Consider the following 57,671-nt stretch of genomic DNA (forward strand, 5'->3'; position numbering starts at 1 on the left):
CTTGAGCTACGACGTCGTCATCCTCGGCCTCGGGTATGTCGGGCTGCCACTGGCACAGCAGGCGATCCGGGCCGGCATGTCGGTCCTCGGCTTCGACATCGACGAGACGGTGGTCCGCTCGCTCGGCGACGGCCGCTCCCACGTGGACGACCTGAGCGACACCGACGTGGAGAAGATGCTGGCCGGCGGCTTCCTGCCGACCTCCGACGAGGCCCTGATCAGGCAGGCACGGACCGCGGTCATCTGCGTGCCGACACCGCTCGCCGAGGGTGACGGGCCGGACCTGCGGGCCGTCCTCGGCGCCACCTCCGCGATCGGCCGCAACCTGCGGCCCGGCATGCTCGTCGTGCTGGAGTCCACCACCTACCCGGGCACCACCGACGAGGAGGTCCGGCCGCGGCTGGAGCAGCTCTCCGGGCTGACCGCCGGCATCGACTTCCACCTGGCGTTCTCGCCGGAACGGATCGACCCCGGCAACGAGGTGTACGGCGCCCACAACACCCCGAAGGTGGTCGGCGGCTACACCCCGGCGTGCACCGACCGGGCCGAGGCGTTCTACGGCCGCTTCGTCGAGACGGTGGTGCGGACCCGCTCGACCCGGGAGGCGGAGACCGCGAAGCTGCTCGAGAACACGTACCGCCACGTCAACATCGCCCTGGTCAACGAGATGGCCCGGTTCTGCCACGAACTCGACATCGACCTCTGGGACGTGATCCACGCGGCGTCCACCAAGCCGTTCGGTTTCCAGGCGTTCTATCCCGGGCCGGGGGTCGGCGGCCACTGCATCCCGATCGACCCGAACTACCTCTCCCACAACGTCCGCAGCAAGCTCGGCTACCCGTTCCGGTTCGTCGAGCTGGCCCAGGAGATCAACACCACGATGCCGGCGTACGTCGCCCGCCGCGCCCAGAACCTGCTCAACGCCGACGGTCACGCGGTGCGCGGTGCCACCGTCCTGCTGCTCGGCATCACCTACAAGGCCAACATCGCCGACCAGCGCGAATCCCCCGCCGCGCCACTCGCCCGCCACCTGGCCGCCCTCGGCGCGACCGTCGCCTACCACGACCCGCACGTCACCACGTGGGAACTCGACGGTGTGCCCGTCTCCCGTACCGACGACCTGCACGGCGCGGCCGCCGCCGCCGACCTGGTCATCCTGGTCCAGAACCACCGTGAATACGACCCGGACCAGCTGGCCCGCATCGCCAAGCGCTTCTTCGACACCCGCGGCGTCACCACCGTTCGGGAGGCGCATCGCCTCTGACCCGTGCACCACCCCCGCGGCCGGGGCGTCCCTCACCGCCCGGTCGCGCCCTCGGCTCTTCTCGCTTTCTCTTGTACGAACCAGCCCAGGCACCGAGCCTGTCACCGCAAGCCCCGCCCGGCTCCCGGCCGAAACGCGACCGCCGGGCCGGATGCGGTGGTCACCATCGGGACCCGCCCCCGAAAGCAGCGATCAGCGCACACATTCACCGATCGTGTGCGCCGGCCCGCGCCAGGACGTCAACGAAAGCGCACGATCCACCGACCGTGCGCGTCCACCCTCCCCAGGGCGACGACACCCGCACACAAACGCGCTATGTGTGCGCCCGTCGTCCCCCGAGCCGATCGGTCCCGACCGTCGCGAGTCGTCGAGCACGGGCCGGGACGGGCGACGCGGGACAGGCGACGCGGGACGGGCGACGCGGAGGTGAGGGCTGCCCCGCGGGTCCGCCGCATCAGCCCGGCGGGCGCGCTGGAGGCCGGGAGCGGGCAGTCACCTCGCGGGGACAGCCACGGTCACTCGGCGTAGACCGTACAAAATGGGGTTTCAGGTGAACGTCCATCGGGAGTTGAGCAGATAGTTCAGCCCCGGGATCAGCAGGATCGCGACAACCTGGACCACCGCATAGGGGCCACCGAGCAGATCGGCCCCGACCCACAGGATCGTGGTGTTGAGGCCGAGGGCCGCAGCCGTGACGGTGAGGAACCGCGGCCCGGTAACCGCATGTGCCGCATCGGACCGGAAGACCCACGCGCGCTGGAGCAGGTAGGAGACGGCGACGCTGGCGGCGAAGCCGGCGGTGGAGGCCGGCACCGGCGGCAGCCCGAGGAGCACGGCGGCGGCCAGGCCGACGGTGAGATGGGTGAGCGCGCTGAGTACGCCGCTCACGCCGTAGCGCGCGATCCGGGTGACGGTGTCAGCGTTCGGCACGCTGTTCAACCACCCAGCGTTCCGGGACGGTGGATTCGGCGCGCTCCTGGATCAGGTACCGGGGGCGGCCGCGGACCTCCTCGTGGATCCGGGCCAGGTATTCGCCGATGACACCGAGGCCGATGAGGACGAACGTGCCGGTCACCAGCAGCAGCAGGATGACCGTGGTGAAGCCCGCCACCGAGCCGCCGCTCATCCAGCGGACCAGGGTCTGGATGCCGAGGATGACGGCGAACACGGCGAAGCCGAAACCGGCGAGGGTCACCATGTGCAACGGCGCCGAGGTGAAGGACGTCAGGCCGTTGATGGCGAGCCGGCACAGGCCGCGCACGGTCCAGCGCGACGTGCCGCCCTCGCGGTGGTCGATGTCGATCTCGACGGTGGCCCGGGTGAAGCCGATCCAGCTGCTGGTGCCGCGGAAGAACGACGAGTGTTCGGGCATCCGGCGCAGCGCGTCGACGGCGGGGCGGCCGAGGAGCCGGAAGTCGGTGGCGTCGACCAGGTCGACGCCGGTGAAGCGGGTGAACGTGCGGTTGAACAGTTTGGAGCTGAGCCGGCTGCCGAGTGACTGGCCGGTCCGGTTGCGTTTGACGGCCTCGACCACCTGGGCGCCCTCCTGCCAGCGCCGGACCATCGCCGGGATCGCGGACGGCGGGTGTTGCAGGTCCGAGTCGATGATCACGACGGCGTCGCCGGTGGCGTTCTCCAGGCCGGCGAGCAGGGCGGCTTCCTTGCCGAAGTTGCGGGACAGCCGCAGGCCGCGCACCCGGGCGTCGACGAGCGCCTGCCCGGTGATCCGGGACCACGAGTCGTCGGCGGAGCCGTCGTCGACCAGGATCAGCTCGAAATCGAGGGAGGCGGCTTCGAGGACCTCGGCGAGCCGGGCCACGAACCGGTCGACACCCGGCCCCTCGTTGTAGATCGGGGCGATCACCGAGATCACCGGCGCACCGCCCGGTCGCAGAACGGGACGCCGGCCATGGTGCGGGCGGCGACATCCAGCGATTCGGTGTAGCGGCGCTGGAGGAACGGCTTGTGCCCGTTGGTCTGGAGGGCCTCGTCGAGCAGCGCGCACCGCCGGGTGTTGCCGGCCTTGGACCGTTCGAAGCCGCCCATCGCCGCGGCGATCCGGTTGTCCAGCTGGGCGGTCTTCAGGGTGGCGGTGGCGTCGGCGTAGGCGCGGTTGGCGGTGGCCGAGACGGCACCGCACAGCACCAGCGCGGCCAGGACGCCGACGGCGGCCCGGCGGCCGGCGAGGAGCAGCAGCGAGACGGCGAGCAGCATGCCGCCGGGAACGGTCAGCGCCGAGTCGCGCCAGCCCTGCTCCCACAGTTGCGCGCCGCTCATCGCGGCGCGGACGGCCACGCTGAGCGTGGCGAGCAGGGCGCCGCACGCGATCACCACGACGGCGAGGGCGGCGATTCCGGTCAGCGCCCGGTTCGCCGGGCGTGCGGCCCCCCCCAGGACTTTGCGGGTACGCAGGGCGAGCGCCGCCAGCAGCAGGAACGCCACGACCGGAACCACACCGCGCAGCCAGTCCCCGGTGCCGGCGTCGGTGGCGGCCCGCCATTGCAGCGGCGGCAGCCAGGCGGTCATCCGGACCGGCAGCAGCAGGATCGAGCGGCCGTCGAGGACCAGGTCGGATCCCTGGTAGCAGCCGCCGTCGGCGCAGAACCCGCGGATGATCCACCGGACCGCGGCGAAGACCGGCAGGAAGCCGACCCAGAGCAGTCCGGCGAACCGCACCCCGGGTGAGACGAGCAGCTGCCGCTGGCCGGCCCCGAGCACGAACCGGCCACGGATCAGGACCGCGGCTCCGGCGAGGGGGACGGCGAAGTAGGCGGGCTCGTTGAAGATCGCGAGGGCGGCGCCGGCGGTGACCGCGAGCACCCCGTTCCACCAGCGGAGCCGGTCGAGCCGGCAGGCCGCGGCGGCGACCAGCAGGACGACGGCTGCGGTGCTGAAGTAGAGGCCGCCGAAGAGGATGGTCGTACTGTCCTGGCCGGCGGCGACGAGACCGGCGCCGACCGCGTACGGCAGGAGCAGCGCCACCGCCGACGGTGTGCCGCCGATCAGCCGGCCACGGTTGAGGACGCTCTCGGCGAAGACGACGACGGCCAGGGTGAGCGCGATCGCCGCGAGGATCGAGACGGCCCGCAGCATCACCGTGGCGGGCAGGCCGAGCTGCTGCATGCCGGTGAAGGCGACCAGGTCGAGGCTCTTCTCCAGCATCCGCCCGAGCGGCCGGAAGTTGCCGAGCCGCAGGTAGGCGTCGCCGCTGGCGATGGTGTGCGAGACGATCGCGGCCGGGTCGTCGCGGAACATGCCGCCGTGCCAGTAGACGTTGAACCGGTGGTCGCGGGACGGCGCGACGGCCAGCAGCGGGGTCAGGACGATCGCCGGGACGAGCACGCAGCGGCGGGCGATGTGGCCCCACAGCCGCGGGTTCGCCGGCGGCTCCGGGGACTCGGGTGCACGAGCCGCCGGGATCGTCACGGTTTGAGCCGTCATGACTGCTGCAACGACGTGCGGCCCGGCGGAGTTGTGTCCAGCATCTCCGGCAATGTCGGCGGCCGCTCCGGGTCGACGAACACCACGTCGGTCGCGTCGTGCTCGGCGAACAGCCGGGACAGCCGCTCGGAGAGCACCACGTCCCACGGGTGGTCCGGGCGGTGCCGCTCCCACGTGGACCGGTCCGGCAGATACTCCAGGATCAGCCCGGACCGGCGCAGCAGCGAGAACTCCGGATTGTCGGTGAGGATCACCGCGCGGTGGTCCGGATCGACGAGCACCCGCCGGCGGACCGTCTGCGCGAACTCGCGGAGCCGGTCCAGGTCGAGGCCGATCGCCACGTACAGGCGGGCCTGGAGCGGGCGCTTGACCGTCTTACGGCGCGGCCCCGGCGGGACGCGGCGGATCCGGCCCACCAGCCGCAGCGGATCGCGGGCCAGCGTCACCAGGCCACGGCCGAGCCGGTACGACCCACTGCCGCGCAGCCGCCGGGCCGCCTCCCGTTCCTCGTCACGTTCCCCGGCCAGGCCGGCGCAGCGGGACCGCCACGCGTCCCGCTCCTGCTCGATCGTGCGCAGCCGCACGACCAGGGCCTGCATGTCGCCTTCGTCGGGCATCACGTCCTCCTCACGTGAGAGCGGTCAGCCAGTCCGCGGCGTCGGCGGCCCCGTTGCCGGGAGCCACCTCCGCACAGCGGCGGCGCAGCGCGTCGCGGACGTCGGCCCGCACCGCGTGTGCCAGAACCCGGTCCAGGTCGTCGCCGTCCGGATCCTCGACGATCAGCGCGGCACCGGCGGCCGCGGCGAATCGGGCCCTGCTGACCTGGTCGTCCAGGGCGGTCTCCCGGTTCGGCACGAACACCGACGGGATCTGAAAGGCGATCAGCTCATGGAACGAGTTGTAACCCGACGCGCTCACCACCAGGTCGAATCCGCGCAGGTGTCGACTGATCGGGTAGACCCGGACCACGTGCGCGCCGGCCGGAGCGGGCATCGGCTCGGTGGCGATCGCCGATTCGGCCAGCACCACCTGGAAACCGGCGCCGCGCAACTGCCGGGCGATCCGGGCGGCCGGCGACGAGATGTCGTTGATGTTGCCGGCGCCGAGCTGCAACAGGGCGGCCGGGCGGCCGGGCACGAGGTCCAGGGCGGCGCGCGCCTCCTCCGCCGTCACCAGCTCGGCGGCGTCCAGGTAGGTGATCGGGCGGACCGGGAACACGCCGTCCCGGTCGTCGACGGTCGGGCCCTCGTCAGCGGCCGCGGCGAACTCCCCCGGCTCCAGGACGTGCTGGAACGCCGACCGCCGCTCGATCCACTCGGTACCGGTGGCACGCCGCCACATCGGCCGGCGCACCCACACCCAGGTGACCTCCGGCCGGGACCGGGCGGCGGCGACGATGCCGTCGTGCGGGACGCTGTCCACCGCGACGACCGCCGGGCGGTGCAGATCGATCAGGTGCTCCAGGCGGCTGCGCAGCAGCTCGGTCCAGGACTGGCGGGGCAGGCCGAGCACACTGCGCGACGGGATGTACTCGGTGAGGAAACCCTCCCGGTGGGCGACCATCGCGCCGTGCGACTGGGTGGCGATCACCGTGGGGGTGCCCGCGGGCAGCCGGCGGCCGATCGCCATCAGCCGGGACAGGTGCCCGAGGCCGACGCCGTTGTCGCTGACCAGCAGCACCCCCTTCGGCGGGGCCGGCCGGGGCGCGGGGAGGGCCGGGGGCGGCGGCGCGTCCGGGCGGATCCCGCGCGCGGCCAGCCGGGACAGGTGGGAGGCGTAGCCGTACCGGGACTCGATGAACTCCCGCCCGTGCAGCGACACCGCCCGGTAGCGCTCGCGGTCCGCGTGCAGTTCCCGGACCAGCGGCAGCACACCGGCCGGGGTGGTGTAGAGCGCCGCGTCGCCGAAGATCGGCCGGAAGTGCTCCCCGACGATGACCGGGACACCGGCCGCCATCGCCTCCATGATCGTCCGGCCGAACGCCTCGATCAGGTCCGGGTCGTGGAAGTAGACGAAGAAGTCCAGTGTGTGCAGGAAGTCGACCGGCTCCATCGTCCCGAACTCGATGACCTCCCAGTTCGCCGGCTTCCGGCCGAGCCGCTCGACGGCCAGCTCGCCGCCGCCGAGCACCCGCACCTTCACGTCCGGGACATCCGGGTACGCCTGGAGCAGTTCCTCCCGGGTCCGCGGCCACTTCACCGGGTCGGGCCGGCCGTGCCGCCCGATCACCGGCGCCCCCGCCCGGGCCGGGCGCTCCCGCCACCACTCGGCCCCGTCGATGATCTCGTGCCAGTCGACGCCGGCCAGGGTCGCCTCCGGTTCGGCGCGGAGCACCTCGGCGCGGACCTGCGGGCTGATCGGCGCCCACTCGATCCCGGCGCCGAACAGGCCCTCCACCCGCTGCCGGACCGCTGCGAAGTCGTAGTACCGGGCCGGGTCCCCGGCGTCACCGGGCGCCTGGTTCAGGACCATCACCGCCCGCCCGGCCCGCACCGGCGGCCGCACCGCGAGGTCCTCGGTGAAGATCCGGGGCTGCCGGACGACCAGCAGCTTCGCCGTGACCTCCTCGCCGTCGGCGGCCAGGTACGCCGCCCCGTCCCGGATCAGGGCGGTGATCAGCGGATGGAACGGGCGGTCCCGCTTCAGATGCGGTGACCGCACGTGCACGAGCACCGTGGTCAGGCCGGCCCGGGCCTGGGCGCGGACCTCCGCGGCGATGCTGGCCGACGTGCCGCCCGGATACCGGAAGTCCGAGAGGATCGCCACGTCGTGAACGGTCGCCGTCATGGTCGGCTCAACGAAGCGTGCACACCCGGCGTCACGCACCCCCGCCCCGGTGCGTTGATCCTCCCGACAGTCGAGGGGGGCCATGCGCAGGCAGCACACCACACCGGACGCGTACGGGACGGACCTGCTGGAACGCTACTGGCGGAACCTGAGCGCGATCGCGCCGACCGGTCCCGCCGCGGCCGCCCTGCACACCCGGTCGGCGGGGGCCCGTACCCTGCTGGCCTGGGCCGCGGCCCGCCGCCCGGCCGAGGAACTGATCGCCGCCGCCCGGGAGGGCCGACTGTTCCAGGACGCCGACCCGTGGGCGCTGGGGGAACTCGCCCGTGTCGTCACCCTCCAGAACCTCCACCCCGGCGACCGGGGTGACGGGCTGGCCCTGTTCGACTCGCTGCTGCGCACCTTCGGTCCGGCCGGCGTCGCCCCCGTCCACCAGGGACTGCACGCGCAGCTCGCGTTCGCGGCCGGTGATCCGGTCCGGGTCGCGAAACTGCTCGCCGACTACCCGTCGGTGCCGGACACCATCCGGGAGGCGCTGGGCGTCGACATGGCCACCAAGGACGAGTGGCCGGGCCGCTTCGCCGGCCTGTTCCCGGCACCCGGCCTGACACTGGTGCCCACCGACGTGACCGGATTCGACCGGATCCGGTCCGCCCCCGCACCCCGGCACGGATCGCCGCACCGGATCACCACGATCGTCACGACGTACCGGCCCGGCCCGGAACTCGTCACCGCGGTCCGGTCGCTCGTGGCGCAGAGCTGGACCAACCACGAGATCCTCGTCGTCGACGACGGATCCGGCCCCGGCCACGAATCCGTCCTGGACCGGGCGGCCTCGCTCGACCCGCGGGTCCGCGTCATCCGGATCCCCGGCAACGGCGGCACCTACCGGGCCCGCAACGCCGGGCTCGACGTCGCCACCGGCGAATTCGTCACCTTCCAGGACTCCGACGACTGGTCGCACCCGCTGCGCCTGGAACGGCAGGCCGCCCCGCTGATCGCCGACCCCTCGATCGTCGCCACCACGTCGGCGGCCATCCGCGTCACCGAGGACCTGGTGGTCACCCGGCCCGGGTTCGCCGAGTTCCGGTCGTACAACCTGTCGTCACTGATGATCCGCCGGGAGACCGTCCTCGACCGGCTCGGCTACCTCGACCCGGTCCGCAAGGGCGCCGACGCCGAGTACGTGGAACGGGCCCGTGCGGTCTTCGGCCGGGCCGCCGTACGGCACCTCGGGGGCGAGCCGCTCGCCCTGATCCGGCTCACCGCGGGGTCGCTGTCCGGCACCGACATCGGGCCCGGCTGGATGCATCCGGCGCGGCACGCGTACCTCTCCGCCTTCCAGGCCTGGCACACCCGGGTCGCCGCCGGCGCGGAGACCGCGGTACGCCCCCGAACCCCGCGGGACCGGCCGTTCGCCGCGCCCCGCGGCCTGGCCGGTGACGCCGGCCTGCGCCGGGCCAGCTACGACGTGATCCTGGCCGGCGACTGGAACGCCCACGGCGACACCGCCTGGCCGGTCGCCGAGCGCCTCCGCGCCCTCACCGGACCCGGCCGGGCCGTCGCCGTCCTGCACCTCGACACGTTCGGCAGCGTCGCCGGCAAGCCCGCGCGGCTGGATCCCACCCTCCAGCAGATGATCAACGCTCAGGTGATCGACCAGGTGATCCTCACCGACGACGTGCACGCCCGGCTGGTCCTCGTGCACGACCCGGAACTGCTCGGATTCGCGCCCGATGTCCCGTCCGGCATCCGCGCCGCCCGGGTCGTCATCGCCGCCGACCCGGCGTGGACACCGGCGTCCGCGCACTGTGCCGCCGAGTCGCGCCGCCTCTTCGGCATCGAACCGCACTGGGCCCCCGCCGACGCCGCCGCCCGCGCCGATCTCGCCGCCGGACCGTTCGGCACCCGGCTGACCACCGCCGACCTGCCCGGCACCGTCAACCTGCGGCGCTGGCGGCTGCACCGCTCCGGGCCGCGCGCCGACCGCCCGGTGATCGGCCGGATCTGCGCCGGCGGCCCGGCCGAATGGCAGCGGCTGCGCGCCGGCACGTCACCGGCCCTGGACGTCCGCGTCCTCGACCGCAACGACCCGGCGCCGGCGGTCCCCCAGGGCTGGCTCGTCTTCCGCCCGTCCGACCTGGACACCCGCGGTTTCCTGCATCAGCTCGACTTCTACCTGCACCTGCCGGCCGACGACCGCCTCCCGGCGACCTGCCCGGAGGTCCTGATCGCAATGGCGGCCGGCTGCATCCCGGTCCTGCCGCACCGCCATGCCGCGGTCTTCGGCGAGGCGGCCGTCTACGCCGAACCGGACGAGGTCCCGGCCGTCGTCACCGGCCTGCACCGGGACCCGGCGGCACTGCTGGCGCAGAGCGAACGCGGCCTGGCCTTCGTCCGGGAGAACCACCCGCACAGCCGCTACGCCGACGCCGTGGACGACTTCCTCACGCCCCCGGCCCCGACCGGCGAGGCCATCACCGGCGAGATCATCGCCGCCTCCGGCCAGGTGCTGCCCCCACTGCCCGCCGGCGAATACTGACCGGCGGCGTGGGGGGGAGGCGCCCGGCCACCCGGAGCGTGGTCCGGCAACCCGACGGCGACGAGGAGGCACCCGTTTCGCATTCGAGGCCGATGAGCGCGGGCCGAAGAGAACGGTGAGCCCGGCGGTGCAGCCGGGCGCCGTACTCCGGAAGGGTCCCTCTTGCGCTCGATGTTCCGCCGCCTCGCCCTGGCCGCCCTCGCCCCCGCCGCCGCCGTGATGTTCTTCGCGGCGCCTGCCGAGGCAGCCACGCCGGTGACGACGTTGCAGGCCGGCATCGCCGAGCTGACGAACGCGCAGCGCAAGTCGCACGGCTGCGGCGCCGTCACGGTCAACGCGAACATCACCAGGGCGGCCCGCGCCCACAGCGTGTGGATGGCGAAGACCGGCACGTTCAGCCACGCCGGATCGGGTGGTTCGACGTTCTCGGCCCGGGTCAAGGCGGCCGGATACCAGCGGCCCGGTGGCGAGAACATCGCCTGGGGCTACCGGTCGGCCGACGCGGTGGTGCAGGCCTGGATGAAGAGCCCGGGGCACCGCGCGAACATCCTGAACTGCAAGTTCAAGACGGTCGGGGTGGGCGCCGCGTACGCCGCGAACGGCGCCGCCTACTTCACGCAGGACTTCGGCTTTTAAGACCGCGGTCTCCAAGAGACCCGAAAGCACGGGCCGGAACCCCCTCCCGGCCCGCGCGGTGCCCCCGCACCGCGCACTGCGCGCCCCCGCCGTCCCCCGACGGCGGGGGCGCGCTCGTTTCCGTTCCACGCCCGACGGCGGTGATCTTCAGGCAGCCGGTCGTGCCCGGCTGGTTCCCACCGCTGTCTCACGGCTCTTGAGACAGCGGTGGGAACCAGCCGAAAAGACCCGGCTGGCCGTCACCGCTGTCTCACAGCCCTCGAAACAGCGGTGGGAACCAGCCGAAAAGACCGCGAGGTGGGGCGGTCACGCGAGGCGGAGCTTCAGGAGGGGGGCGACCAGGCGGGCGTACGCCTCCGTCAGATGGTTGCTGTCCCGGTAGACGAGCGTGTCGCCGACGACGAGCGGGCACCGGGTGGTGCACAGCCAGGGCACCGGGTCGATGACGGGTACGCCGGACGCCACCGAGATGGCCCGCTGCTGTTCACGCCAGCGGGGTTCGGGCAGCACGTCGGCGCGGGGCGCGGCGCAGCGGGAGATGGCTGTCGCATGGGTGCTGAGACAGTCGGCCGGTGCCACGGTGAGGAACGGCGTGTCGGCGATCATCGTGACCCGCCCGGCGAGGCGTTTCAGGGTGGTGAGCATGCGTACCCAGCCGGTCTGCCAGACGGCGTCGGGGTCGGCGGGCCGCCCGGTGAGCACCTGCCGGTAGTTGACGCTGGACGAGACGACCAGCAGGTCCGGCCGCAGCCGGCCGATCCGGGTGACGACCTGGGACCGCCACGCGTCGCATTCGAGGTACCGGGCGCGGGCGCGGCGCTCGTCGAGGGCGATCTGGGCGGGGCTGCACGAGCTGCGGGTGAAACTGTAGAGCCGCCACCCGTGCTGGCGGGCCAGCGTCTCCATGGCGGGGAACCACTGGAGCGCGTGCGAGTCACCGAAGAGGACGACGACCCGGCTCCCGGTGGTGTACGAGCAGTCGCTCTTCGGCCGGAACGGCCCGGTCAGCCCCACGTGGCAGCCGTCGAGCTGGGGTGCGAGCCGCTGGGTGGCCGCACCGTCGAAGTCGGGTCGCAGGTTGCCGGGAAGGTCGGTGGCGGTGACACCGGCGGCGAGCATCCGCTGGAGGGCGGCGGCCGGGTTCCGGGCGGCGGCGAGGGTCCGCCCCGCGTCGGGCGCGACGCCACGGGCGGGGATCTCCGGCGGGTGGAACATGCCGAAACCGGCCAGCGCGGCCGCCGAGGCGGAGAGGCCGAGACCGAGGAGGAGCCCCCGGCGGGATCGTACGGTCCACACGCGATGATGCCGCACCGGATTCTCCAGCAGGTGATGGCTGACGACGGCGAACCCCAGCGCGGCGACGGCGACCGCGATCCGGGGTGCCGGGCCGGCCGGGGCGAGGAGCAGGAGCGGCCAGTGCCACAGGTACCAGCCGTAGGACATCCGGCCCAGCCAGCGCAGCGGGGCGGTGGACAGCAGCCGGTTGCCGCCGGCCGCGATGACCGCGACGGTACCGAGGACGGGCAGCAGCGCCGCCGTTCCGGGGAACCGGGTCGTCTCGTCGAAGAGCACCGCCGCCGTGCCGACGGCGGCGAGCCCGGCCCAGGCGAGCCACGGCCGGTGACCGGTCGTGACGAGGGCGAGCAGTGCTCCGGCGCCCAGTTCCCAGGCCCGGCCGGCGGTGCCGAAATACGACGTGGCGTGCAGGCTCCAGGCGAACGACCCGACCGTGACCGCCGCCATCAGCACCGGCCCGATCCGGCCGCGGGCCACCAGCAGCGGCCACAGCAGATAGAACTGCTCCTCCACGGCGAGCGACCAGAAGTGCTGGAACGGTGACGGCGCCGGGTCGCCGAAGTAGTCGGTCCCGCCGGTGTCGAGGCGCACGTTCATCGTGTAGGTGGCGGCGGCCACGGCGTCGCCGGCCCAGGTGGTGAACCGGACCGGCGGCGCCAGATACCAGGCCCCGGCCAGGGTCACCACGATCACCAGGGTGGCGAGCGGCAGCAGGCGGACCGCCCGGCGCGCGTAGAACCGGGCCAACCGGATCCGGCCGGTCGCGGCGTATTCGCGGCGCAGCAGCCCGGTGATCAGAAAACCGGAGATGACGAAGAAGACGTCGACCCCGACGAACCCGCCGGACAGCCCCGGCACACCGGCGTGGGCCAGGACGACCAGCAGCACCGCGACGGCCCGCAGCCCTTCGATGTCCGCCCGGTGGGCGGGTGGTGCCGTCCCCGGGACCGGCCGGCTGCGGCGCCGGGGCAGCGTGACCGTCATCAGACGCGGGCGGCAGCCATCGCCGGCGGCCGGGTGAACGCCAGCACCGCGTGCCGGCCGAGGAGCTCGCCCTCACGGGTCAGGCCGGTGAACCGCTCGGTCCAGGCGGCCAGGGCGGCCTGCTCGTCGGCCCGCCCGGCGTCGTCGAACACGATGGTCGCCCGGTCCGCGAGCCGCTTCTCGATCATGTGCATGGCCGGGTAGCGGGCGTCCGCCCCGGTCGCCGCGGGCGGGCCGTCGATCAGGACGAAGTCGATGTCGTGCAGGTCGGCCAGCGCTTCCGGGTCGTACCACGGGTAGTCGCGCCCGTCGATGCCGGCCGGGGTGAGCGGCGCGTCGCGTACCTCCGCGATGCCGGAGAGGCCGTGGGCCGCGAGCGCGGCGCGGGTCCGCGCCGCGTAACCACCGTCATGGTCCAGGGAGACCAGCCGGCCGCCGGACTTCTCCAGGGCGTAGGCGATCCACACCGACGAGGTGCCGCTGCCCAGTTCCAGGACGAGACGGGGCTGGCGGGTACGGATCAGGTGCAGCAGTTCCAGCAGGTCGGTCGGGTTGAGCGCGAAGTCGCCGGACGACGGCATCGGGGCCCTCGGTGTGAAGCCCTGGAAGAGCTGGACGGTGGCCTCGAACTCGCGGGGCAGGCCGAGCACCTGGGCGGAGCCGGCCTTGCGGTCGGTGACCTGCTTGACCCGGGCGATGGCCTCGGCCAGTTCCAGGTGCCGGTCGCCGGCGGTGAGGCGTTCCCGTTCGACGGCGGCGACCAGGCGGCGCTGCATCTCCTCGACGGTGGTCCGCAGGTCACGCTGGGCGGCCAGGCCGGCCTTCTGCACCCGGGCGAGCCGCCGGAACAGCAGCATCAGCGCGGCCAGGATGATGCCGCCGAGCAGGGCCAGCAGGGCGGTGGCGATCCCGGCCCGGCCGGTGAGCGCGGTGGCCGCGGCGCCGGCGCAGAGGACGCCGGCGGCCGACATCACCACGGCCTGCGGGCCGGTGAAACGCGGCAGCCGGCGGCGGATTCGGCTCAGTTTGCTCATGCGGGACTCCTCGTAGTGCAGTTCCGACGGGTCAACGGGGCCGGGACCGGCCTCGTTACGGCACGCGCTGTACGGGCGCCGGCGCGCCCACGGAACCCGGCGCACCGACCGCGGCCGGTGAGCCCGTGGGGAGGAGGGCGGCGATCCGGTCGGCGAACGCCGACGGGCGGTGGTCGCGGGCGACGGCGGCTCGGGCCAGCACGCTCTGCGCCGCGTACCGGCGGGGGTCGTCACGGAACCGGCGGACCAGGGCCGGCGCCTCCTCCGGGGTACACGGCACGGCGGCCTCACCGAACGCGCCGGCGAGACGCTCCGGAACGAACACGACACAGCCGGTGGCGGCCGCCTCCAGGGCCGGCCGGGAGATCAGCTCGGCGCAGTGTTCCGGCGGGAAGTGCAGGTAGAAGTCGAGCTGGGCGATGAAGGTCCGCGGGTCCAGGTCGGACGGCTCGTAGACGAGCCAGTGCGCGGGCAGGCCGGCCGGGCGCCGGGGCGTCTCGGGCAGGCGCAGGCGCACGTCGGCGTCGGTGCAGCGGCGGGGTACGTCGAGAGCGGCGGCCAGGTCACCGGGCCATTCCCCGGCATCGCACAGGTCGACGCCGACGACCGCCTGGCCGCGGGGGCCGGGCAGGGGCCGGGCGACGTCCAGTGGCTCGGCGACCATCGGCAGGTCGAAGTCGGTCGGCTCGGCGTCGGTCAGGGATTCCCGGACGGCGGCATCCTGCGGGCACCACAGCGGTACGCGCCCGAAGAGCCGCTCGGCCGCGGAGCCGGCCGCGACCACGGTGTAACGCCGGTCGCTGCCGTCCCGGCGGGCCGGGGCCCGGTCCGCGACGATCAGCACCCGTCCCGCCCGTAGTGCACACCCGTCCTCAGGAGCGAACTGAAGCACCTCGGGCTGGCGCACCAGCACCACGCCCGCGGTGACGTCGTCGGTCTCGAGCACCTGCTCCAGCCGTCCGGAATTGATCAGCCGCTGGACACCGTCGCTGAGCGACCGCCGCTGCCGGTGGACCGAGCGCAGCGATTCCAGGTGCAGGATCGCCACCGAGCGGCCGGCTTCCCGCAGAGCCCGGATCTCGGCCAGTGCCGACCGCTGCACACCGGTGAGGAACCGCCAGTCGGCGGCGACCACCACGTCGTAGTGCCGGGAGGAGGAGAGGCCGCTCAGGTGGGCGGGCACCACGAACGGGCGCTCCGCCCGGTCCCGGTGCAGCGGCCGGGTGGTGGTGTGCCAGCACCGGTACGCCGACATGTACGCGGTCCGCGCCGGATGCATCCAGTAGGCACGGATCTCCGACCGCGACAGTGACCCCTCGGAGAGCCTGATCAGGGCCAGTGGTTTCGCGACCCGGCGTACCGCATCGTTGCCGAAGGCGGTCTGGATCCGCTCCAGGAACTCGGAGTCGGCCGCCTTGCGCACCGGGTCGAACCAGCCGATCCGCCGGATCACCGCCTCCCGCCGGAACAGCAGCGACGACACGTTGACCCGGCCGCGCCGGATGCCCGGGCGGGTCATCACCAGCTGGTCGGTGACGCTGATGCCCTCGGAGGTGGTAGCGACCACGGCCGGGTCGGTGAGCATCGGCCGGACCTGGAACTCGACGCGGCGCGGGTGGGACCAGTCGTCGGAGTCCTGGAAGGTGACGAAGTCGCCGCGGGCGGCCTCCAGCCCGGCGTTGCGGGCGGCGTAGGTGCCGCCGTTGGCGGGCAGGCGGATCAGCCGGACCCGCGGGTCGAGGTCTTCGGCGGCGGCCAGGATCGCGTCGTGCTCGGGCGGCGACGCGTCGTCCACCACGATGATCTCCAGGTCCGGCCAGGACTGGGCGGCGATCGACCGGACCGCGGTGAGCAGCCCCTCCCCCGGGCGGTACGCGGTGACGACCACCGTGACCCGCTCGCCGGCCGTCTCGGCGGGGTGCCCGGCCGAACCGGCGAGCCGGTCGAACGGGACCTTCTCCGGGGCGGCCGCCAGGATCGGCCCCGGCGCGGGGAACAGCGCCCCGAACCGGGCCAGCCAGGTCTCCTCCTCGACGAACCCGCCGGCGTGCGGATTGGCCAGGTCGATCTCCAGCGACTCGCGGGCCGCCGCCGGGATCCGCCGGTACGCGCCGAGCAGCTGCCGCGCGTTCGCCGGTCCCTGCCAGGCGTAGACCAGCTGGACGTGCAGGGCCTGGTGGGCCGGCGGCAGGGCGCGGGCGCCGCGGGCGGTACGGATCAGCGCGTACAGGGCGAGGGCGTCGTCCCGGTCACCGGGCAACTCGTCCTGGAGGGCGATGGTCTGCGCCAGCCCGGCCAGCAGCACCGGGTCGACCGGGCGGCGGATCCGGCGGGTGTCGCCCCGGCGGGCCGCCTCCAGCACCTCGTCCAGACCGATCCCGGCGGCCCGGGCCAGCACCCTGCGGGCGGCCACCGAGCGGTTGCGCATCGCCGTGTTCGGCAGCGACACCTCCGCCCCGGCACCGGCGAGGGCGACGTGATCGTCCAGCAACGCGGCCGGCTGCGCCTCAGCCATCGACTCTCCGTCCGTACCCGGTCATGTCCTTTCGGATCAACGCGGGTGGGACGGTGGAGTGACGCTAGACGGCGGCCAGGACGGCGGCCTCGACCCGCTTCCGTTCCTCCGCCGACGCCCAGGTTCCCACCAGGTAAAACGCGTCTACCACGTCGCTGCCGAGAGTGGAGATGCGGGCCGCGCGGATCTCCGCGCCGGCTTCGTCGAGGGCGTGCGTCACGCGGTAGAGCAGGCCGGCCGAGTCGGCGGCGCGCAGCTCCAGCACCACCGCGTCGGTGGCCACGTCACGCTGCCACACCACCCGGGGTGAGGCGGTCCCGCCGCGCCCGCTCATCGCGCGGGCCCGGACCCGCTGGGTCACCGAGACGTCGCCGGCACCGACGCGGCGCAGATCGGCGGCGAGAGCGACCGGATCGTACGGCGACCCGTACCGCGGCGAGGTGGAGAACTCGACGATGGCCCGCCCGTCCACGGTGATCGTGTCGGCGGCGACCACGTCGAGCCGGTGCATGGCCAGGCAGGCGGCCACCCCGGCGAGCAGGCCGCGGCGGTCGGCGGCGGCCACCGCCACCCGGTCGCCGTCCAGGTGCACCACCGGCAGCGTGCCGTCGAGGAGTTCCGGGTCGGGTTCGGGCGGTTCCGGCAGGGCGCCGGTGTCGAGCGCGGTGTCCACCTTGTCGACCAGCTCGTTCATCAGCCGCCCCTTCCAGTCCGACCAGGCGGCCGGGCCGGTGGCCAGCGAGTCGGCGCGGGCCAGCGCGTGCAGCAGGTGCAGCGTCTGGGTGTCGCCGACCTTCTCGGCCACGGTGGAGATGGTCTTCGGGTCGCTCAGGTCACGGCGGGTCGCCACGTCCGGCAGCAGCAGGTGCAGCAGGACCATCTTCTCGACGGTGGCGACGTCGGCGGGGCCCAGGCCGATCCGGGTGGCGATGTCGGCGGCGATCGGGGCGCCGGCGATGCTGTGGTCGCCGGGCAGGCCCTTGCCGACGTCGTGCAGGAAGGCGCCGATCAGCAGCAGGTCGGGGCGGTCCACCTCGCGGGCGAAGGCGGTGGCCTCGTAGGCGGCCTGCACCAGGTGCCGGTCGAGGGTGTACCGGTGGATCGGGTGGTGCTGCGGGAGGCTGCGCATCCGGGCCCACTCGGGCAGCCACGCGTCGATCAGGCCGTACCGGTCGCAGGTCTCCCAGGTGGGCAGCAGACCGGGACCGGAACCGAGGAGCGAGACCAGCGCGGCGCGGGCCGCCGGGGACCAGGGGGCCGGCAGCGGCGGGCAGAACGCGGCGAGCCACTCGCAGGTGGCACGGGCGATCGGCAGCTGGGTGATGGCGGCGGCGGCGGCCACCCGCAACGAGAGACTGGGGTCCGGCACCGGGCCGATCGCGGTGCGGGCCAGCACCAGTTCGCCGTCCTGTTCGACGACGTCGCGGGCGACCGGGCGGCGGCTCGGCGGGGCGGACGGGCCACCGCGACGCCGTCCGCTGCGGAGGCGGTCGATGGCACGCCAGGCGTCGTCGACGGCATGGGCGACGGTACGGGCGTCGCCCGCCACCCGGCGCAACAGGTTGTCCGGCTCGTCGATGTCGAGCAGATCGGCGACCGCCTTGCGCTCCTGTGCGACGAGCCGGTCCACGCGGCGGCCGACGGCCAGGTGCAGCGCGTCACGGGTGTCGAGCAGGCGCAGGGTGGCGGCGCGGACCGCGGGTCGCAGGGTGTCGGCGATCCCGGCGCGGCCGATGCCGCGCAGCAGGGTCACGTCACGGAGCCCGCCGGACGCCTCCTTGAGGTCGCCCTCCAGCAGGAAGGCGAGTTCCCCGTGCTGGGTCCACCGGCTGGTGGTGAGTTCCCGTAGCTGGGGCATCATCCGGACCGCGGTGCGGCGCCACTGGTCGGAGACGGCCGCGATCAGCTCCGCGGAGAGCCCGGCGTCGCCGGCCAGGTGCCGGGCGTCGAGGAGACCGAGGGCGACCTTCACGTCGTCGTGGGCGACGGACAGAGCTTCCGGGAGGGTACGCACGGAGTGGTCCAGCCCGAGGCGGGCGTCCCAGATCGGATACCAGAGAGCGGAGGCGATCCGGTCGATCCCGGCGGTGCCGTTGTGCACCAGCACCAGGTCGAGGTCGCTGAAGGGGGCGCAGTCGCGCCGGCCGAGCCCACCGACCGCGATCAGGCTGACGCCGGGCAGGTGGGACGGGAAGAGCTGCTTGAGCCAGAGCTCCAGCGCCGCCGCCCGCTCGTCACGGGCGGCAACGCCGATGTGGTGCTTGAGTTCGTCGAGCGAGCCACCGGCGGCCGGACGTGCCGGAGGTGCCGGCGGCTCGCTCAACGGATTCGTCATGGGATCAGAGGGCGTCGAGGCCGCGCTCGCCGGTACGGACCCGGACGACCTCGTCGATCGAGGTCACCCAGACCTTCCCGTCACCGATCTTGCCGGTCCGCGAGGCGCCGACGATGGCGTCGACGATCTTCTCGACGTCGATCTCGTCGGTCAGCACCTCGACCTTGATCTTCGGCAGGAACTCGACCGTGTACTCGGCACCCCGGTACACCTCGGTGTGGCCCTTCTGCCGGCCGTAGCCCTGTACCTCGCTCACGGTGAGCCCGGCGACGCCCAGGGCGTGCAGAGCCTCCTTCACCGCGTCGAGCTGGTACGGCTTGATGACCGCGGTCACCAGCTTCATGCTCAGTCCTTCCATTGCAGCCATCGGGGGAATCTAGCTGGGAACCTTCTGGCTGACGGAAGCCTTGCCGTCAGCGTCCACGGTTTCCTTGGTGCCGATACCGGCCAGGGCGAACGCGCCGCCCCCGCCGGCCCCGGAGGCCGGGGTGAAGTCGTAGCCGGTCTCGCCGTGCGCCGAGATGTCGATGCCACCGACCTCGGCCTCGTCGCTGACCCGGCCGAGCTTGATCAGCTTGAGAATGTAGGCCAGGGCCGCCGCGACGATGAAGGAGTAGACCGTGACGAGGGCGCTTCCCTCGAACTGGCGCAGGAGCTGGGTGGCCCCGCCGCCGTAGAAGAGACCGTTGCTGGCGTTGAGGATCTTCTCGTCGGTGATGCCGGCGTTGACCGAGTCGGTGGCGAAGAAGCCGATCGCCAGGGAGCCGATCCAGCCGCCGACGAAGTGGACGCCGACCACGTCGAGCGAGTCGTCGTAGCCCAGCTTGTACTTCAGGCCGACGGCCAGGGCGCAGAGCACACCGGCGACGAGGCCGATGATGATCGCTGGGACCGGCTCGACGAAACCACAGGCCGGGGTGATGGCGACCAGGCCGGCGACCGCGCCGGAGGACGCGCCGACCAGGGTCGGCTTGCGGTCCCGGATCCACTCGACGGCGACCCAGCCGACGAGCGCGGCGCCGGTGGCGACCTGGGTGTTGATGAAGGCGATGACGGTGGTGCCGTCGACGGTCAGCTCGGAGCCGGCGTTGAAGCCGAACCAGCCGAACCACAGCAGGCCGGCGCCGAGGGCGACGAACGGCACGTTGTGCGGCCGCATGTTGTCCTTCGGCCAGCCGATCCGCTTACCGAGGACCAGCACCAGCGCCAGGGCCGCGGCACCGGCGTTGATGTGGACCGCGGTACCACCGGCGAAGTCGAGCGCCCGGATCGTGGTGCCGATGAAGCCGCCACCCCAGACCATGTGCGCGACCGGGATGTAGACGATGGTGAACCAGCCCACGGCGAAGAGGACCCAGCCGCCGAACTTGAGGCGGTCCGAGACCGCGCCGCTGATCAGGGCGACGGTGATGATCGCGAACATCATCTGGAAGACGAGGAAGGCGTACGTCGGGATGCCGGTGTTGGCACCGAAGAACAGCCACTCCTCGGTGATCTTGGCCGCGTCGGCGCCCAGGTAGTCGAAGTTGCCGATGATGTTCTGCAGGCCGGTGCTCTCGTTGACCCCGAAGGCGAGACTGAAGCCGTACAGAATCCACAGAACGCTGATGAGCCCCAGACACGAGAAGCTCATCATCATCATGTTCAGAACGCCCTTGGACCGGTTGAGGCCACCGTAGAACAGCGCCAGACCCGGGGTCATGAGCAAAACGAGCGCAGACGACAGGAGCAACCAAGCGGTATTGCCGGTGTTGATCTCCACGCTGCCTCCTCTCGGAATAAGGTGTCCTCGCACACCGGACCTGGGGCAACGCCGCCTGTCGGCCGGTTCGGCGCGAAGCTTTCCGGCCTGCTGTTTCGAGCACGGTCTTCGCGCGATTTCCGAGACGTCACGCGTTGTTTCCGACGTGTGAAGAAAACCTCACAGTCCGCAAGGAGACCGGCTCTGAGCTGCCACGATATAGCCGGTTTCGCCCCGATCGCAGCGCTTTACCGCTAGGTCAGCGCAGTGCGTACTCGAGGGTGTGGCGCTCGTAGTCGAGCAGCCGCAGATCGCGCATCGGACGGCGCAGATGGCCCTTGTGCACGATCCGGACGAACGCCGGGTCGCCGGCCGCCGCCATCCGCCGGATGCCCTCGACGTGGTCGACGATCCGCTTACGGATGGTCCGCACCAGCCGGTGCCGGTCCCGCGGGATCAGACCGTACGCGTCGGCGAACAGCCGGAGGCGACGAGGCCGGTTCGGCCGCTTCCAGCCGAGGGTGTAGGAGTCCCGGTCGCTGAACAAAGGCACCCAGGTCCAGGCCGCATAAGCCACGTCGTAGAGCCGTGAGCCGGGCGACGCCAGATCGAAATCAATCAGTGCGAGGGTGCCGTCCGGACGCCAGACCACGTTGTGCGGGGCGGCGTCGTGGTGGCAGATCACCTCGGTGTCCGGCGGGGGCGGCCCGAAGGAGCGCCAGACCGCGCCGGGCGGGGGGACGAAACCGTACTGCGCGTCGTGGAACATCCGCAGCATGGTGCCGACGGTGACCAGCGCCTCCTCGGTCACCCAGTGCGGGGCCAGCGGATACTCCCCGCACTCGCCATCCAGATAGGAGAGGACCTCCCGGCCCTTCTCGTCCATGCCGAGAGCGTGCGGCGAGCCGGTGAAGCCGACCCGCTCCAGGTGCAGCAGAAGAGCGTGCACGGACGGTGTCCACGGCCCCGCGTTGCGCCGGACCGTGTCGCCGATCCGGGAGACCGTGGAGACGTTGCCACCGTGCAGCGGAATCTCGCGCAGCGGCTCCTGCGTCACTCACGGCCTCCCAGGCAAAGACGACACCCATCCAACCGCCCCACCCACGCCCGTAAGACAGTAAGGAAAGGGCCTGCTCCTGCCGGAAGCCTACGCGTCCGAGCCAACGAGGGCCTCGACGAAGGCGGCCGGCTCGAACGGGGCCAGATCGTCCGGGCCCTCGCCGAGACCGACGAGTTTGACCGGGATCCCCAGTTTGCGCTGCACGGCGATGACGATGCCGCCCTTGGCCGTGCCGTCCAGCTTGGTCAACACCACACCCGTGACATCCACCACCTCGGTGAACACCCGGGCCTGTTCCAGACCGTTCTGCCCGGTCGTCGCGTCGAGCACGAGCAGGGTCTCGTCGACCGGGCCGTGCTTCTCCACCACCCGCTTGACCTTGCCCAGCTCGTCCATCAGGCCGACCTTGTTCTGGAGGCGGCCGGCAGTGTCGATGAGCACCGTGTCCACGCCCGTGTCGATACCCCGTTTCACCGCGTCGAAGGCCACGCTGGCCGGGTCGCCGCCCTCCGGGCCGCGGACGGTCTCGGCGCCGACCCGCTCACCCCAGGTCTGGATCTGGTCGGCCGCGGCGGCCCGGAACGTGTCGGCGGCGCCGAAGAGCACGCTGCCGCCGTCACCGATCAGCACCCGGCCGATCTTGCCGCAGGTGGTGGTCTTGCCGGCCCCGTTGACGCCGACGACCAGGACCACGGCCGGCCGGCCGTCGTGCGGTGCGGTCCGCAGGCTGCGGTCCATGCCCGGCTCCAGGGCCGAGACCAGCTCCTCGATCAGCTGCTCGCGGACCCCCGCCACCGTCCGGGTGCCGAGGATCCGGACCCGCTCGCGCAGCCGCTCGACGATCACCTGGGTCGCCTCGATCCCGACGTCCGCGGTGATCAGGCTCTCCTCGATCTCCTCCCAGTCCTCCTCCTCCAGGTGGTCCCGGGAGAGGACGGTGAGCAGGCCACGGCCGAGCGCGCTCTGGGAACGGGCCAGGCGGGCCCGCAGCCGGACCAGACGGCCGGCGGACGGCTCCGGCTTCTCGAGAGCGGGCGGCTCCTCGACGACGGGAGCGGGCGGCTCCTCGACGACGACCTCCGCGGGCCGCTCGATCAGGGGAGGGAGCTCCTCCTCGACCGGGACCGTCGGCGGGCGCTCCAGGGTGGTGGTCGAGCCCTTGGCGGGCGGCGGCGGAAGATCGCGACGGCGCATCTTCGGCACCACCAGTCCGACCGCGCCCACGACCAGGACGACGAGCAGAATCACTGCGGCGACCACGTATTCCATGCCCGAATCCTGACAGATGACCCGTGCGGCCGTGGCGGAGGCCGTGCACTGGCGATTCCGGCCCGGATTGACGGAGGATGGGACGCTCTTTGTAACGGCGTGGAGGGATCCCCAATGCGGCACTACCCCGGCGCCATCCGGTGACCGCTCAACTACTCATCGGACCGGTGCTGCGCAGGGTCGACGGCGACCGCGCGACCCTGTGGCTGGAGACCAGCGAGCCGGCGCAGGCTCGGGTCGAGGTGGACGGCGCGGGCGCCGGATCCGCACCGACTTTCTCGGCGTACGGCCACCACTACGCGATGGTCACGGTCGACGGCCTCGCACCCGACTCGGCGAACCCGTACCGGTTGTTTCTCGACGACCGGCAGGTCTGGCCCGAGGAGGACTCCGAGTATCCGGCCCCGGTGATCCGCACCCGGGCCGCCGACGACGCCGGCCAGCCGGTCAGCCTCATCTTCGGCTCCTGCCGGAAGGGCACCCCGCAGGTGAGCGGGCGCTGGCTGCCGCCGGACGCGCTGGACGCGTTCTCCCGGCGGCTGATGACCGATCCGGAGACCCGGCCCGACCTGCTGGTGCTGCTGGGCGACCAGGTGTATGCCGACGAGACCTCCCCCAAGGTGCGCCGGTTCCTGCGCAGTCGCCGGCGCAACGGTCACCAGGGCCCGACCGACCAGGTCGTCGCCTTCGAGGAGTACACGAAGCTCTACCTGGAGTCGTGGCGGGACCCGGAGGTGCGCTGGCTCTTCTCCACCGTGCCGAGCGTGATGATCTTCGACGATCACGAGCTGATCGACGACTGGAACACGTCCGCCTCCTGGCGCACCGACATGGCCGCCCAGTCGTGGTGGCGGGAGCGGATCTCCGGCGGCCTGGCCTCTTACTGGATCTACCAGCATCTGGGCAACCTGAGCCCGGACGAGCTGGCCGCCGACCCGCTATTCCGGAAGGTGGCGGAGGCCGAGGACGCCACCGACCTGCTGCGCGAGTTCGGGCTGCGGGTGGACGAGCCGGAGTCCGCGGAGAACACCGATGTGCCGTACCAGTGGAGTTTCGCCCTCGACGTGGGCCGGACCCGGCTGGTCGTGCTGGACAACCGCTGCAACCGGGTGCTGACCCCGGGCGCGCGGGCGATGCTGCCGGCCGCCGAGTGGAACTGGTTCGTCGACCGGGCCCACGGCGACTACGACCACCTGGTGGTCGGTTCGTCGCTGCCGTGGCTGATGCCGCCCGCCATCCACTACCTGGAGGCGTGGAACGAGCGGATCGCCGAGTCGTCGCATCCCCGGGCGGCGGCCTTCGGCGAGAAGGTGCGACGGACCTTCGACCTGGAGCACTGGGCCGCGTTCGGCAAGTCCTTCGCGGCCCTCGGCGAGCTGTTCCGGCGGCTCGGCGAGGGTGGTCCGGAGGCGCCCGGCCATCGGGTGGGCGCGGGTGGGGCGTACCGTGCGCCGGCCTCGATCAGCGTGCTTTCGGGTGACGTTCATCACTCGTATGTGGCGCGGGCCGACCTCGGTCACGCCATGACGACCCCGGTCTACCAGCTGACCTGCTCACCGATCCACAACGAGGTGCCGCTGCCGCTACGGCCGCTGATGCGGGTGGCCTGGTGGCCGGGGGTGGTCCACTCGGTGCGCGCGCTGGCCCGGACGGTGTCGGTGCGCAAGCCGGCGCTGCGCTGGAAGAAGCTGGCCGGGCCGTACTTCGGCAACGCGGTCGCCACCCTGCGGCTGGACGGCGCGGTCGCCACCGCCCGCATCGAGGGCACCACCAAGGACGGCGCCCTGCACGACGTCGCCTCGGTCGACTACCACGCCTGACGAGACCGGCCCCGGCGTGATCGCCGGGGCCGGTTCGTCAGTCGCCGAGGTGGGGCGGGCCGGCACGGTGGGATCAGGCCGGCAGATCGAGAGCCTTGCGCAGATACGGTACGTGTTCCGGCCCCGTCCACCGGTATCCGGAGAGCCCGGCCGACCGCGCGCCACGGATCACCCGATCGTCGTCGTCGACGAAGAGGACGTGCTTGGGCAGCACCCTGAGCTGGAGGCAGGCCTGCTGGAAGAACTCCGGGGCGGGCTTGTGCACCTTCAGCTCCCAGGAGCTGAGCACCATGTCGACCTCGTCGGTGAGCCCGAGCGCGTCCAGATCGGGGCGCAGGCGGTCGGTGGCGTTGGTGGCGATCGCGACCTTGCGGCCGCCGGCCCGCACCTCGCGGACGAAGGCGAGCACCTCGGGGTCGACCTCGCCGCGGTAGGACTGCCACTCGGCCACCGCGGCGGCGGCCTGCCCGGCGTCCAGGGGCAGCCGGTCGGCGACCAGCCTCATCCACTCGGCGTCGGTGATCTCGCCGGCCATGGCGGGCCGGTAGATGTCCCACGACATCGCCGTCTCCAGCAGCGCGGCGGGTTTGAGGCCGTATCCGACCTCGACGGCGATCATCGGGGCCGGGTCCCAGCGGCGCAGCACGCCGTCCAGGTCGATCATCAGGGCCTGGGCGCGGTCGCGCATGTGGTTCCTCTACTCCTCCGGATCGGGGACGAGGCGCTGGCTGATCACCTGGGTGACGCCGGCGCGCATCGTGACGCCGTACAGGGCGTCCGCGACCTCCATCGTCCGTTTCTGGTGCGTGATGATGAGCAGCTGGCTCTTCTCGCGCAGCTGTCGGAAGAGGGTAATCAACCGGCCCAGGTTCACGTCGTCGAGGGCCGCCTCCACCTCGTCCATGATGTAGAACGGCGACGGCCGGGCCCGGAAGATGGCACACAGCATGGCCACCGCGGTCAGCGAGCGCTCGCCACCGGAGAGCAGCGACAGCCGTTTGATCTTCTTGCCCGGCGGGCGGGCCTCCACCTCGACGCCGGTGGTGAGCATGTCCTCCGGGTCGGTCAGCACCAGCCGGCCCTCACCGCCGGGGAAGAGCACCTGGAAGACGGTCTGGAACTCCCGCGCGGTGTCCTCGAACGCCGACGTGAAGACCTCCAGGATCCGTTCGTCGACGTCCTTGACCACGGTGAGCAGGTCCTTGCGGGTGGCCTTGAGGTCCTCGAGCTGGTCGGAGAGGAATTTGTACCGCTCCTCCAGGGCCGCGAACTCCTCCAAGGCGAGCGGGTTGACCTTGCCGAGCAGGGTGAGGTCACGCTCCGCCTTGTTGGCCCGCTTCTCCTGGGTGGGCCGGTGGAACGGGGCGGGCTCAGGTTCCGGCCTGCCGTCCTTCTCGGCCAGCGCCACCTCCGCCTGGGTCGGCGGTACCAGCTGGTCCGGGCCGTACTCGCTGATCAGCGTCTCGACGTCGAGCGAGAAGTCCTCGGCGGCCTTCGCCTCCAGCTGCTCGATCCGCATCCGCTGCTCGGCGCGGGCCATCTCGTCGCGGTGCACCTCGCTGGTGAGCCGCTCCAGCTCCGACAGGAGGCGCTTGGCGTGGGCCCGTACCTCCTGGAGCTCGGCCTCCCGGCTGGTCCGCTCGCTGGCGATCCGGTCGCGGCGCTCGGCCGCGGCGGCCAGCGAGACGGCGACGTGTTCCAGGGCCGCGGCAGCGCCGTGCGCGACGGCGCGGGCGATCTCGGCGCCGCGGGCCCGGGCCGCCCGCCTCGCGGCGGCCCGTTCCCGGGCCTGCCGTTCCTGGGCGGCCTGGCGCAACAACGAGTCGGCGCGGCCGGCGATCGACGAGACACGTTCCTCAGCGGTACGGACCGCCAGCCGTACCTCCATCTCGTTCTGCCGGGACTGGGGCACGAGCGCGGCGAGCCGGTCGCGTTCCTCGGTGGACGGCTCCTCGTCGAGCGGGGTGTCCTCGGCCAGGCGCAGCCGTTCCTCCAGCTCGGCGACCCGCATCAGGTCGGCTTCGCGGGCCGCCTCGGCCTTCTGCCGGGAGGCGCCGAGCCGCTCGCTCTCCGCCTTGGCGGACCGGGCGGCGGCACCCAGCTCGGCCAGTCGGCGGGCGGCCGCGTTGCGCTCGCCCTCGGCGGCCCGCTTGGCCTGGGCGGCGACGGCGACCGCCTGCTTGAGTTCGGCGACCTCGGCCCGGGCGGCGCCGAGCTGCTCCTTGACCTCGGTGATGGTCTGTTCGGCGACGGCCCGTCTCGCCTTGGCCTCGTCGACCGCGGCCTGGACCTCGATGTAGCTGGTCGCCTTCGCCGAGCCACCGGCCGCCGCGTAGGTGCCGAGCAGGTCGCCCTCGGGGGTGACCGCGCGCAGCTCGCTGTTGGTGGCGATCAGGGCGGCGGCCGCGGCCAGGTCCGGGACGATCACCACGTCACGCAGCGCCCGGTGGACGGCGGGCCGGATCTGCTCCGGGCAGTCGACCACCTCGGGCGCCCAGACGGCGCCCTCCGGCAGGTTCGGCCGCAGGCTGGCGAGCGACCCCTGCATGCCGGGCCCGGCGGATCCGGCGACCACCAGGTCGGCCCGGCCGGCGTCAGCGATCTTGAGGGTACGCATCGCCTCGATCGCCTCGTCCACACCGGACAGGGCGACCGCGTCGGCCAGCCCGCCCAGGGCGGCGGCGAGTGCGACCTCGTGACCGGGGCGCACGCTCAGCAGCGACGCGAGGCTGCCGAGCAGGCCGGGCACCTGACCGGCGCGGGCCAGCAGCGCCCCGGCGCCGTCCTTGCGCTTGAGGCCCATGGCGAGGGCTTCCTCGCGGGCCTTCCAGCTGGCCGCGTCCTTCTCGGCGGCCCGCTCGGTGTCGTTGAGTTCGCGGACCACGGCCGCGGCCCGGTCGTGGGCGGCCACCGCCTCGTCGTGCCGCGCGTCGAGGTCGGCGTTGTCCCGGTCGGCCTCGGTGGACTCGGCCGAGACCAGGTCGACCTCGGCCTGCGCGGCCTCGGCCCGCATCAGCGCGTCCTCGTGGGCGATCGCCAGGCGCTCGATCTCCTCGGCGGCGCTGGTGGTGCGGGCGCGGGCCGCGTTCACGTTGCCGGTGAGCTTGGCCAGACCCTCGCGGCGGTCGGCGATCGCCTTGGCGGCGGCCCGCAGCTCCCCCTCGGCGGCGGCCAGCTGGCGTTCCTGTTCCTGCCGGTGCTCGACCGCCTCGGCCAGCCGCATCTGGTCCTCGGTGAGGGCCTCGCGCAGCTCCTCCTCCTGCTCCCGGACCCGTTCGGCCTCGGCCTCGAGCATCTCCGGGTCGCGGCCGGGACGTTCGTCGTCGGGGGTGGCGGCCAGGTGCCGCAGCCGTTCGGTGGCCAGTTGCTCGGTCGACCGGAACCGTTCCTGGAGGGTGGACAGCCGGTACCAGGCGTCCTGTGCGGCCTGCAGTAACGGCGCGTCCTCGGCGTGCGCGAACTCCAGGTCGGCCAGCATCTGCTGGACCTCGCGGTTCTCCTCCTCGACCTGGCCGCGGCGCTCCCGCATCGCCGACTCGTCGGCGATCTCCTTGTCCAGGGTGCTGCGCAGGGTGTGCAGGTCGTCGGCGAGCAGCCGCAGGCGGGCGTCGCGCAGGTCGGACTGGATGCCGGCGGCGCGGCGGGCCACCTCGGCCTGCCGGCCGAGCGGCTTCAGCTGCCGCCTCAGCTCGGTGGTCAGGTCCCCCAGGCGATTCAGGTTGACCTGCATGGCGTCCAGCTTGCGGATCGCCTTTTCCTTGCGTTTGCGATGCTTGAGTACGCCCGCCGCCTCCTCGATGAAGGAACGGCGGTCCTCGGGCTTGGCGTGCAGCATGGCGTCGAGCCGGCCCTGCCCGACGATGATGTGCATCTCCCGGCCGATGCCGGAGTCGCTGAGCAGCTCCTGGATGTCGAGCAACCGGCAGGAGTTGCCGTTGATCTCGTACTCGCTGGCGCCGTCCCGGAACATCCGGCGGGTGATCGACACCTCGGTGTAGTCGATCGGCAGGGCACCGTCGTTGTTGTCGATCGTGAGCGTCACCTCGGCGCGGCCCAGGGGCGCGCGGCCGGCCGTACCGGCGAAGATGACGTCCTCCATCTTGCCGCCGCGTAGCGCCTTGGCGCCCTGCTCGCCGAGAACCCAGGCGATGGCGTCGACGACGTTGGACTTGCCGGAGCCGTTCGGCCCCACCACGCAGGTGATGCCGGGCTCCAGCCGCAACGTGGTGGCGGAGGCGAAGGACTTGAAGCCCTTGACCGTCAGGCTCTTGAGGTGCACGGATCTCCGGAGGGTCGTCTGCGTTCGTCTGCTGGGTGGCAGGCTACCCGCCGATCACCGCCGAGACGGGAATCACGTGGCGAGAAAAAAGCTGCGCGCCGCCACGGAAGTGGAGGCGCGCTTTTTCTCTGGTGCATCTATGGTGCGAGGGGATGTGACGCCGGATGGCTACCCCGCAGTACCGCCCGGCATCGGGTGGGGGCCTCAGGTCAGAGCGGGCTCGGTGAGCCGTGCGAAATCGTCCGCTTCCACGGCCGCCGCCGCTAGACGATCATTCTCCGCCTGGAGACGGGTGACCTCGAACTCGAGGGCCTGAACCCTGGAGCGCAGTCGGGTGACCTCGTCGAGGAGGCGCCGGTCGGGCGCCGCACCTACGTGGCCAAAGAGGGCCTTCGCCATCGTGACTCCTTGTGACGCGCTGCGTCGATTTTGGGTGGTGCGCTGTCTTTTATCGCTGCCGGAAGAGCCGGCCAGCGTGGCGCCCTTTCACGCACCCGAGCGGTTCGGTGCGCAGTGAACCTCATGCGAACCGACACACCACATGCTCACGGGCACGCGTGAGCGCAGAAACCCGCCAATGAAACTGCGGGGCTCTTTATGGTGCAAGACCTCAGACCACGGTTGAACCGAGGCATGAGTGGGCGCGACTGGCGACAACTCCATAGTCCGCTGATACCCATCCGCCGTCAAGCCGAGGGGGTGCCGGTTGCGCGCGCGAGTCAAGTGAATCACGCCACCAAGGCACCTCAGGGGTATCCCACCAGGTCTTATACATCTTTCGCGGGCATGTCGATCTCGTCAAGAGGGGTCCGTTTTCGCAAGATCCGACGTACTCGGGTGCGCTCGTCCCCTTCCGTACGGCCGGCCGGCGCCCAATGTCGTACGGAGGGTCTCCGGCACGGGACTCCGGGTCACCGGACGCCGTTCCGGGGATGGTGGCGCGACGGATCGACGAGCGGGGCCGACGCGGGCGGCACGGAGCCCGCCATCTCGGCTCGCACGTCGTGGCCTTTCGGGCAAAAACGGGCAAACACGGCTGACAAATAGTGCTAAAAGGTACGTAATTGTGTCGCCTAGCCGACATGCTCCAGCAACTTCGCCGGTTTGTCTCGTTGCCTCCAGCGTGAATCCGACCCCGTCGCGCGAGCGCATCTGTCTGCTCACCGGCGGCGGGTACCCGTACCGGCGGGACGCCCTCGGAGGATGGTGCCGGACCCTCGTCGAGGGGCTGCGCCGGTTCCGCTTCGAGTTGCTGACCGTCACGGACCGTGAACTACCGTCCGCACCCGCGTACCCGCTCCCGTTCAATGTCGGCTCCGCGCACGCCGCCGCGCTGGGCCGGGACCCGGCCCGTGCCGAACGGCGGCGCGGCCCGGTGCCCGACGGTGCGGCCGATGCCGCCGCCCTGCTCTGCCGCGGTCTGCTCGCCGACGAGACACCGGTCACCGCCCTGTTCGCCGACGGCCTCCGGCGCCTCACCGGGCTCTGCCCGCCCGGCGACGACACCGACCCGCTGGCCGCGCTGCCGCTCACCGACGCCCTCCAGGACGCCTGGCGGCAACGACCGGCGCACACCGCCGACGGCACGCCACTGCCCCGGCTCAGCGTGCGCGACGCACGGACCGCGGCCACGCTGCTCCGCCACGCCCTGCGCGCCGTCACCGTGCCGGTGCCCGAGGTCGAACTCGTCCACTGCGTCGGCGGCACCACCCCGCTGCTCGCCGCGCTCGCCGGCCACTGGCGCGCCGGCACGCCACTGCTGCTCACCGAGGCGCGCGCCGCCGTACCCCGGCAGCGGCCCGCCGAGGACCGGCTGTCCCCCAGCGTCCGCACCGTGCTGCGGCGGTTCCGGATCGCCGTCGCCCGCACCGGCTACACCGAGGCCGAGCTGATCGCGCCGCTCAGCACCTACCACCACGGATGGGCCCTCGGCCACGGCGCGGCGCCCACCCGGCTCGTCCAGGTGCCCGCCGGCGTCGACCCGCGCGAATACCCCGGTGCCGCCGAGGTCGCCGAGACCCCCACCGTCGTGTGGGCCGGCAGCGGCGGCCCCGACAGCGGACTCGGCCTGGTGCTCGAAGCGTTCACCGAGGTCGCCGCCGCCGTCCCCGGTGTGGTGCTGCACCTCGTCGGCGTCACCGCCGCCCACGAGGAGCACTGTGCCGAACAGATCGAGCGGACCGGGCTGGGGCGGACCATCCGGCTGCACCCGCTGCCCGCCGACCCCCGCGACCGGTACACCGTCGGCCAGGTCGTCGCGCACGTCCCCGGGCCCGCCGACCCGCCGTACCGGCTCGTCGAGGCCATGATGTCCGGCCGCGCCGTCGTCGGCGTCGACGTCGGGCCCGCCGCCGAGACCCTCGGCGCCACCGGGATCCTCGTCCCCGCCGGCGACCCGTCCGAACTCGCCATCGCCATCGTCGGCCTGCTCCGCGCCCCCGGGCGACGGCGAGCCCTCGGCGATGCCGCCCGCCAGCGCGCCCTCAGCCACTTCACCGTCGACCGGGTCGTCCGGGTGTACGGCGCGCTCTACACCGACCTGGCCGCGCCACCCCCGGCGACGGCCTTCGAACTGGCGCTCACCGTTCCCGCGCCCCGCACCACGACGCCGGCCACCGTGCGCTGGCTCACCCGGGAGACCTCATGACCATCACACCGCGCGGGAACGCCACCACACGTACCGCCCGCAACCGCATCCGCCGCCGGCAGAACCAGAACGCCGCCGGGGAACCCCGCCACGCCGCACCCGGCCAGCCCGAACTCGCCCCGCCGCGACGGCGGGGCGGACGGCACGCCGCCGACGAGCCGGTCCCGGACGACACCACGGCCGCCGCGGACACCGACGTCGCATTCCCGGCGCCGGCCTGGAACCCGTGGGCCACCAGCACACGGCAGGCGCTGCCGGCCGGGAGCACCGGCCCGCTCGGGGACCCGGGGGTGGTGGACCGCCGGAGCCTGTGGGCGGCACCCGAGGACGAGAGACACCGGGGCGGTCGGAACGCCTGGGCGGAGAACACCCCCGCGACAGGGTGGGCGGAGCCGGCCGGCGGGGACTTCACCCCGCTGAGCGACTGGACCGACCACACCGGCGTGAACGTCGTGCCGCACGGCATCCGCGACGACGGCGCCGTCCCGGCCGGCGGCTGGACCGACCACACCGGTGTGAACGTCCTGCCCTACGGCATCCGGGACGACGGTGCCGTCCCGGCCGGCGGCTGGACCGACCACATCGGGCCGAACGCCCGGGCCGACGACGCCTGGGCCGGCGGCACCGGCACGGCGGGTGGCTGGGGTGATCCGGCCGGGGGTACCGGTGGGTGGGCCGACACCTCCGAACGCCGGGCCGAGATCGGTTCGGCCGGGTCCGGGCCCTCGGGAGCGGCGGGGGCCGACGCCGTGGACGCGTACGTCGACGAGTTGTGGCGCGCACTCGACGATGGGGAACCGGACGACGAGGAGGCCTCTTGCGCCGATGGTGGGGGGCGTGGTTCGTACCGTCGCAGGGGTGTCAAGGACCGCCGGAAAGCGGGACGGCGGCACATCGGCCGCTGGTCGCATGCGCGGCGGACGCGAAGCGGCTATCTGAACGCCGCCATGGTCCGGTGTGGGCTCTACCTCGGCGCGCTGAGCGTCGCGATCGCCGCCGCCGAACCGCTCGGCCGGGTGGCGTGGCCGGTGCCCGCCGTGATGGTCCTGCTCGGATGGACCGCCGCCCAGGGCCTGACCAGCATCGGAGTGACCGTCACCGGCCGTGGTGGGCCGGCCGCCGCGGCCCGCACCGTCGGCGCCGGGTTCGCCGCGGTCGTCGGGCTCTGGTGCGCGCTCGTGTGGATCGCGCCGGACGCCCTCCTCGGTCCGAACCGCCTGCTCGCCGCGACCGCCGGCGTCGGCGGGCTGGTCACCCTCGCCACCGTCACCGCCGCGCTCGTCACCCGGGCCGAAGGTGTGATCGCCGGCTGGTACGTGCCGTGCTGGCTGCTCGCCGCCGCCGTCATGGCCGACGCCGCCGGAGTCCCCGAAGCCGCCGCCGTCCCGGTGCAGACACTGCTGCCGGCGGCGATGGTGGCGGTCGCCGTCCGGGCGTTCCGTCCCGCGCTGCTGCCCGCCTCGGCGACCCGCACCAGGCGCCCGGCATCCGCCGCCGGCGACCCGCGGGTGAGCGCCGCCCCCGTCCGCGGGCAGCGTGCCGTCTCCGCCGGCACCCGCCCGGGGAGGTTCACCGCCGCCGACCGCCGGCGGGCGTTCGCCTACCTGATCATCGGGGCCGCGCAGGCGGTGTCCGTGGTCCTGCTGTGGCGCGGCGGCCCGGCCGTCATGCCACTGCCCGCCGCCCTGCCGCTGCTGCTCGCCGTGCCACTGCTCGAAGGACTGATCGGCTGGCACACCGACCGGCTCAACGCCGGTCTGGACTCCGCCGAGACGCCCGAGGAGTTCGACCGGCACGTACGCAACGTCACCGCCATCACCCTGGCCGGGCTGCTGCCGCCACTCGTCGCCGGGTGCGCGCTGCTGGTCGCCGCGTACCGGCTGCCGTACGGGTTCTCGGCCGTCCCCGGCGCCCGGGAGGCCGTTCTCGCACTCGCCGCCGCCACCCTGCTCGGCGGGGTGTTCGCGGTCACCTTCCTACTGGCCGCACGCACCCGGCACGGGATCGCCGCGACCCTCGCCGCCATCCCGCCCCTGGCCGCCGCCGTGCTGGCGGTGGCCGCCCCACCGGCCGGGCTCCTGCCCGCCGCCGTCGCGGTACTCGCCGCGACCCATCTGGCCGGCCTGCTCATCGTCGCCCTGACCGCCGCCGACCTACGGAGGACGCCGTGAAAACCCTGTTCCCCCCGTACGCCCACCCGTCGCCCGAGCTGGAACTGGACGCCGACACCTGGATCGTCCGCGAACAGCCCGGCGACCGCCGCACACTCCACCAGTCACTCGGCCGCATCGACCTGGACTGGGGCAGCCGTTCCCTCGCCGACGTCCTCGCCGACGTCGACGCCTGGCGTGCCGACGGGGTCGAGGGACTGTTCCTCGACCGTGCGCCGGCCGGCTCGGGAGGAGTGGGCCCGGTCGCCCTGACCGTCCGCCTCGCCGCCCGGCGCGGCCTGCACCGGGTCGTGCTCAATCCGGGGGTGCCGACGCATCCGCTCTACCGGGACCTCGGTGTGCGGATCTGCACCTTCGAAGGACCGTGGTCGGCCTATCAGAGCTGGGACGGCGACGGGGTACGACCCGGCGACGGCCACATCGTGCACGGGGTGCCCGCGCCGTTGCTCACCGCCGCCCGCCGCCTGATGGGCCGGCGGGGAGCCGGGTTCGGGCTGGCCACGGACGCCGGCCCCCGGGTGGCCGCGACCCCCGCCCCGGCCACTCCCGGCTGAGCCGGCCCGCGGTGTGGAGTCGCGCGGAACAGGTACGGCGCGACTCCACCCGACCGGCTCGTCAGACGGCTTTCCGGGGCCGGGGCTGGCAGCGGGGACAGCTGAAGCTGGAGCGGTTCATGAACTGCTCGCGCCGGATGACGGCACCGCACCGGTGACAGGGCTCGTTCTCGCGGCCGTAGGCGTTGAGGGAGCGGTCGAAGTAGCCGCTCTCGCCGTTGACGTCGACATACAGCTCGTCGAAGCTGGTGCCGCCGGCGACGATCGCCTCGCCGAGGACGTCACGCACGTGGCCCAGCAGGCGGGCGACGGCCGGCCGGGTGAGCTGATCGGTGGGGCGGGTGCCATGCAGTCCGGCACGCCACAGGGCCTCGTCGGCGTAGATGTTGCCGACACCGGAGATCAGGGTCTGGTCGAGCAGGGCGCGTTTGACCTCGGTGTGCCGGCCGCGCATGCGGGCGTTGAAGGCCTCGTCGTCGAAGAGCGGGTCCATCGGGTCCCGGGCGATGTGCGAGATCTCGTCGGGCAACTCGGCGCCGCCCTCGGAGACCGACAGGCCGCCGAACGTGCGCTGATCGACGAACCGCAGCTGGGGTCCACCGTCGGTGAAGGTGAACCGGACCCGCAGATGTTTCTCGTCGGCCGCGTCGGCGGGCTGCATCAGCAGCTGGCCGGACATGCCGAGGTGACCGATGACGGCGTCCCCGGAGTCGAGCGGCAGCCACAGATATTTGCCACGACGGGAGACGTCCAGCACGGTACGCCCGGCGAGGACGGCGGCGAAGTGGGCGTCGCCGGGCAGGTGCCGGCGGATCGCGCGCGGGTGCAGCACCTCGGCGGTGGCGATGGTGCGGCCGGTCACCCACTTCGCCAGGCCCATGCGGACGGTCTCGACCTCGGGAAGTTCGGGCACTTCACGGTCCTTTACAACGTGTACGGCCAGACGGTCACCAGGTAGGCGCCGTACCAGAGACCGAACAGCGCCCACGCGGTGATCGACAGGACCGCGACCCGGGGGCGGGCGCGGGCGGCCGCCACTACGGCGGGCAGCAGCGTCAACAGTACGGGCAGCAACAGCCGCGGCTTGGAGTGGTAGAAGCCGGCCTGGCCGTAGACGAGGATCATCGCGACCACGCCGTAGACGGCGATCGGGAGCCACGGTTTCCCGGCCAGCGCCACCCCGGCCGCGGCGAGTGCCGCCAGCAGGATCAGCGCGACGCTCATCGGGACCCAGCCGTCGCCGGAGCGCAGCGTGGTCCAGAGGAACTTCCCGGTGCTGGCGCCGTAGTCGAACGAGGTGCCCCAGCCCGCGGTCTGGATCTTGAACCAGGCGGTGAGGTCACCGACCCGGTAGGCGACCCAGCCGAGGTAGAGCGGCACCCCGGCGAGCGCGACCGCGGCCGCGGTGAGCGGCTTCCACGTCGGCTGGCCGTCGTGCTGGTCGTCGCGCCTGAGGGCGAGCAGCGCGGCCACGGCGAGACCGAGCGCGGCGGCGGCACCGGTGGGCCGGCTCAGCGCGGTGAGCAGACCGAGCAGGCCGGCCGCCCACCAGACCCGGCGGTGCGCGGCGACGAACATGCCGGCGACGAGGGCGATGAAGAGGCTCTCCGAGTACGCCATGGACAGCACCACGGAGGCCGGGGCCGAGCAGCAGATCGCGACCAGGGCCCAGCCGGCCCGCTTACCGTAGAGCGACGATCCCAGCAGGTGCAGGGCGATCGCGGCACAGACGGAGGCGAGCCAGGCCACGGTGAGGGCGGCCACACTCGGGTCGATGCCGATGGCGGCACCGAGCCGGATGAGCATCGGGTAGACCGGGAAGAAGGCGAGTTCGTTGCCTTCGAGCTGACCGGAGGCGCCGTAGGTGTAGCCCTCCGGATAACCGTCCATGGCGACCCGCAGGAACCAGCCGGCGTCCCAGATGAGGAGCCGTTCCCAGAGCGAGCGGGGCTCGGCGACACCGCCGTTCAACCACCAGATCATCACGAGCTGGCCGACCCGGGTGGCGGCGAGGATCCCGACCGCCGCGCCGATGCCGTTCAGCCCGCCCGCTCTGTCCCACAGATCTTCCTTGGTGGGAGTCTCTGTGAGAGCGGTCATGACTCGGTCTTCTCGGACTGCTCCGTCAAGGTCCGCCACGCCGCGGCGGCGGCCCGCTGCTCGGCCTGCTTCTTGCTGCGGCCCTCGGAGCCGCCGTACCGCTCGCCGGCGACGACCACCCAGGCAGTGAACGTCTTCGCGTGATCCGGGCCGGAATCCTCGATCTCGTAGTCCGGCACGCCCAGGCCCAGCGCCGCGGTCAGCTCCTGGAGGCTGGTCTTCCAGTCCAGCGCGGCGCCCCGGCCCGCCGACTCGGCCATCAGCGGGTCGAACAGCCGGTGGATCACCTCGCCGGCGATCTCCAGCCCGTGCTCCAGATAGATCGCACCGAGCAGGGCCTCCAGAGTGTCGGCCAGGATGCTCGCCTTGTCCCGTCCGCCGGTGGTCTCCTCGCCCTTGCCGAGCAGCAGATGCGGGCCGAGACCCTCCGGGCCCAGGCCCCGCGCCACGTCGGCCAGCGCGTGCATGTTGACCACGCTGGCCCGCAGCTTGGCGAGCTGCCCCTCGGGCAGGTCCGGGTGGTTGTGGAAGAGAGCGGACGTGATCACCACGCCGAGGACCGAGTCGCCGAGGAACTCCAGGCGCTCGTTGGTCGGCAGGCCGCCGTTCTCGTAGGCGAACGAACGGTGGGTCAGTGCGCGTTCCAGCAGCTCCGGCTTGAACGGCACCCCGAACGCCTCCTCCAGCGGTTCAGTGGAGGGGCGACGACGCTTGTCAATCATGCGATACCTCGCTGAGCGCTCAGAGAATCGGCGATCGCCGCGACCGAGTTGCGGCGGTGCAGGTCGGCCGCGAGCGCGATGCCCGCGGCGAGATCCGGACCGGTGGCCGCGCCGTGGCAGACGACGACCGTGCCGGAGACGCCGAGCAGCAGCGCCGCCCGGGCCGGTGGATCAGTGTTCCGGGAGGGCGGGCCGGACAGCGCGTACGCCGTTTCCAGCCCTTTGAGCAGGACATTTCCAGTGAATCCGTCGGTCACCACGACGTCGGCGGCCCGGCCCAGCACGATGTCGCTGCCCTCGACCAGGCCGGCGTAACGGGCACCGCCCGGCAACGGCAGGTCGACGAGCTGGGCGGGCAGGGCCCGGCGCAGGCGGTCGCCCTTGCCGGGCTCGGTGCCGATGGTGAGAAGCCCCACACGGGGTGTGGGCATGCGAAGAACGATCGAGGCGTACGCCGCACCGAGCCGGGCGTGCCACGCGAGGGTCTCCTCGTCGGGGTCGACGGACGAACCCACGTCGAGCAGGACGAGACGGCCGGCGGCCGTGGGCAGTACGGCGGTCAGCGCGGGCCGGCGGACTCCCGGCCAGCGACCCAGTTCCCGGGCGGCGGAGAGCACCGTGGCCCGGGTGTCACCGGCGGAGACGAGGGCGTCGGCACGGCCCTCGGCGAGGGCGCGCACCGCGGCGCCGACGGCATCGGCCGGGGCGGGGACGGTGGTGATGCGGCGGCGGTCGCCCGGTTTCAGGGCGGCCAGAACCGAGTCGGCGGCATCAGCCGGGCCGACCAGCGTCAGGTGCAGGGCCGGGTCTGCCTTGCAAGCACGCAGAGCGCCGTCAACCACGACGGCGGGAGCCTGGTCCCCGCCGAGGAGGTCGACGGCGATCCGCGCGGTGCCCGGCTCCCCGACAGTGCGCTGTCCAGGAGCCGTGGCACCGGTGGTTCGCCACCGCTCGGGCACGACCCGCCCGATGATCGGGCGCGTCACGCGGCGACGTCAGACCTCGAGGACCTGGCGGCCGTTGTAGGTGCCGCAGACCGGGCAGGCGGCGTGCGGCAGCTTCGGCGACTTGCACTGGGAGCAGGCCGCGGTAACCACCGCGGTCGCCTTCCAGTTCGCCCGGCGCGAGCGGGTGTTGCTGCGCGACATCTTGCGCTTGGGGACGGCCACGGTTCCTACTCCTTGTTGTTTGACAGGTTGCGCAAAGCGGCCCAGCGGGCGTCGATCTCCTCGTGGCTGTGGTCAGCCGGAAGGTCGTCGAAGTGCACCCCGCAGTCGGGGCACAACCCTGGGCAGTCCGGGCGGCAGAGCGGATTGGTCGGCAGCATCAGGACGATCGCGTCCCGAATCGCCGGCTCCAGGTCCAGCAGGTCGCCCTGCATCCGGCCGACCTCGTCGGAGTCGGTGGTCTCCTCCGTGGTGCTGTCCGCGTAGGCGAACAACTCCGCGATGGAGATCACGAACGACTTGTCGATCTCGTTGAGGCAACGCCCGCACTCGCCGGTGAGCGAGCCCGTGGCGGTGCCACTGACGTAGACCCCCTCGGAGACCGACGTCATGCTCATGTCGAGCGTGAGGTCGGACCCTGACGGAACCGAGATCAGTTCCAGGCCGAGGTCCGCCGGGGCCGGCACCACCCGATTCAGGGCACGCGTCGCACCAGGCTGCCGCGGCAGTTTCGTCGTGTCGACGACCAGCGGTTGCCTGGGGTCCAGGTGGCTCTGTGGTGACTTGGGCATCGTTATTCCTCAGCCATGGTAGGCCGACCGAAAACATTACCTGAGCTTGTAGGACGTCGTCGAATCGGCCCCGTCTCAGAAGGGGAGCGGCCGCTCGGCATCCTCACCCTGGAAGGTGCCGATCTCGCGCAGCGCATGCATCTTGTCACGCCCACGCTCGATCGATGCCAGCGCCCGGGTCAGGAACTGCTCGAAGTTGGCCAGCGCGGTGTCGACGTAGTCGTCGACCTCCTCACGCAGCCGCTGTGCCTCGGTCCGTGCCTCGGCGATGATCCGTGCGCCCTCGTGCTCGGCCGAGACCGTGATCTCGTTCACCGAGACCAGGCGGGCGTGCTCGCTCTCGCCCTCGCTGACGATCCGGTCGGCCTCACGCCGGCCGGCGTCGACGATCCGGTCCCGCTCGTCCAGGACCGCGGCCGCCTTGCGCAGCTCCGAGGGCAGCTCGGCGCGAAGCTCCTCGAGCCGCTCGATCATCTCGCCGCGGTCGAACATGAAGTTCGTCCGCGACATCGGCACGGAGCGCGCGTCCTGGACGAGCTCGATGAGCTCGTCGATACGGTCGAGCGGATCCACCGGTGCCTCACTCCCGTCGTCGAACCGCCACCCAGCGTGGTGCGATCACGTTACTGCCAAGCCGCCTAATTCTGCTTCAACCGGCCCACCAGGCGAGCCAGCACATTGTCCGGCAGGTACGACGAGGCGTCGCCACCCCACTTGACCACGTCCTTGACCAGGCTGGAGGACAGGAACGAGTAGAGCGGGTTGGTCGGCATGAAAAGCGTCTCCACACCGGAGAGCCCGATGTTCATCTGCGCCATCTGCAACTCGTAGTCGAAGTCGCTGACCGCCCGCAGGCCCTTGACCACGACCGCGGCACCCTGCGCCCGGCAGAAGTCGACGAGCAGGCCGTGGAAGGACGCGACCCGCACGTTGCCGTACTGCGCCGTCGCCTCGCGGAGCATCTCCATGCGCTCCTCGATGGTGAACAGCCCGGTCTTCGACTGGTTGATGAGGACTCCGATGATGACCTCGTCGAAGAGCCGGCTGGCCCGTCCGATGATGTCGAGGTGCCCGTTCGTGACCGGGTCGAAGGAGCCTGGACACACCGCTCGTCTCATGATCGGCGACCGTACCAAAGCGTGGTCTCGCCATAACGCCGGGTACGGTCCCCAGCTAGACCGTCCACCCAGCTCAGCGGCTCACCGCGAGTGGACCGCTCGAAAATCACCACGGCGTCCGGCGACAGCCATCCGTTGGCCACCAGCTCCTCCTGCACGGTCGTGATCTCGTCGTCGCCCAGCGCGTACGGCGGATCGGCGAAGACCACGTCGTACGGTCCGCCCGCCGGCGGGTCCGCGAGCGCCTGCAACACCTTGCCGGTGACCAGTTTGGCCGCCGGGCCGACCCGGAGGGCGACGATGTTGTCCCGGATGGCCCGGGCCGCCTTGCCGTCCGCCTCGACCAGGAGCGCGTGCGCGGCACCCCGGGAGAGCGCCTCGAGTCCTATCGCGCCGGATCCGGCGTAGAGGTCAGCGAACCGCGTGTCCGACAAATCGGTCATGGTGTCGAGAGTGCTGAAAAAGGCTTCCCGAACACGGTCCGATGTGGGCCTGGTGTGCGCGCCCGGCGGAGCCGACAGCCGCCGGCCGCCGTGTGCGCCCGCGATAATCCTTGTCATCACAGGGGACGCTACTTCACCAGCCCCGAGGGGCCACCGTGGCGTGAACTTTTCCCTCCCCATGGGCACTGCGGGCGACGCTACGGTTCCGTTCAGTGCAGCGAAGATCTCGAATCTGCAACAACAGCATTAGCGGACGCTGAGACGTTTCTTTGATCTCCTGAAGTGACTATGGTCGGGCGACGTTGCGGTGGCGTTCTATCGTCCCCGCCGATGACGCGGGGAGGCGTCGTCGCAGACTCGCTCAATCCACCAGCGACTGCTGCTGTTCTCCTCGCGCGCTCCTTTACTACCCCCTATACAGGAGATGGCGTGAACGTGTCCAAGTCCCCGCTCCGCCGGGTGTCCGCCCTCGCCGCCGGGTCCCTCATCGGGCTCGCCGGCGTCGCGGTGTTCGCAACCCCGGCCTTCGCCCACCACAGCACGATCGCGGGCGATGCCAACTGTGTGGACGGCAACTGGGTCGTCGACTGGACGGTCAACGCCATCGGTGACGGCCGCAGCCCCAACCAGACCGCCACGTTCACCACGGTGGACGCGCTTCCGGCCGGCACCTCGCTGAGCAACAAGAACCTCGTCGTCGACGGCGCGCCCGTGCCTGCCGGCGTGCCGATCACCTCGCAGCAGATCGTCCCCGGCGACGCCAAGCAGGCCTCGCTGACCGTCGTGGCCAAGTGGAACGACCCGTCGTACTTCGACGGCAAGCCGGCCACCGGCAACGTCACCTTCAAGGGCGAGTGCAAAGAGACCGAGAAGCCGCCCACGGACGAGCCGAGCACCCCGACCGACAAGCCGAGCACCCCGTCGGAGGAGCCCAGCACCCCGTCGGAGGAGCCGAGCACCCCGTCCGAGGACCCGAGCGTCCCGGCCGAGAACCCGAGCACCCCGCCGCTGGAGATCCCGGAGGACGTCCCGGCCGAGCCGATCCTCGAGATGGACTGCGACACCATCTCGATCGGCGTCGACAACACCAACAACTCGACCCCCTTCACCATCGAGTACGAGACCAGCAAGGGCGAGAAGCGCACCCTGGTCGTCAAGCCCGGTGAGTCGAAGGCCGAGAAGTTCAGCGCCACCGAGGGCTTCTCGGTCAAGGTGACCTTCACCGTCGAGTTCAAGGGCGTCAAGTACTCCAGCTCCACCGACGTCCCGTGGACCGAGCCGGCCGAGGGCTGCGACGACGGTGAGGGTGGCGGCCTGCCCGTCACCGGTGCCGCCGCGGGTGGCGTCGCCGCCGGCGCCGCGGGCCTGCTGGCCATCGGTGGCGCGCTGTTCTTCGTCGCTCGCCGCCGCAAGGTGAAGTTCACCGCCTGATCAAGGCTGGCACCACCTGACAACAGCACCAACCGGGGGCGCGTCGAATCTGATTCGGCGCGCCCCCGCCCCATTTCCCCTCAACGGAGAACAGATGAACAAAACCCCTCGCGGGCGTCGTGTCCTGGCCGTCCTGGCCGGCGCGCTGCTCGGCCTGACGGCCTTCGCGAACCCTGCCGGCGCCACCCCACGCGGCGCCGACAAGCCCTACCTGTTCACGCACACCTTCACCATCGACGGCGGCATCGCGACCGCCACGATCACCCCCAACAAGGATCTGGACGTCGCCGAAGAGGTCACCCTGGTGTCCTACTTCGCGCCGAAGCCCCAGTTCGCGACGCCGCAGTACGTCTTCGAGAGCAAGACCGGCACGCTGAAGGAGAAGAACGGCGTCGTCACCCTCGAGGTCGCGGTTCCGGACTGCAACACGCAGGTGGACCTCTTCTTCGGTGGCCAGGACGACGTCATCGACCCGCTGGACGGCACCGAGTACTACGGCGACCGGAAGCTGGGCGAGAAGAAGGGCACCGGTTCCCGCTCGCAGGGCCCGGCCGGCTGGTTCAACGGCGGCAGCAAGGCCTGTGTGCAGCCGGCCGTGCAGCCGGTGGCGCAGTGCGACGGCACCGTCGACCTGCAGCTGAGCAACAACGGCAAGCTGAGCAGGTACGACGTCGAGTTCCGGGTCACCGGCACCGGCTTCGACAAGACCGTCAAGGTCGCCGCCGGCAAGGGCGAGACCGTCGAGGTCCCGGCCGGCGCCGGCGAGATCAAGGTGACCGCGCCCGGCCTGCCGGACTTCACCTACAGCTGGTCGCGCCCGGAGACCTGCGTGCCCACCGCCGGGGGCGAGAACGACTGCAAGACCGTCACGATCACGGTGACCAACCCGGAGGGCAACACCCCGGCCAAGGCCGAGGTGAAGTACGGCTCCGAGACCAAGACCACGACCGTCGCCCCGGGCGTCTCGGAACTGGTCACCTTCCCGGCCGGTACGGCCACCACGGCCACCGTGACCTACCCGGAGATCACCGGCACCACGCCGGTCACCGTCCAGGTCAAGAAGGGCGAGTGCTCCGAGCCCAGCCCGAGCGCGTCGGTCTCCACCAAGCCGACCGACGACCCGTCGGAGAGCCCGTCGGCCACCCCGTCCGGGACCGTCTCGACCAGCACCAGCCCGGTCGCCACCACCCCGGTCGCCGGTGACGGCGGGGACCCCGAGCTGCCGCTGACCGGGTCCGCCGTCGCCGGTGTCGCGGGTGGCGCGTTCCTGCTGCTCGTCGCGGGCGCCGTGCTGTTCATCCTGGCCCGTCGCCGCCGGGTGAACTTCACCGCCTGAGTCCTGTCCGGGCGCGGTCGGCAGTCGTCAACGGCTGCCACCGCGCCCGGACGAGATCAGCCCTTCTCCAGATACTCGGCGCGGTCCTCGTCGACCAGCGCCGCGACCGAGGCCGCCAGTGCCGGATGCCGGGTGAGATCGGGGTCGTCGCCGATCAGCGCGGACGCCTCCGCCCGCGCCTCCTTGATCAGCTTCTCGTCGCGGAGCAGCGACAGCAGCCGCAGATGCGAATGCTTACCGGACTGCGACGCGCCCAGCACGTCCCCCTCGCGGCGCTGCTCCAGATCGATTTCGGACAGCTTGAAACCGTCGGTCGTCGAGGCCACCGCGTCCAGCCGCTCCCGCGCCGCCGATCCCTCGACCGCCTCGGTGTGCAGCAGGCAGATGCCCGGCGCCGACCCCCGGCCCACCCGGCCCCGCAGCTGGTGCAGCTGCGACACCCCGAACCGGTCGGCGTCCAGAATCAACATCACCGTCGAGTTGGGTACGTCCACACCGACCTCGATGACCGTGGTCGCCACCAGCACGTCCAGGTCACCGGCGGCGAACGAGCGCATCACCGCGTCCTTCTCGTCCGGCGGCATCCGGCCGTGCAGCATCGCGATCCGCAGGCCCTTCAGATACTCGTCGCGCAGCAGCGGCAGCACCTCGGTCACCGCCAGCGACGGGCGCCGGGACGGCTCGTCGTCCTTCGGTGGCGTCTCCTCGTCCTCGCCGATCCGCGGGCACACCACGTACGCCTGATGCCCGGCCCGCACCTCCTCGGAGATCCGCACCCACGCGCGGTCCAGGTAGGCCGGTTTCTCCAGGGCCGGGATGACGTGCGAGGCGATCGGCGACCGGCCGCGCGGCAGCTGCGACAGCACCGACGTCTCCAGGTCGCCGTAGACGGTCATCGCCACCGTCCGCGGAATCGGCGTCGCCGTCATCACCAGCACGTGCGGTGGCCGCTCCGCCTTCGCCCGCAGCGCGTCCCGCTGCTCCACCCCGAACCGGTGCTGCTCGTCCACCACCACCAGGCCGAGATCTTTGAAGTCGACCCCCTCGTACAGCAGCGCATGGGTGCCCACGACGATGCCGGCGGTCCCGTCGGCGACCTTGGCCAGCGCCGCACGCCGGGCCGCCGCCCCCAGCGAACCGGTGACCAGGGTGAGCTGCGTGCCCTCCGGGTCACCGTCCAGCTCACCGGCCCGGCCCAGCGCGCCCAGCTGGGCGGAGATGCCGCGGAAGTGCTGGGTGGCCAGCACCTCGGTCGGCGCCAGCAGCGCGGCCTGCCCGCCCGCGTCGACCACCTGCAACATCGCGCGTACCGAGACGAGGGTCTTGCCGGAACCCACCTCACCCTGGAGCAGCCGGTGCATCGGGTGCGGGCGGGCCAGATCCGCCGCGATCTCCTCCCCCACCTCCCGCTGCCCCTCGGTCAGCTCATACGGCAGACCCGCGTCGAACTTCACGAGCAACCCGGCGTCGGCGCGGGGCCGGGCGGTGCCGGGCGCCGCGGCCGCCCTCGCCCGCCGTTGCACGAGCGTCAGCTGTACGGCGAACGCCTCATCCCACTTCAGCCGATGCTTCGCCGAGTACAGCGACGGCTCGGAGGCCGGCCGGTGGATCTCCCGCAGCGCCGTCCCGATACCCACCAGGTTCCGGGTCGCCCGGATCTCCGCCGGCATCGGATCGTCCGGCGGCTGGAAGGTGTCCAGCAGCGTCCGCACACACTTGGCGATCACCCAGGTCGGCACCGCCTGCGCCGCCGGATAGACCGGGATCAGCGCCCCCGCGAACTCCTCGATCTCCGCGGCGGCGTCGTCCTTCGTGGCGCCCGTGCTGAGCAGCTGATAGGCCGGGCCGTTCAGCTGCCGCTTGCCACGGAACTCGGTCACCTTGCCGGCGAACAGCCCCCACACGCCCTTGCGCAGCTCCCGCTCCCGCCACGCCTGATTGAAGAACGTGCACGTCAGCGTCGCGCCCGAGCCGTCACCGATGGTCACCTCCAGCATGTTGCCGCGGCGCTGCCGCATCGGCTTCACACTCATGCCCTGCACCTGCGCCAGCACGGTGACCTGCTCGTCCACCTCGAGGCTGCGCAGATCGGTGTGCTCGCCACGCTGGTCGTAGCGCCGTGGGAAGTGATAGATCAGGTCACCGGCCGTACGCAACTCCAGGTGGTCCTCCAGCGCCTTGGCGGTCTTCGCCCCCAGCACCTTGGTCAACGGGGTGTCGGTCGTGGTCATTCGACTCCTGCCAACAGGTGGTAACGGGGCTGGCCGCCCGCGTAGCACTGCACCTCACTGAACGGCCACGCGCGGTGGACGTGACCCTTCAGAACGTCCTCGAACCCGGGCGGGGCGTCCGCGCCCAGCACCAGCGTCACCAACTCGCCGCCGCCGCCGAGCATCCGGTCCAGCAGACGGCGGCTCACCTCGGCGACGTCCCGGCCGATCACGTGCACCTCGCCGTCGACCAGACCCAGCAGGTCACCGGCGCGGCACTGGCCGGCCACCGTGAACGCGTCCCGCTGAGCGGTGCACACCTCGCCGTACCGGCAGGCGCCGGCCGCCTCGGCCATCGCGATCACGTCCTCGGCGAACGGGCGCTGCACGTCCCGCACGGCCAGGGCGGCGAGCGCCTGCACCGGCGACCGGGTCGGGACGACGCTCACCCGTACCCCCGTGGTCTCCGCCTCCCGGGCCGCCGAGACCGCGACCGCATGCGTGTTCGCGTCGTTCGGCAGCAGCACCACCGAACGGGCGCCGGTCTCGTGCACGGCCGCCAGCATCTCCGCGATCGACGGATTACGGTCCACGACGACGGCCCCCTCCGCCTCGAACAACGCCGTGAGCCCGTCGCCGGCGGCGACGACCACGGCGCCGCGCTGATCACTTCCGGTCCGTCGTTCCTCAAGGGGGGTGACGTTTATCCGGTACGGCCGACCGGCCCCGATACCGGCCTCGATCGCCGGGCCGATCTCGGTGACATGAACATGCACGTTCCAGGTCGGCGGATCCCCGTCCCCGGTCCCCACGACGACCAGCGAGTCCCCCAGCCGGTCCAGCGTCACCCGAAGCCGCTCGACGGCGTCCTCGGTGGCGTCCAACAGGTACTGCACCTCATACCCATACCCCGAACACCCCGCGTCCCCTGCCGCACTCGCACCGTGCCCGCCAGCCCCGCCTGCCGCGCCGAAGCCGTCCGCCGTCGTCCGCTCGGGCGCCCTACCGCTCGCCGAATGCTCACCCACCACGTCGCCGGCGGATGCCGGGCCGATTCCCCGTGAACGGCCGAGAGTCCCGGCACCGGCTTCCCCCGCCTGAGCCAAGGAGTCGCTATCGCCGTCGACCGGCTGGCCCGCAGTGTCGAGCGCGTGGGCCAAGGCGCCGCCGGTGCCGACCGCGCCGGCCGAGACGTCGCCGGTGGCAACCGCATGAGCGCAGCCGTCGTCGCCGGTGTCGACCGCCTTGACCAAGGCGTCGAGCAGCAGGCAGAGGCCGCGGCCACCGGCGTCGACCACACCCGCGTGCGCGAGGACGGGAAGCTGCTGCGGTGTGCGCGCCAGTGCCTCGGTGGCGGCCCGCGCGGCCGCCCGCGCGACGATGACCAGATTGTCGGATCTGATCCGGCCGGCGGCCTCCGCCGCGGCCGCCACCACCGAGAGCACGGTGCCCTCGACCGGGCGGGCCACTGCCGCGTAAGCCGCATCCGTCGCCATCCGCAACGCCCGGGCCAGCTCACTGCCGCGCACCGCGACCCCGCCGGCGAAGGTGTCGGCCATGCCCCGCAGGATCTGCGAGACGATCACGCCCGAGTTGCCACGCGCCCCCAGCAGAGCGCCCCGCGCCATCCGCCGCATGAGCCCCGCCACACCGTCGTCACCGGAGCGGTCCCGCCCGCCGTCATCGGCACCCGGACCCCCCTCACGGCCGCCGGACGACCCCAGCGCCTCGTGGGCGGCGGTCAGGGTGAGGACCAGGTTGGTGCCGGTGTCACCGTCGGGCACCGGGTAGACGTTCAGGTCGTCGATCTCACGCTGATGGGCCCGAAGCGCCTCGAGCCCACCATCACACCAGCGGCGTACCGCGGCGGCATCGAGGGTCTCCAGCACGCGAAAATCGTACTAACCACCCCTGACAATCGCCGGGCACGCACCCCTGACCGGGGGCGATTAGCTGTCCCCCCAGCGAATCGGGTAGGCTCGGCGAGTTGCCTGGGCGTTGCTTCCCTGGGCGCCTCCAAATCCTTGGAGCAGGTCAGTTTCGAATCACACCCAGGAGTATCCCGTGGCTAGCGTGTGCGACGTCTGTGGCAAGGGACCGGGCTTCGGCCACAACGTGTCCCACTCGCACCGGCGGACCAACCGCCGCTGGAACCCGAACATCCAGTCGGTGCGCACCCCGGCCGGTGGCGGGACCACCAAGAAGCTCAAGGTCTGCACCTCGTGCATCAAGGCCGGCAAGGTTGTTCGCGCCTGATCGAGCTTCAACAGGCCAGTTCGAATAGCCGCTGAACCTTCGGGTTCAGCGGCTATTCGCCGTTTCCCGCCAGCCTTACCGGCCCTCATACGGCGCCCGCAAGCCGAACCCGAACGGCCACCCCGAACCGAACTTCGGGCCCGACCGCAGGCAAGACCCTCCACCTGACAGCCGATCCTGTCGGGCAGATCACCCTCCGCACCTTGAGCAACGCCGAACACCAGCCCATTCCTCACGGCTGGCCCTCACCGCTGCCTCAAGACCCCGGAAACAGCAGCCAGAACCAGCCAGCCCCTCACAGCTGGCTCCCACCGCTGCCTCAAAGCCCCGGAAACAGCGGCCAGAACCAGCCAGACGTTCACGGCTGGTTCCCACCGCTGCCTCGAAGCCCCGGAAACAGCGGTGCGAACCAGCCAGACCCTCACGGCTGGCCCCCACCGCTGCCTCAAGACCCCGGAAACAGCAGCCAGAACCAGCCAGGCGTTCACGGCTGGCTCCCACCGCTGTCTCACGGTCCCGGAAACAGCGGTGGGAACCAGCCAGACCATCACGGCTGGCTCTCACCGCTGTCTCAAAGCCTCGGAAACAGCGGTGGGAGCCAGCCGGAGGCTCGCGGACGGCCATGAGCGGCGTCTCGGGCGGGGGCGGTCGGAGTGGGGGGCGGGATCGGCGGGAGTCGCCGGTGGCGCTGAGTGGGCAGGTTCTGGCAGGGGGCGGTCAGAGAGGCTTGCCGAAGGAGAGGACGTCCGCGTGGTCCTTGTAGTAGCCGAAGTCCTCGACCCGGGTGTAGCCGGCCGACTCGTAGAGGGCGATCGCCTCCGGTTGGCGGTCCCCCGTCTCCAGGATGACCCGGTGGCAGCCGGCCTCGCGGGCTGACTCCTCGATGCGGGAAAGCATCCGGCGGGCCACGCCCCGGCCCCGGGCGGCCTTGGTGGTGAACATGCGCTTGAGTTCGGCGTCGTCGCCGTGGCGCCGCCAGCCGGCGCTCGCGACCAACTCCTCACCGAGGACGGCCACCAGGAACGCGCCCTTGGGCGGAGTGAAGTCGGCGCCCGAGATGGGGGTGTCGTCGCCGCTGCCGCCATAACGCTCGGACAGGTCGCGCATGTTCTCGGCGACGAGCGCCTGCACTGCCGGGTCGTCGAAGTCCGCAGTGATGATCTTGATGTCCTGCACGCCGCAAGATTAGCCAGCACCACGCGCAAGCAGCCAGACGGCCTCCGGAGCCAGGGGCCACAACCACCGGACGTCTGCCAGCCACCGAACCACCCCTCACCACCGCACACCCAGAGCCGGCGCGCCGACCGCCACCGAGCACGGTTCCCGGCCGCCGACGCCCGCGCGGAAGGGGCGGGCGGCCGAAGCGGCGGCGGGAGCAGGCGACGGAAACGGCTGGGCGGCGGGTGACGGGTGGTGGGGTCAGCGGAAGTGGTCCCAGCCGGAGCCGCCGGTCCAGGGTTTCTGGTCGACGGTGACGCCCTCGCCGTCGTGGACGGTGCCGATGGGGCGCCAGTGTGGCGGCAATGCGGTGCCCGGCGGGAACGTCGCCGCCAGCGGGTGGTCGTCGCCGCCGGCGAGGAGCCACTGGTACGGGTCGACGCCGAGGGCCTTGGCCGCGTCCCGCATCTGGTCGGGCAGGTCGAAGGCGTCCCGGTGCACGTCGATGGCGACGGTGCTGGCCGTGGCGACGTGCCCGAGGTCCTGGAGCAGGCCGTCCGACACGTCGATCATCGAGGTGGCTCCGAGTCGTGCCGCCTCCGGACCGGACGCGTACGGGACGGCCGGCCGGCGGTACGCGTCCACGAGCAGTTTGGGCGTACGGAATCCTCGGGAGAGAACGGTGAGGCCGGCGGCCGCGTGACCGATCCGGCCGGCGAGAGCGAGGGTGTCGCCGGGTCTGGCGCCGTTACGCTGGACCGGTGCCATGCCGCCGAGGTCGCCGAGGGCGGTGACCGCGATCGTGAGGGTCGGGCTGGCGGAGGTGTCGCCGCCGACGACGACGGCGCCGACGAGCCCGGCTTCGGCGGTGAGCCCGTCGGCGAGCCCTTCGGCCCAGGTGACGTCGAGCCCGACGGGTACGCAGAGGGCCACGAGCAGGGAGGTGGGCCGGGCGCCCATGGCGGCGATGTCGGCGAGGTTGGCGGCGGCGGCCCGGTGGCCGACGTCGGTGGCGCCGCACCAGTCGCGGCGGAAATGGCGTCCTTCGACGAGCACGTCGGTGGAGGCGACCACCCGTCCGTCGGGTGCTCTGACCACGGCGGCGTCGTCGCCGGGGCCGATCAGGGTGCTTTCTCCGATGCCGAGCCGGGGAACGATTCGGCCGATCAGCCCGAATTCACCGGCCTCTGCGATGCTCACGTCTAAGTCCTTCGATGGTGGCGTCCCGCTGCCGGGTCACTTCGTACGGTAGTTTCACGACCGGGGATCACCGACGAAGTGGTGGATTGGAGTCGATCGTGGTCCAGGCATACATCCTCATTCAAACGGAGGTCGGTAAGGCCCGTGACGTGGCCGCCGCGATCGAGAAGATACCGGGGGTAGTGCGTGTCGACGCGGTGACCGGTCCGTATGACGTGGTCGTGCTGACCGAGGCGCACACGGTCGACGAGTTGGGTGGACTGATTGTGAGCAAGGTCCAGTACGTTCCGGGCATCACGCGGACGCTCACCTGCTCCGTGGTAAACCTCTGACTATGGTGGATGTGGTTACGCCGAAAAAGGCACCGGAGAAGGACCCGGCCAGGAGGGCCGCCGCTCTGTGGGCGACGGTGGTGGCCGTTCCGGTGACACTGATCGTCGGCGTGGTCGCTTTCCTTACTATCATGCCGGAAAATCCGGACAAAACCGAAAAAACGGCCATTCCGGTTCCATCTACTCCGGTGGTGATGGACGCGCCGAGGCTCGACGAGCGGACCGCACGGGTCTGTCTCGCGGTTACGTCCCAGCTGCCGGAGAAGATCCGCGATCTGCCCGGCCGGCAGGTGACCGCCGGCCCGGAGCAGAACGCCGCCTACGGTGAGCCTCCGGTCACGGTCTCCTGCGGCGTGCCGCAGCCGATCATGTGCACCACTCCGGAGGACACCACTCCCGGCTGTGTCGCCATGGACACCGAGCTGCTGATCATGAACGACGTCTGCTGGTATGCGGCCCCCGGCGCCGACGCGGCCACCATCACCACGATGGACCGCGAGGTCGCCGTGCGGGTGACCGTGCCGGGGTCGTATGAGAATCCGGCGCAGTGGGCGAACGAGTTCTCCGACACGGTCGTCGCGACGGTCAAGTCGAAGGCGGCCGGCACGATGCCGAGCGGCTGCGAGTAACCGGGCCGCGAGTAACCGCGGTCAGTGCAGGCCGGTGCCGCGGCGCAGAGCCGTCCGGATCAGCCGGTCCACGACCTTGGGGTATTCCAGGCCGGTCGCCGCCCACATCCGCGGGAACATCGAGTTCGGTGTCATCCCCGGCATCGTGTTGATCTCGTTGAGGAAGACCTCGCCGGCCTCGGTCACGAAGAAGTCGACCCGGGCCAGGCCGGCGCAGTCCAGCGCGGTGAAGGTGCGCAGCGAGTATTCGCGGATCTGCCTCGTCACCTCGGCGGGCAGCTCGGCGGGGACCGTGTAGCGGCCGCCCACCAGGTACTTCGTCTCGAAGTCGTACCATTCGACGTCGTCGATGTGGATCTCCGACAGCACCGACGCCTCCGGCTCGCCACCGGCCTCGCCCTCGAGCACCCCGCACTCGATCTCCCGGCCCACGATGGCGGCCTCGACCAGCACCTTCGGATCGATCTCGCGGGCCACGGCGACGGCGTCGTCCAGGTCGGCCCAGTCGGTGACCTTGGTGATGCCCAGCGACGACCCGGCCCGGGACGGCTTCACGAAGACCGGAAGGCCCAGTCGCTCCCTGTCGGCCCGGGACAGCGAGACCCCGGCGCGGAGCACCGCGTACGGCCCGACCGGAATGCCCTCGGCGGCCGCCAGCTTCTTGGTGAACTCCTTGTCCATGGCCGCCGCCGACGCGAACACGTTGGCACCCACGTACGGGATACCGGCCATCTCCAGCATGCCCTGGATGGTGCCGTCCTCCCCGTACGCGCCGTGCAGCACCGGGAACACCACGTCCACACCGGCCAGCTCGGACACCCCGTCGGTCGGCTCCCGCACGATCAGGTCGGCGGAGGTCGGGTCGGCGGAGAGCACCACCGCGGTGCCGGAGTCCGCGGTGACCTCCGGCAGTCTCCGCCCACTGATCGCCAGCTGAGACGTGTCACCCGAAGCGAGGACCCAGCGCCCCTCACGGGTGATTCCGACCGGGACCACCTCGTACTGATCCGGGTCCAGAGCGCCCAGGATCGCACCGGCGCTGACACAGGAAATGGCGTGCTCAGTGCTGCGACCGCCGAAAACGATCGCGACGCGGGTCTTGCGGTGGGACGTCACTTCTCTCTGTGCCTTCCAGCTAGCGGGCGTACCGGGGGTGACCCTACTCTGCGTAAGCCGACTTGGGGATTCGTGACAGCCCCGTTGAGAACGTGCAAGGCAGGGAGGACGAAGCGTTCATGGCTCCAGCACTCCACGTGATCGCCGGCCCGGGGCCGGGTCAGCTGGCGACGATGGCCCGTCCGGCGGAAGAGCCGTGGTCACCGCAGGAGCTGGACGCGCTCGCGAGAGCCGGCGTGCAGGTACTGGTTTCGTCGGCCGCACCCGGCCCGGACACCGCGGGCATCGAGGTGGTGCCGTTCCCGGCGCCCGCACCGGCGGTGGACGCCACGTCGGCCCCGTCGGCGAAGGAGATGCAGCAGGAGGCGAAGCAGGTCGTCGCCCTCGCCATCCGGCTGGCCCGTGAGGTTCGCGCGGGCCGGTTCGTGGTCACCCAGGCGGCCGCCGACAACGGCCGCTCGACGCTGCTGGCGACGATGACCCTGGCTCTGCTCGGCATCCGCCCCGGCGAGGCACTGCGCCGTACCGCGCCGGGCGGCGGCATCGCCCCCGACTGGCTGCACGACTTCGTCGCCACCCACGGCTGAGAGTGGTCCCCGGCTGGTTCCCACCGCTGTCTCAGCGGCGCTGAGACAGCGGTGCGGGCCAGCCGGACGTACTACGCGGTGAACGTCTGGGGCAGGGCCCCGGAGTCCCAGAGTTTGTCCAGGTGGGCCAGGAAACCGGTCAGGCTGCGTTCCAGCTCGCGGCGTTCGGCCGTGGTCAGGGTGGCCAGCGGATCGGAGAAGATCAGCCCCTCCGGGTGCCGGGCGCGGGTGCCCACGAACTTGTCGCAACCGCCGCACCAGACGTAGCTGACGAGCGTCGGCCGTCTGGCGTTCTCCGGCGCCGTGAAGTAGGCGCGCAGCCGCCGCTCGCCGCACCCCGGGCAGACCCGCTCCCCCGGCTCGGTGAAGAAGCTCGACCCCTGGGTCAGGGCCGCCACCTCGTCACCGCTGAAGCTGCTCCACGCCGTCACGCGGAGAGGGCCGCGGTGATGTCGGCGAGCAGGTCGGCGGTGTCCTCGATGCCACAGGAGAACCGCACGAACCCGGGCGGCGTGTCGTCGCCCCACTGCGCGCGCCGGTCGGCCGTCGTGTGCACCCCGCCGAACGAGGTGGCCGCGAACACCAGCTTCGCCGCCGACACGAACCGCCCGACCCGCTCGGCCGAGCCGAGGTCGAACGACACCACCCCGGGGATCCGCCGCATCTGCGCCGAGGCGATCGGGTACGACGGGTCGGACGGCAGCCCCGGCCAGCGCACCCCGGTCACGTCGGGCCGGGAGAGCAGCAACTCGGCGACCGCCGCCGCGTTCGTGGTCTGCCGGGCCAGCCGCAGGTCGAGGGTGGCGATCGACCGGTGAGCCAGCCACGCGTCAAACGCACCGGGCACGGCACCGGTCTGCTTGCGCCAGGTCTCCACCCTGGCGAGCAGCGACGGGTCGGTCGCCGACACGTATCCGAGAAGGACGTCGGAGTGCCCGGTGAGCGCCTTGGTCCCGGAGGCGACGACCAGGTCCGCCCCGAGCGCCAACGGGTTCTGCCCGAGCGGCGTCGCCGTCGTGTTGTCCACCGCCACCAGCGCCCCGGCGGCGTGTGCGGCGGCGGACAGCGCCCGCACGTCGCACACGTCGAGTCCCGGGTTGGCCGGCGTCTCCAGGAGCACCAGCCGTACGCCGGTGAAATCGGGGTAGGGCCCGGCCGTCGGCACCGGCAGCCAACGTACGCCGAGATCACGCAGGAAACCGTCGGCGAACGCCCGTACCGTGAAATAGCCGTCCGAGGGGATCGCCACGGTGTCGCCGGTCCGCAGAACGGCGAGGAGAAGCGCCGTGATCGCGGCCTGGCCGCTGGAGAAGACCAGCGTCGGCCCGCCTTCGAGGGCGCCGATCGCCGCCTCCAGCGCCTGCCGGGTCGGGTGCTCGGTGCGGGCGTAGCCGTTCTCCCCCGGCCCGGTGACCGGGTCGAGGTGGTAGGGCGCGGCGAACACCGGCCCGGGCAGGAACGGCTCGCCGACCTCCGGTGCGGGCAGGCCGGCGTGGACGGCTCGGGTGCCGTCAGAGAAAACACTCACTCGGGTTTCATCTCCCGTGTCATCAACAGTTTGACCGCGATGCGCGGGTCCACCCCTTCGTGGCACACGCGCTCCACCTGCTCGACGATCGGCATCTCGACGCCGTTCGCCCGGGCGAGGTCGCGGATGGACAGGCAGCTCTTGACGCCCTCGGCGGTCTGCCGGGTGGCGGTCTGCGCCTGTTCGAGGGTCTCGCCGCGGCCCAGGTGCTCACCGAACTTACGGTTGCGGGCGAGCGGCGACGAGCAGGAGGCGACCAGGTCGCCGAGGCCGGCCAGACCGGCGAAGGTGAGCGGGTCCGCGCCGAGCGCGACACCGAGGCGGGCGGTCTCGGCGAGCCCGCGGGTGATCAGCGAGGCCCGGGTGTTGTCGCCGAGACCGAGCGACACCGCCATGCCGTACGCCAGCGCGATCACGTTCTTGCAGGCGCCGCCGAGCTCGCAGCCGATCACGTCGTCGCTGGTGTACGGCCGGAAGTAGGGCGTGGCCAGGGCGTGCTGGACCTGTTTGGCGCGGCCCTCGTCGGAGCACGCCACCACGGTCGTGGTGGGCTGCCCGGCGGCGATCTCCGGGGCCACGTTGGGGCCGGAGACGACCACCACCCGATCCGGGGCGACGCCGGCGGTCTCGATGATCACCTCGCTCATCCGTTTGAGGGTGCCGAGTTCGATCCCCTTCATCAGGGAGACGACGGTGGAGTCGGCGGGGAAGAGCCCGGCCCAGTCGGCGAGGTTGCCCCGCAGGGTCTGCGACGGCACGGCGATGGCGATCAGCTCGGCCGCGCTGACCGCCTCGGCCAGATCGGTCGTGGCGGTCACGCTCTCCGCGAGGCGGACGCCGGGCAGCGAACCCTCGTTGCCGTGGCGTTCCCGGATCTCGGTGGCGACGGCTTCCCGCCGCGCCCACATGGTCACCGACGATCCGGCGTCACCGAGCACCTTGGCGAATGCCGTGCCCCAGGATCCGGATCCGATGACGGCGGCCTTCATGGCGCTTCCTCCGAGGTTGTGGCCCGTCGTACGGGCCGGTCGTAGAGCGCCGGCGCTTCGCCGTCGCGGATCTCGCCGAGCAGATCCCGGACATCCAGCATGATCTTCTCGGTCATCTCTTCCAGCACCGCCCGGCTCGGTTCGAGGCCGGCCCACCGGCTGAGGTCGACCGGCTCGCCGGTGGTCACGGTGACGTGCGTACGGCGCAGCTTGAGCCGGTTGGTACGCGGGTCGAAGACCGCCTGCGCCCCCCAGTTCGCGATCGGAACCACCGGGGCTCCGGTGAGCAGGGCGAGCCGGGCCGCGCCGGTCTTGCCGCGCATCGGCCACAGATCGGGGTGCCGGGTGGTGGTGCCCTCCGGGTAGATCACCACGGCGCCGCCCTCACGCAGCGCCTCGACCAGGCTGTCCAGCGACTTCACCGCCTCCACACTGCCCCGTTCGACCGGGATCTGCCGGGTCTTGGTCAGCAGGAACCCGATGACCGGCACCTTCCAGACACTGGCCTTACCCAGGAACCGCGGCCAGCGCCCGGACCGGTAGAGGTAATGGGCGACGACGAGCGGGTCGAAGTGCGACACATGATTGGGAACGAGGATGACCGGGCCGGTGGCCGGGACACGCTCCTGCCGCAGCCAGGTCTTGCTCGTCAGGGCCGTCATGACGGGGAGCACCAGCATCACCGCGACACGCTGCCAGAAGCCGAGCCTGAGCTGTGTCATGGCGTCCCCCGTCCCTCGAACGGCGACGTCACCGCCGCCCCCCTCGTTCACCTGCGACGAAATCATGCCCGCTCAGGTCCCGCCGGACCAGGCAGGGGTCTTTCGAATCACGTGTGTGCGGGCCCCGGACGCGGCATTCGTTCGGGCAGGATGGTCGGGTGCAGATGTGGACGGCGGTGATCCCGGTCAAACGGCTCGGAGTGGCGAAGACGCGACTGCGTGGCGCCGTGCCGGCCGACCGTCATCCGGAGCTGGCTCTCGCCATGGTCCGCGACACCGCGGCCGCGGTGCTGGCCGCCGCCTCGGTGGCCGAGCTGCTGGTCGTCACCGACGACCCGCAGGTCGGGGCGGCGGTGCGGGAGCTGGGCGCCCGGGTGGTGGCCGATCCGGGCGGCGGGCTGAACGCGGCGATGCGGTTCGGTGCGGACGAGACGGCCGGCCTGTCCGTGCATCGGGCGGTGCTCGCCGGTGACCTGCCGGCCCTGCGGCCGGAGCAGCTGGACGAGGCGCTGAGCCGGGTTTCCGGGCGGGCGTTCGTGCCGGACGCGGCGGGCATCGGGACGGTGCTGCTGGCCGCGCCGGCCCGGTGGGCGCTCCAGCCCCGGTTCGGCGGCCCGTCGGCGGCGGCGCACGCCGAGTCGGGGGCGGCGCTGCTGCGCGGCGACTGGCCGGGCCTGCGGCAGGACGTGGACACCGCGGCCGACCTGGAGGCGGTGCTCGGGCTGGGCGCGGGCGAGCGGACCTGCGGGCTGCTGCGCGAGCTGGGCCGCGCCACGGCGTGCGCACCGGCCGCGTAAGACGAGCCCGACCGTCCCGCAGGCGGGCACCGGCCGCGGAGGACGAGTCCGGCCGTCCCGCAAACGCGCACCGGCCCGTATGACGGGCCGGCCGCGGAGGACGGGTAGCGTCCGTCCCATGCAGGGCACGATCGCGACTTTCGACACAGCTACCCGTACCGGCACGTTGCTGCTCGACGACGGCACCCCGCTGGAGTTCGGCGCGGAGGCGTTCCAACGCTCCGGCCTGCGGCTTCTTCGTCTCGGCCAGCGCGTGACGGTGGAGTCTGACGCGACCGGTGTGGTGTGGCGGGTGTTAATTCCCGGAGTGGCTTGAAGTGATCATCCGCTAGTTCGTTTCACGTTTCTCCGGAAGCGGCAATGATGGACCCATGACGACCCCGCCCCGGATTCCCGAGACCCGCCGGCGTGGCCCCAACGGCCGCTTTCTGCCCCGCCCCGAGTCGGCAGAGACGCAGCAGTTGATCGAGGCCCCCGACCCCGCCCCGGAGGCGGCGGCTCTCGATTCCGATCCGGAGGCCACCGAGCGCGAGGTGACGGAGCTCGCCACGAGCGAGATGGTCGCCGAGCTCAACACCGCCGATCCCGACACCACCGATCTCAGCGCCGCCGACATCGACGACGGCGACGAGGACGAGGAGCCCGGCTACGAGCTGCCCGAGGACCGCTTCCAGAACCGGGAGCTGTCCTGGCTGGACTTCAACGCCCGGGTGCTGGCCCTCGCCGAGGACCCGGGGACGCCGCTGCTGGAACGTGCCAAGTTCCTGGCGATCTTCGCGAGCAACCTGGACGAGTTCTACATGGTCCGGGTGGCCGGGCTGAAACGGCGGCTGAGCGCGGGCCTGCCGATGCGCGGTGGTGACCGGTCCCCGCTGCGCCACCAG

Annotated in this window: 50 protein-coding genes (1 of these 50 running past the window's edge); 16 read left to right on the plus strand and 34 right to left on the minus strand. The window is 72.0% G+C overall.

The genetic code is table 11. The features are described from left to right. The first annotated feature begins 1 nt into the window (after position 1). Positions 2 to 1,264, plus strand: a complete 1,263-nt coding sequence (locus BC793_RS07995) for a nucleotide sugar dehydrogenase (protein WP_109590824.1) — start codon at positions 2 to 4, stop codon at positions 1,262 to 1,264. A gap of 546 nt (positions 1,265 to 1,810) precedes the next feature. On the opposite strand, the gene BC793_RS08000 is transcribed toward BC793_RS07995, so the two are convergent. Genes BC793_RS08000 through BC793_RS08020 form a run of 5 tightly spaced genes read right to left on the minus strand, consistent with a single transcriptional unit; the run spans position 1,811 to position 7,492 of the window. Further along, positions 1,811 to 2,194, minus strand: coding sequence for a GtrA family protein (locus tag BC793_RS08000; protein WP_109590826.1), 384 nt, complete (start codon positions 2,192 to 2,194; stop codon positions 1,811 to 1,813). Then, complete coding sequence (locus BC793_RS08005; RefSeq protein WP_239169706.1) at positions 2,181 to 3,137, minus strand: glycosyltransferase family 2 protein; 957 nt, start codon at positions 3,135 to 3,137, stop codon at positions 2,181 to 2,183. The genes BC793_RS08000 and BC793_RS08005 overlap by 14 nt, the downstream gene beginning before the upstream one ends. Next, complete coding sequence (locus tag BC793_RS08010; RefSeq protein ID WP_146246202.1) at positions 3,134 to 4,705, minus strand: hypothetical protein; 1,572 nt, start codon at positions 4,703 to 4,705, stop codon at positions 3,134 to 3,136. Before BC793_RS08010 ends, BC793_RS08005 begins: the two co-directional genes overlap by 4 nt. Then, on the minus strand, positions 4,702 to 5,322 hold the full coding sequence (locus BC793_RS08015; RefSeq protein WP_109590830.1) for a hypothetical protein: 621 nt from the start codon (positions 5,320 to 5,322) through the stop codon (positions 4,702 to 4,704). Before BC793_RS08015 ends, BC793_RS08010 begins: the two co-directional genes overlap by 4 nt. A 10-nt stretch (positions 5,323 to 5,332) precedes the next feature. Further along, the gene (locus tag BC793_RS08020; RefSeq protein ID WP_109590832.1) at positions 5,333 to 7,492 is read right to left on the minus strand and encodes a glycosyltransferase; all 2,160 of its coding nucleotides are present in this window, start codon (positions 7,490 to 7,492) and stop codon (positions 5,333 to 5,335) included. An 82-nt stretch (positions 7,493 to 7,574) separates the two neighbouring features. On the opposite strand from BC793_RS08020, the gene BC793_RS08025 reads away from it, so the two are divergent. Together BC793_RS08025 and BC793_RS08030 are read left to right on the plus strand one after the other, a co-directional pair. Continuing rightward, on the plus strand, positions 7,575 to 10,034 hold the full coding sequence (locus BC793_RS08025; RefSeq protein WP_109590834.1) for a glycosyltransferase family 2 protein: 2,460 nt from the start codon (positions 7,575 to 7,577) through the stop codon (positions 10,032 to 10,034). A gap of 171 nt (positions 10,035 to 10,205) precedes the next feature. Beyond that, positions 10,206 to 10,670, plus strand: coding sequence for a CAP domain-containing protein (locus BC793_RS08030; protein WP_109590836.1), 465 nt, complete (start codon positions 10,206 to 10,208; stop codon positions 10,668 to 10,670). A 306-nt stretch (positions 10,671 to 10,976) separates the two neighbouring features. Here BC793_RS08030 and BC793_RS52225 read toward each other — a convergent pair whose 3' ends face one another. The 8 genes from BC793_RS52225 to ftsY form a co-directional block, all read right to left on the minus strand. After that, complete coding sequence (locus tag BC793_RS52225) at positions 10,977 to 12,950, minus strand: acyltransferase family protein (RefSeq protein WP_109590838.1); 1,974 nt, start codon at positions 12,948 to 12,950, stop codon at positions 10,977 to 10,979. Continuing rightward, entirely contained in the window at positions 12,950 to 13,984 is a 1,035-nt protein-coding gene (locus BC793_RS08040; protein WP_109591464.1) for a class I SAM-dependent methyltransferase, read from the minus strand. The genes BC793_RS52225 and BC793_RS08040 overlap by 1 nt, the downstream gene beginning before the upstream one ends. A 55-nt stretch (positions 13,985 to 14,039) precedes the next feature. Continuing rightward, positions 14,040 to 16,499, minus strand: a complete 2,460-nt coding sequence (locus BC793_RS08045; RefSeq protein ID WP_109590840.1) for a glycosyltransferase family A protein — start codon at positions 16,497 to 16,499, stop codon at positions 14,040 to 14,042. A 64-nt stretch (positions 16,500 to 16,563) separates the two neighbouring features. Beyond that, positions 16,564 to 18,834: a [protein-PII] uridylyltransferase gene (locus BC793_RS08050; protein ID WP_109590842.1), complete on the minus strand. Its 2,271-nt coding sequence runs from the start codon at positions 18,832 to 18,834 to the stop codon at positions 16,564 to 16,566. Positions 18,835 to 18,838: 4 nt separating this feature from the next. Continuing rightward, positions 18,839 to 19,177, minus strand: coding sequence for a P-II family nitrogen regulator (locus tag BC793_RS08055; protein WP_170167218.1), 339 nt, complete (start codon positions 19,175 to 19,177; stop codon positions 18,839 to 18,841). 33 nt (positions 19,178 to 19,210) lie between these two features. Further along, entirely contained in the window at positions 19,211 to 20,536 is a 1,326-nt protein-coding gene (locus BC793_RS08060) for an ammonium transporter (RefSeq protein WP_373871186.1), read from the minus strand. A 298-nt stretch (positions 20,537 to 20,834) separates the two neighbouring features. Next, positions 20,835 to 21,632, minus strand: coding sequence for a phosphotransferase (locus BC793_RS08065; RefSeq protein ID WP_109590846.1), 798 nt, complete (start codon positions 21,630 to 21,632; stop codon positions 20,835 to 20,837). A gap of 90 nt (positions 21,633 to 21,722) precedes the next feature. Continuing rightward, positions 21,723 to 22,904 carry a signal recognition particle-docking protein FtsY gene (ftsY, locus tag BC793_RS08070; RefSeq protein ID WP_109590848.1) on the minus strand — a complete coding sequence of 394 codons (1,182 nt, stop codon included), beginning with the start codon at positions 22,902 to 22,904 and terminating at the stop codon, positions 21,723 to 21,725. A gap of 140 nt (positions 22,905 to 23,044) precedes the next feature. Between ftsY and BC793_RS08075 the strand changes: the two genes are divergently transcribed. Continuing rightward, a complete protein-coding gene (locus BC793_RS08075; RefSeq protein WP_109590850.1) occupies positions 23,045 to 24,724 on the plus strand; it encodes an alkaline phosphatase D family protein in 1,680 nt (559 codons plus the stop codon). Between the two features lie 73 nt (positions 24,725 to 24,797). Here BC793_RS08075 and BC793_RS08080 read toward each other — a convergent pair whose 3' ends face one another. The 3 genes from BC793_RS08080 to BC793_RS08090 form a co-directional block, all read right to left on the minus strand. Next, on the minus strand, positions 24,798 to 25,412 hold the full coding sequence (locus BC793_RS08080; RefSeq protein WP_109590852.1) for an HAD family hydrolase: 615 nt from the start codon (positions 25,410 to 25,412) through the stop codon (positions 24,798 to 24,800). A 9-nt stretch (positions 25,413 to 25,421) separates the two neighbouring features. After that, positions 25,422 to 29,003, minus strand: coding sequence for a chromosome segregation protein SMC (gene smc / locus BC793_RS08085; RefSeq protein ID WP_109590854.1), 3,582 nt, complete (start codon positions 29,001 to 29,003; stop codon positions 25,422 to 25,424). 204 nt (positions 29,004 to 29,207) lie between these two features. Then, positions 29,208 to 29,402: a hypothetical protein gene (locus tag BC793_RS08090; RefSeq protein WP_109590856.1), complete on the minus strand. Its 195-nt coding sequence runs from the start codon at positions 29,400 to 29,402 to the stop codon at positions 29,208 to 29,210. A gap of 724 nt (positions 29,403 to 30,126) precedes the next feature. Here BC793_RS08090 and BC793_RS08095 point away from each other — a divergent pair. Genes BC793_RS08095 through BC793_RS08105 form a run of 3 tightly spaced genes read left to right on the plus strand, consistent with a single transcriptional unit; the run spans position 30,127 to position 34,375 of the window. After that, a complete protein-coding gene (locus tag BC793_RS08095; protein WP_109590858.1) occupies positions 30,127 to 31,650 on the plus strand; it encodes a DUF3492 domain-containing protein in 1,524 nt (507 codons plus the stop codon). After that, a complete protein-coding gene (locus tag BC793_RS51135) occupies positions 31,647 to 33,821 on the plus strand; it encodes a hypothetical protein (RefSeq protein ID WP_239169709.1) in 2,175 nt (724 codons plus the stop codon). Before BC793_RS08095 ends, BC793_RS51135 begins: the two co-directional genes overlap by 4 nt. Beyond that, positions 33,818 to 34,375 carry a spherulation-specific family 4 protein gene (locus BC793_RS08105; protein ID WP_109590860.1) on the plus strand — a complete coding sequence of 186 codons (558 nt, stop codon included), beginning with the start codon at positions 33,818 to 33,820 and terminating at the stop codon, positions 34,373 to 34,375. Before BC793_RS51135 ends, BC793_RS08105 begins: the two co-directional genes overlap by 4 nt. Positions 34,376 to 34,436: 61 nt before the next feature. Here BC793_RS08105 and mutM read toward each other — a convergent pair whose 3' ends face one another. The 9 genes from mutM to rsmD form a co-directional block, all read right to left on the minus strand. Further along, positions 34,437 to 35,288, minus strand: a complete 852-nt coding sequence (gene mutM, locus BC793_RS08110; protein WP_109590862.1) for a bifunctional DNA-formamidopyrimidine glycosylase/DNA-(apurinic or apyrimidinic site) lyase — start codon at positions 35,286 to 35,288, stop codon at positions 34,437 to 34,439. 11 nt (positions 35,289 to 35,299) lie between these two features. Next, entirely contained in the window at positions 35,300 to 36,475 is a 1,176-nt protein-coding gene (locus tag BC793_RS08115) for a mannosyltransferase family protein (RefSeq protein WP_109590864.1), read from the minus strand. Then, entirely contained in the window at positions 36,472 to 37,197 is a 726-nt protein-coding gene (rnc, locus tag BC793_RS08120; RefSeq protein ID WP_109590866.1) for a ribonuclease III, read from the minus strand. The genes BC793_RS08115 and rnc overlap by 4 nt, the downstream gene beginning before the upstream one ends. Further along, entirely contained in the window at positions 37,194 to 38,156 is a 963-nt protein-coding gene (locus BC793_RS08125) for a phosphate acyltransferase PlsX (RefSeq protein ID WP_239169715.1), read from the minus strand. Before BC793_RS08125 ends, rnc begins: the two co-directional genes overlap by 4 nt. 36 nt (positions 38,157 to 38,192) lie before the next feature. Beyond that, positions 38,193 to 38,366: a 50S ribosomal protein L32 gene (gene rpmF / locus BC793_RS08130; RefSeq protein WP_106316358.1), complete on the minus strand. Its 174-nt coding sequence runs from the start codon at positions 38,364 to 38,366 to the stop codon at positions 38,193 to 38,195. Between the two features lie 5 nt (positions 38,367 to 38,371). Beyond that, entirely contained in the window at positions 38,372 to 38,935 is a 564-nt protein-coding gene (locus BC793_RS08135) for a YceD family protein (protein ID WP_109590868.1), read from the minus strand. Between the two features lie 75 nt (positions 38,936 to 39,010). Then, on the minus strand, positions 39,011 to 39,508 hold the full coding sequence (locus tag BC793_RS08140) for a hypothetical protein (RefSeq protein WP_093622215.1): 498 nt from the start codon (positions 39,506 to 39,508) through the stop codon (positions 39,011 to 39,013). 65 nt (positions 39,509 to 39,573) lie between these two features. Then, positions 39,574 to 40,053 (minus strand): pantetheine-phosphate adenylyltransferase, encoded by a 480-nt coding sequence (gene coaD, locus BC793_RS08145; protein WP_109590870.1) that lies wholly within the window; start codon positions 40,051 to 40,053, stop codon positions 39,574 to 39,576. Beyond that, positions 40,050 to 40,613, minus strand: coding sequence for a 16S rRNA (guanine(966)-N(2))-methyltransferase RsmD (rsmD, locus tag BC793_RS08150; RefSeq protein WP_109590872.1), 564 nt, complete (start codon positions 40,611 to 40,613; stop codon positions 40,050 to 40,052). The genes coaD and rsmD overlap by 4 nt, the downstream gene beginning before the upstream one ends. A 312-nt stretch (positions 40,614 to 40,925) precedes the next feature. On the opposite strand from rsmD, the gene BC793_RS52230 reads away from it, so the two are divergent. Both BC793_RS52230 and BC793_RS08160 read left to right on the plus strand, forming a co-directional pair. After that, complete coding sequence (locus tag BC793_RS52230; protein ID WP_275416083.1) at positions 40,926 to 41,927, plus strand: LPXTG cell wall anchor domain-containing protein; 1,002 nt, start codon at positions 40,926 to 40,928, stop codon at positions 41,925 to 41,927. Positions 41,928 to 42,021: 94 nt separating this feature from the next. Continuing rightward, entirely contained in the window at positions 42,022 to 43,263 is a 1,242-nt protein-coding gene (locus tag BC793_RS08160) for a hypothetical protein (protein WP_109590876.1), read from the plus strand. A gap of 56 nt (positions 43,264 to 43,319) precedes the next feature. Here BC793_RS08160 and recG read toward each other — a convergent pair whose 3' ends face one another. Beyond that, positions 43,320 to 45,494 carry an ATP-dependent DNA helicase RecG gene (recG, locus tag BC793_RS08165; protein ID WP_109590878.1) on the minus strand — a complete coding sequence of 725 codons (2,175 nt, stop codon included), beginning with the start codon at positions 45,492 to 45,494 and terminating at the stop codon, positions 43,320 to 43,322. Next, positions 45,491 to 47,362, minus strand: coding sequence for a DAK2 domain-containing protein (locus tag BC793_RS08170; RefSeq protein WP_109590880.1), 1,872 nt, complete (start codon positions 47,360 to 47,362; stop codon positions 45,491 to 45,493). Before BC793_RS08170 ends, recG begins: the two co-directional genes overlap by 4 nt. Before the next feature lie 175 nt (positions 47,363 to 47,537). Between BC793_RS08170 and rpmB the strand changes: the two genes are divergently transcribed. After that, a complete protein-coding gene (gene rpmB / locus BC793_RS08175) occupies positions 47,538 to 47,729 on the plus strand; it encodes a 50S ribosomal protein L28 (protein ID WP_026207002.1) in 192 nt (63 codons plus the stop codon). A 717-nt stretch (positions 47,730 to 48,446) separates the two neighbouring features. Here the strand turns inward: rpmB and BC793_RS08180 are convergent. Both BC793_RS08180 and BC793_RS08185 read right to left on the minus strand, forming a co-directional pair. Beyond that, the gene (locus BC793_RS08180) at positions 48,447 to 48,905 is read right to left on the minus strand and encodes a GNAT family N-acetyltransferase (protein WP_109590882.1); all 459 of its coding nucleotides are present in this window, start codon (positions 48,903 to 48,905) and stop codon (positions 48,447 to 48,449) included. 243 nt (positions 48,906 to 49,148) lie between these two features. Continuing rightward, positions 49,149 to 50,087 (minus strand): thiamine-phosphate kinase, encoded by a 939-nt coding sequence (locus BC793_RS08185; protein ID WP_109590884.1) that lies wholly within the window; start codon positions 50,085 to 50,087, stop codon positions 49,149 to 49,151. A gap of 98 nt (positions 50,088 to 50,185) precedes the next feature. Here BC793_RS08185 and BC793_RS08190 point away from each other — a divergent pair, with 98 nt between their 5' ends. Together BC793_RS08190 and BC793_RS08195 are read left to right on the plus strand one after the other, a co-directional pair. Continuing rightward, on the plus strand, positions 50,186 to 50,419 hold the full coding sequence (locus tag BC793_RS08190; RefSeq protein ID WP_014447186.1) for an Lrp/AsnC ligand binding domain-containing protein: 234 nt from the start codon (positions 50,186 to 50,188) through the stop codon (positions 50,417 to 50,419). A 2-nt stretch (positions 50,420 to 50,421) separates the two neighbouring features. Further along, positions 50,422 to 51,048 (plus strand): DUF3515 domain-containing protein, encoded by a 627-nt coding sequence (locus BC793_RS08195; RefSeq protein WP_109590886.1) that lies wholly within the window; start codon positions 50,422 to 50,424, stop codon positions 51,046 to 51,048. Between the two features lie 21 nt (positions 51,049 to 51,069). Here the strand turns inward: BC793_RS08195 and BC793_RS08200 are convergent, their stop codons facing one another. Then, the gene (locus BC793_RS08200; RefSeq protein ID WP_109590888.1) at positions 51,070 to 52,164 is read right to left on the minus strand and encodes a D-alanine--D-alanine ligase family protein; all 1,095 of its coding nucleotides are present in this window, start codon (positions 52,162 to 52,164) and stop codon (positions 51,070 to 51,072) included. Positions 52,165 to 52,283: 119 nt separating this feature from the next. Here BC793_RS08200 and BC793_RS08205 point away from each other — a divergent pair, with 119 nt between their 5' ends. Beyond that, positions 52,284 to 52,751, plus strand: coding sequence for a hypothetical protein (locus BC793_RS08205; protein WP_109590890.1), 468 nt, complete (start codon positions 52,284 to 52,286; stop codon positions 52,749 to 52,751). A gap of 71 nt (positions 52,752 to 52,822) precedes the next feature. Here the strand turns inward: BC793_RS08205 and BC793_RS08210 are convergent, their stop codons facing one another. Genes BC793_RS08210 through BC793_RS08225 form a run of 4 tightly spaced genes read right to left on the minus strand, consistent with a single transcriptional unit; the run spans position 52,823 to position 55,990 of the window. Beyond that, a complete protein-coding gene (locus BC793_RS08210; RefSeq protein ID WP_109590892.1) occupies positions 52,823 to 53,182 on the minus strand; it encodes a hypothetical protein in 360 nt (119 codons plus the stop codon). Then, complete coding sequence (locus tag BC793_RS08215; protein WP_109590894.1) at positions 53,179 to 54,279, minus strand: cystathionine gamma-lyase; 1,101 nt, start codon at positions 54,277 to 54,279, stop codon at positions 53,179 to 53,181. Before BC793_RS08215 ends, BC793_RS08210 begins: the two co-directional genes overlap by 4 nt. Next, complete coding sequence (locus BC793_RS08220) at positions 54,276 to 55,268, minus strand: NAD(P)H-dependent glycerol-3-phosphate dehydrogenase (RefSeq protein ID WP_109590896.1); 993 nt, start codon at positions 55,266 to 55,268, stop codon at positions 54,276 to 54,278. The genes BC793_RS08215 and BC793_RS08220 overlap by 4 nt, the downstream gene beginning before the upstream one ends. Next, positions 55,265 to 55,990, minus strand: coding sequence for a lysophospholipid acyltransferase family protein (locus BC793_RS08225; RefSeq protein WP_109590897.1), 726 nt, complete (start codon positions 55,988 to 55,990; stop codon positions 55,265 to 55,267). Before BC793_RS08225 ends, BC793_RS08220 begins: the two co-directional genes overlap by 4 nt. A gap of 164 nt (positions 55,991 to 56,154) precedes the next feature. Here BC793_RS08225 and cofC point away from each other — a divergent pair, with 164 nt between their 5' ends. From cofC to BC793_RS08240, 3 genes are all read left to right on the plus strand, one after another. Beyond that, positions 56,155 to 56,787, plus strand: a complete 633-nt coding sequence (gene cofC, locus BC793_RS08230) for a 2-phospho-L-lactate guanylyltransferase (protein ID WP_109590899.1) — start codon at positions 56,155 to 56,157, stop codon at positions 56,785 to 56,787. Between the two features lie 118 nt (positions 56,788 to 56,905). Continuing rightward, positions 56,906 to 57,103 carry a cold-shock protein gene (locus BC793_RS08235; RefSeq protein WP_109590901.1) on the plus strand — a complete coding sequence of 66 codons (198 nt, stop codon included), beginning with the start codon at positions 56,906 to 56,908 and terminating at the stop codon, positions 57,101 to 57,103. 55 nt (positions 57,104 to 57,158) lie between these two features. Beyond that, positions 57,159 to 57,671, plus strand: partial view of an RNA degradosome polyphosphate kinase gene (locus BC793_RS08240; protein ID WP_109590903.1) — the beginning only. It continues 1,836 nt past the right edge of the window; 513 of the gene's 2,349 nt are visible here — the first part of the coding sequence; the start codon lies at positions 57,159 to 57,161; the stop codon falls past the right edge of the window.

The sequence above is a fragment of the Actinoplanes xinjiangensis genome, assembly GCF_003148685.1.
Lineage (GTDB): Bacteria > Actinomycetota > Actinomycetes > Mycobacteriales > Micromonosporaceae > Actinoplanes > Actinoplanes xinjiangensis.

Bases quoted from the DNA above. Each gene is read 5' to 3' on its own strand.
- BC793_RS08235 (WP_109590901.1), top strand. From the start codon at position 56,906: ATGCAGGGCACGATCGCGACTTTCGACACAGCTACCCGTACCGGCACG.
- BC793_RS52225 (WP_109590838.1), bottom strand. From the start codon at position 12,950: ATGACGGTCACGCTGCCCCGGCGCCGCAGCCGGCCGGTCCCGGGGACG.
- BC793_RS08040 (WP_109591464.1), bottom strand. From the start codon at position 13,984: ATGAGCAAACTGAGCCGAATCCGCCGCCGGCTGCCGCGTTTCACCGGC.
- BC793_RS08195 (WP_109590886.1), top strand. From the start codon at position 50,422: ATGGTGGATGTGGTTACGCCGAAAAAGGCACCGGAGAAGGACCCGGCC.
- BC793_RS08045 (WP_109590840.1), bottom strand. From the start codon at position 16,499: ATGGCTGAGGCGCAGCCGGCCGCGTTGCTGGACGATCACGTCGCCCTC.
- BC793_RS08010 (WP_146246202.1), bottom strand. From the start codon at position 4,705: ATGACGGCTCAAACCGTGACGATCCCGGCGGCTCGTGCACCCGAGTCC.
- rsmD (WP_109590872.1), bottom strand. From the start codon at position 40,613: ATGACAAGGATTATCGCGGGCGCACACGGCGGCCGGCGGCTGTCGGCT.
- BC793_RS08055 (WP_170167218.1), bottom strand. From the start codon at position 19,177: ATGAAGCTGGTGACCGCGGTCATCAAGCCGTACCAGCTCGACGCGGTG.
- BC793_RS08060 (WP_373871186.1), bottom strand. From the start codon at position 20,536: ATGACCCCGGGTCTGGCGCTGTTCTACGGTGGCCTCAACCGGTCCAAG.
- BC793_RS08020 (WP_109590832.1), bottom strand. From the start codon at position 7,492: ATGACGGCGACCGTTCACGACGTGGCGATCCTCTCGGACTTCCGGTAT.
- BC793_RS08225 (WP_109590897.1), bottom strand. From the start codon at position 55,990: ATGACACAGCTCAGGCTCGGCTTCTGGCAGCGTGTCGCGGTGATGCTG.
- rnc (WP_109590866.1), bottom strand. From the start codon at position 37,197: ATGATTGACAAGCGTCGTCGCCCCTCCACTGAACCGCTGGAGGAGGCG.
- BC793_RS08025 (WP_109590834.1), top strand. From the start codon at position 7,575: ATGCGCAGGCAGCACACCACACCGGACGCGTACGGGACGGACCTGCTG.
- BC793_RS08050 (WP_109590842.1), bottom strand. From the start codon at position 18,834: ATGACGAATCCGTTGAGCGAGCCGCCGGCACCTCCGGCACGTCCGGCC.
- cofC (WP_109590899.1), top strand. From the start codon at position 56,155: ATGTGGACGGCGGTGATCCCGGTCAAACGGCTCGGAGTGGCGAAGACG.
- BC793_RS08030 (WP_109590836.1), top strand. From the start codon at position 10,206: ATGTTCCGCCGCCTCGCCCTGGCCGCCCTCGCCCCCGCCGCCGCCGTG.
- BC793_RS08135 (WP_109590868.1), bottom strand. From the start codon at position 38,935: ATGCCCAAGTCACCACAGAGCCACCTGGACCCCAGGCAACCGCTGGTC.
- BC793_RS08205 (WP_109590890.1), top strand. From the start codon at position 52,284: ATGGCTCCAGCACTCCACGTGATCGCCGGCCCGGGGCCGGGTCAGCTG.
- BC793_RS08090 (WP_109590856.1), bottom strand. From the start codon at position 29,402: ATGGCGAAGGCCCTCTTTGGCCACGTAGGTGCGGCGCCCGACCGGCGC.
- recG (WP_109590878.1), bottom strand. From the start codon at position 45,494: ATGACCACGACCGACACCCCGTTGACCAAGGTGCTGGGGGCGAAGACC.
- BC793_RS08160 (WP_109590876.1), top strand. From the start codon at position 42,022: ATGAACAAAACCCCTCGCGGGCGTCGTGTCCTGGCCGTCCTGGCCGGC.
- ftsY (WP_109590848.1), bottom strand. From the start codon at position 22,904: ATGGAATACGTGGTCGCCGCAGTGATTCTGCTCGTCGTCCTGGTCGTG.
- BC793_RS08115 (WP_109590864.1), bottom strand. From the start codon at position 36,475: ATGACCGCTCTCACAGAGACTCCCACCAAGGAAGATCTGTGGGACAGA.
- BC793_RS08080 (WP_109590852.1), bottom strand. From the start codon at position 25,412: ATGCGCGACCGCGCCCAGGCCCTGATGATCGACCTGGACGGCGTGCTG.
- BC793_RS08220 (WP_109590896.1), bottom strand. From the start codon at position 55,268: ATGAAGGCCGCCGTCATCGGATCCGGATCCTGGGGCACGGCATTCGCC.
- BC793_RS08015 (WP_109590830.1), bottom strand. From the start codon at position 5,322: ATGCCCGACGAAGGCGACATGCAGGCCCTGGTCGTGCGGCTGCGCACG.
- coaD (WP_109590870.1), bottom strand. From the start codon at position 40,053: ATGAGACGAGCGGTGTGTCCAGGCTCCTTCGACCCGGTCACGAACGGG.
- BC793_RS51135 (WP_239169709.1), top strand. From the start codon at position 31,647: ATGACCATCACACCGCGCGGGAACGCCACCACACGTACCGCCCGCAAC.